The organism is Roseobacter cerffii (assembly GCF_054226325.1).
Window position 1 is genome coordinate 1 of record NZ_JBTBYJ010000005.1, and the last position, 57,671, is coordinate 57,671.

At 63.4% G+C, this 57,671-nt stretch carries 50 protein-coding genes and 1 pseudogene (1 of these 51 running past the window's edge); 40 read left to right on the top strand and 11 right to left on the bottom strand.

What is annotated here, in order from left to right; genetic code table 11:
- The 31 genes and pseudogenes from ACVC7O_RS22905 to ACVC7O_RS23055 all read left to right on the top strand — a co-directional run bounded on the left by ACVC7O_RS22905 (nt 1) and on the right by ACVC7O_RS23055 (nt 37,516).
- Nucleotides 1-948 (top strand): helix-turn-helix domain-containing protein, encoded by a 948-nt coding sequence (locus ACVC7O_RS22905; RefSeq protein ID WP_458326527.1) that lies wholly within the window; start codon nt 1-3, stop codon nt 946-948.
- A 4-nt stretch (nt 949-952) separates the two neighbouring features.
- The gene (locus ACVC7O_RS22910; RefSeq protein ID WP_458326528.1) at nt 953-2,284 is read left to right on the top strand and encodes an AAA family ATPase; all 1,332 of its coding nucleotides are present in this window, start codon (nt 953-955) and stop codon (nt 2,282-2,284) included.
- The gene (locus tag ACVC7O_RS22915; RefSeq protein ID WP_458326529.1) at nt 2,284-3,234 is read left to right on the top strand and encodes a ParB/RepB/Spo0J family partition protein; all 951 of its coding nucleotides are present in this window, start codon (nt 2,284-2,286) and stop codon (nt 3,232-3,234) included. Before ACVC7O_RS22910 ends, ACVC7O_RS22915 begins: the two co-directional genes overlap by 1 nt.
- A 162-nt stretch (nt 3,235-3,396) precedes the next feature.
- Entirely contained in the window at nt 3,397-3,948 is a 552-nt protein-coding gene (locus ACVC7O_RS22920) for an eCIS core domain-containing protein (protein ID WP_458326530.1), read from the top strand.
- A complete protein-coding gene (locus tag ACVC7O_RS22925; protein WP_458326531.1) occupies nt 3,949-5,235 on the top strand; it encodes a transporter substrate-binding domain-containing protein in 1,287 nt (428 codons plus the stop codon). It abuts the gene before it with no gap.
- A complete protein-coding gene (locus ACVC7O_RS22930; RefSeq protein ID WP_458326532.1) occupies nt 5,235-6,023 on the top strand; it encodes a class I SAM-dependent methyltransferase in 789 nt (262 codons plus the stop codon). Before ACVC7O_RS22925 ends, ACVC7O_RS22930 begins: the two co-directional genes overlap by 1 nt.
- On the top strand, nt 6,020-7,633 hold the full coding sequence (locus ACVC7O_RS22935) for a transporter substrate-binding domain-containing protein (RefSeq protein ID WP_458326533.1): 1,614 nt from the start codon (nt 6,020-6,022) through the stop codon (nt 7,631-7,633). The genes ACVC7O_RS22930 and ACVC7O_RS22935 overlap by 4 nt, the downstream gene beginning before the upstream one ends.
- Nucleotides 7,630-8,232: a hypothetical protein gene (locus ACVC7O_RS22940; RefSeq protein WP_458326534.1), complete on the top strand. Its 603-nt coding sequence runs from the start codon at nt 7,630-7,632 to the stop codon at nt 8,230-8,232. The genes ACVC7O_RS22935 and ACVC7O_RS22940 overlap by 4 nt, the downstream gene beginning before the upstream one ends.
- 91 nt (nt 8,233-8,323) lie before the next feature.
- Nucleotides 8,324-8,929 (top strand): DUF4255 domain-containing protein, encoded by a 606-nt coding sequence (locus tag ACVC7O_RS22945; protein ID WP_458326535.1) that lies wholly within the window; start codon nt 8,324-8,326, stop codon nt 8,927-8,929.
- Nucleotides 8,929-9,666, top strand: coding sequence for a hypothetical protein (locus tag ACVC7O_RS22950; RefSeq protein ID WP_458326536.1), 738 nt, complete (start codon nt 8,929-8,931; stop codon nt 9,664-9,666). The genes ACVC7O_RS22945 and ACVC7O_RS22950 overlap by 1 nt, the downstream gene beginning before the upstream one ends.
- A 13-nt stretch (nt 9,667-9,679) precedes the next feature.
- Nucleotides 9,680-11,854 carry a cadherin-like domain-containing protein gene (locus ACVC7O_RS22955; protein WP_458326537.1) on the top strand — a complete coding sequence of 725 codons (2,175 nt, stop codon included), beginning with the start codon at nt 9,680-9,682 and terminating at the stop codon, nt 11,852-11,854.
- Between the two features lie 20 nt (nt 11,855-11,874).
- Nucleotides 11,875-12,333, top strand: a complete 459-nt coding sequence (locus ACVC7O_RS22960) for a phage tail protein (protein ID WP_458326538.1) — start codon at nt 11,875-11,877, stop codon at nt 12,331-12,333.
- A 4-nt stretch (nt 12,334-12,337) separates the two neighbouring features.
- Nucleotides 12,338-12,793: a phage tail protein gene (locus ACVC7O_RS22965; RefSeq protein WP_458326539.1), complete on the top strand. Its 456-nt coding sequence runs from the start codon at nt 12,338-12,340 to the stop codon at nt 12,791-12,793.
- Nucleotides 12,793-12,966: a DUF5908 family protein gene (locus ACVC7O_RS22970; RefSeq protein WP_458326540.1), complete on the top strand. Its 174-nt coding sequence runs from the start codon at nt 12,793-12,795 to the stop codon at nt 12,964-12,966. Before ACVC7O_RS22965 ends, ACVC7O_RS22970 begins: the two co-directional genes overlap by 1 nt.
- A 3-nt stretch (nt 12,967-12,969) precedes the next feature.
- Nucleotides 12,970-13,662 carry a LysM peptidoglycan-binding domain-containing protein gene (locus tag ACVC7O_RS22975; protein ID WP_458326541.1) on the top strand — a complete coding sequence of 231 codons (693 nt, stop codon included), beginning with the start codon at nt 12,970-12,972 and terminating at the stop codon, nt 13,660-13,662.
- A 9-nt stretch (nt 13,663-13,671) separates the two neighbouring features.
- A complete protein-coding gene (gene vgrG / locus ACVC7O_RS22980; RefSeq protein ID WP_458326542.1) occupies nt 13,672-15,435 on the top strand; it encodes a type VI secretion system tip protein VgrG in 1,764 nt (587 codons plus the stop codon).
- A gap of 13 nt (nt 15,436-15,448) precedes the next feature.
- On the top strand, nt 15,449-15,739 hold the full coding sequence (locus ACVC7O_RS22985; protein ID WP_299672925.1) for a PAAR domain-containing protein: 291 nt from the start codon (nt 15,449-15,451) through the stop codon (nt 15,737-15,739).
- A gap of 1 nt (nt 15,740) precedes the next feature.
- Nucleotides 15,741-16,178 (top strand): GPW/gp25 family protein, encoded by a 438-nt coding sequence (locus tag ACVC7O_RS22990; protein ID WP_458326543.1) that lies wholly within the window; start codon nt 15,741-15,743, stop codon nt 16,176-16,178.
- A gap of 5 nt (nt 16,179-16,183) precedes the next feature.
- Entirely contained in the window at nt 16,184-17,086 is a 903-nt protein-coding gene (locus ACVC7O_RS22995; RefSeq protein ID WP_458326544.1) for a hypothetical protein, read from the top strand.
- A 134-nt stretch (nt 17,087-17,220) separates the two neighbouring features.
- Entirely contained in the window at nt 17,221-21,162 is a 3,942-nt protein-coding gene (locus ACVC7O_RS23000; protein ID WP_458326545.1) for a hypothetical protein, read from the top strand.
- Nucleotides 21,159-21,998 (top strand): hypothetical protein, encoded by an 840-nt coding sequence (locus tag ACVC7O_RS23005; RefSeq protein ID WP_458326546.1) that lies wholly within the window; start codon nt 21,159-21,161, stop codon nt 21,996-21,998. The genes ACVC7O_RS23000 and ACVC7O_RS23005 overlap by 4 nt, the downstream gene beginning before the upstream one ends.
- The gene (locus ACVC7O_RS23010) at nt 21,995-24,184 is read left to right on the top strand and encodes a hypothetical protein (RefSeq protein ID WP_458326547.1); all 2,190 of its coding nucleotides are present in this window, start codon (nt 21,995-21,997) and stop codon (nt 24,182-24,184) included. Before ACVC7O_RS23005 ends, ACVC7O_RS23010 begins: the two co-directional genes overlap by 4 nt.
- A complete protein-coding gene (locus ACVC7O_RS23015) occupies nt 24,181-27,843 on the top strand; it encodes a contractile injection system tape measure protein (protein ID WP_458326548.1) in 3,663 nt (1,220 codons plus the stop codon). Before ACVC7O_RS23010 ends, ACVC7O_RS23015 begins: the two co-directional genes overlap by 4 nt.
- A complete protein-coding gene (locus ACVC7O_RS23020; RefSeq protein WP_458326549.1) occupies nt 27,836-29,197 on the top strand; it encodes an ATP-binding protein in 1,362 nt (453 codons plus the stop codon). The genes ACVC7O_RS23015 and ACVC7O_RS23020 overlap by 8 nt, the downstream gene beginning before the upstream one ends.
- Entirely contained in the window at nt 29,194-32,505 is a 3,312-nt protein-coding gene (locus tag ACVC7O_RS23025; RefSeq protein WP_458326550.1) for a hypothetical protein, read from the top strand. The genes ACVC7O_RS23020 and ACVC7O_RS23025 overlap by 4 nt, the downstream gene beginning before the upstream one ends.
- Before the next feature lie 150 nt (nt 32,506-32,655).
- On the top strand, nt 32,656-33,864 hold the full coding sequence (gene pcaF / locus ACVC7O_RS23030) for a 3-oxoadipyl-CoA thiolase (protein ID WP_458326551.1): 1,209 nt from the start codon (nt 32,656-32,658) through the stop codon (nt 33,862-33,864).
- 36 nt (nt 33,865-33,900) lie between these two features.
- Nucleotides 33,901-34,859, top strand: a pseudogene (paaA, locus tag ACVC7O_RS23035) (1,2-phenylacetyl-CoA epoxidase subunit PaaA); the annotation flags it as partial.
- 10 nt (nt 34,860-34,869) lie between these two features.
- Nucleotides 34,870-35,163 (top strand): 1,2-phenylacetyl-CoA epoxidase subunit PaaB, encoded by a 294-nt coding sequence (gene paaB, locus ACVC7O_RS23040; protein ID WP_458326552.1) that lies wholly within the window; start codon nt 34,870-34,872, stop codon nt 35,161-35,163.
- Entirely contained in the window at nt 35,163-35,951 is a 789-nt protein-coding gene (gene paaC, locus ACVC7O_RS23045; RefSeq protein WP_458326553.1) for a 1,2-phenylacetyl-CoA epoxidase subunit PaaC, read from the top strand. Before paaB ends, paaC begins: the two co-directional genes overlap by 1 nt.
- Nucleotides 35,915-36,406: a 1,2-phenylacetyl-CoA epoxidase subunit PaaD gene (gene paaD / locus ACVC7O_RS23050; protein ID WP_458326554.1), complete on the top strand. Its 492-nt coding sequence runs from the start codon at nt 35,915-35,917 to the stop codon at nt 36,404-36,406. The genes paaC and paaD overlap by 37 nt, the downstream gene beginning before the upstream one ends.
- A 39-nt stretch (nt 36,407-36,445) precedes the next feature.
- Nucleotides 36,446-37,516 carry a 2Fe-2S iron-sulfur cluster-binding protein gene (locus ACVC7O_RS23055; RefSeq protein WP_458326497.1) on the top strand — a complete coding sequence of 357 codons (1,071 nt, stop codon included), beginning with the start codon at nt 36,446-36,448 and terminating at the stop codon, nt 37,514-37,516.
- Here ACVC7O_RS23055 and ACVC7O_RS23060 read toward each other — a convergent pair.
- The 3 genes from ACVC7O_RS23060 to paaI are packed head-to-tail and all read right to left on the bottom strand — an operon-like array spanning nt 37,513 to nt 39,857.
- Nucleotides 37,513-38,112, bottom strand: a complete 600-nt coding sequence (locus ACVC7O_RS23060) for a TetR/AcrR family transcriptional regulator (protein ID WP_458326498.1) — start codon at nt 38,110-38,112, stop codon at nt 37,513-37,515. The two genes, ACVC7O_RS23055 and ACVC7O_RS23060, sit on opposite strands and share 4 nt — an antisense overlap.
- 3 nt (nt 38,113-38,115) lie before the next feature.
- Nucleotides 38,116-39,411 carry a phenylacetate--CoA ligase PaaK gene (gene paaK / locus ACVC7O_RS23065; protein ID WP_458326499.1) on the bottom strand — a complete coding sequence of 432 codons (1,296 nt, stop codon included), beginning with the start codon at nt 39,409-39,411 and terminating at the stop codon, nt 38,116-38,118.
- Nucleotides 39,408-39,857 carry a hydroxyphenylacetyl-CoA thioesterase PaaI gene (paaI, locus tag ACVC7O_RS23070; protein ID WP_458326500.1) on the bottom strand — a complete coding sequence of 150 codons (450 nt, stop codon included), beginning with the start codon at nt 39,855-39,857 and terminating at the stop codon, nt 39,408-39,410. Before paaI ends, paaK begins: the two co-directional genes overlap by 4 nt.
- 87 nt (nt 39,858-39,944) lie before the next feature.
- Here paaI and paaZ point away from each other — a divergent pair, with 87 nt between their 5' ends.
- Nucleotides 39,945-41,981: a phenylacetic acid degradation bifunctional protein PaaZ gene (gene paaZ, locus ACVC7O_RS23075; protein ID WP_458326501.1), complete on the top strand. Its 2,037-nt coding sequence runs from the start codon at nt 39,945-39,947 to the stop codon at nt 41,979-41,981.
- A 39-nt stretch (nt 41,982-42,020) separates the two neighbouring features.
- Nucleotides 42,021-42,800 carry a PaaX family transcriptional regulator C-terminal domain-containing protein gene (locus ACVC7O_RS23080; RefSeq protein ID WP_458326502.1) on the top strand — a complete coding sequence of 260 codons (780 nt, stop codon included), beginning with the start codon at nt 42,021-42,023 and terminating at the stop codon, nt 42,798-42,800.
- 94 nt (nt 42,801-42,894) lie between these two features.
- Here the strand turns inward: ACVC7O_RS23080 and ACVC7O_RS23085 are convergent, their stop codons facing one another.
- Nucleotides 42,895-44,652, bottom strand: coding sequence for a helix-turn-helix domain-containing protein (locus ACVC7O_RS23085; RefSeq protein WP_458326503.1), 1,758 nt, complete (start codon nt 44,650-44,652; stop codon nt 42,895-42,897).
- A 289-nt stretch (nt 44,653-44,941) separates the two neighbouring features.
- Here ACVC7O_RS23085 and ACVC7O_RS23090 point away from each other — a divergent pair, with 289 nt between their 5' ends.
- On the top strand, nt 44,942-45,553 hold the full coding sequence (locus ACVC7O_RS23090; protein WP_458326504.1) for a VPLPA-CTERM sorting domain-containing protein: 612 nt from the start codon (nt 44,942-44,944) through the stop codon (nt 45,551-45,553).
- Between the two features lie 50 nt (nt 45,554-45,603).
- Complete coding sequence (locus ACVC7O_RS23095; protein WP_458326505.1) at nt 45,604-47,913, top strand: SulP family inorganic anion transporter; 2,310 nt, start codon at nt 45,604-45,606, stop codon at nt 47,911-47,913.
- A 40-nt stretch (nt 47,914-47,953) separates the two neighbouring features.
- On the opposite strand, the gene ACVC7O_RS23100 is transcribed toward ACVC7O_RS23095, so the two are convergent.
- Entirely contained in the window at nt 47,954-48,310 is a 357-nt protein-coding gene (locus ACVC7O_RS23100; RefSeq protein WP_458326506.1) for a winged helix-turn-helix transcriptional regulator, read from the bottom strand.
- A 112-nt stretch (nt 48,311-48,422) separates the two neighbouring features.
- On the opposite strand from ACVC7O_RS23100, the gene ACVC7O_RS23105 reads away from it, so the two are divergent.
- The 5 genes from ACVC7O_RS23105 (at nt 48,423) to ACVC7O_RS23125 (ending at nt 51,084) form a co-directional block, all read left to right on the top strand.
- A complete protein-coding gene (locus ACVC7O_RS23105; protein ID WP_458326507.1) occupies nt 48,423-49,091 on the top strand; it encodes a glutathione S-transferase family protein in 669 nt (222 codons plus the stop codon).
- An 11-nt stretch (nt 49,092-49,102) separates the two neighbouring features.
- A complete protein-coding gene (locus ACVC7O_RS23110; protein ID WP_458326508.1) occupies nt 49,103-49,564 on the top strand; it encodes a hypothetical protein in 462 nt (153 codons plus the stop codon).
- A 113-nt stretch (nt 49,565-49,677) separates the two neighbouring features.
- Nucleotides 49,678-50,013 carry an ArsR/SmtB family transcription factor gene (locus ACVC7O_RS23115; RefSeq protein WP_458326509.1) on the top strand — a complete coding sequence of 112 codons (336 nt, stop codon included), beginning with the start codon at nt 49,678-49,680 and terminating at the stop codon, nt 50,011-50,013.
- Nucleotides 50,010-50,507 (top strand): SRPBCC family protein, encoded by a 498-nt coding sequence (locus ACVC7O_RS23120; RefSeq protein ID WP_458326510.1) that lies wholly within the window; start codon nt 50,010-50,012, stop codon nt 50,505-50,507. The genes ACVC7O_RS23115 and ACVC7O_RS23120 overlap by 4 nt, the downstream gene beginning before the upstream one ends.
- Before the next feature lies 1 nt (nt 50,508).
- Nucleotides 50,509-51,084, top strand: coding sequence for a dihydrofolate reductase family protein (locus ACVC7O_RS23125; RefSeq protein ID WP_458326511.1), 576 nt, complete (start codon nt 50,509-50,511; stop codon nt 51,082-51,084).
- 16 nt (nt 51,085-51,100) lie between these two features.
- Here the strand turns inward: ACVC7O_RS23125 and ACVC7O_RS23130 are convergent, their stop codons facing one another.
- The 6 genes from ACVC7O_RS23130 to ACVC7O_RS23155 form a co-directional block, all read right to left on the bottom strand.
- Entirely contained in the window at nt 51,101-52,117 is a 1,017-nt protein-coding gene (locus ACVC7O_RS23130; RefSeq protein ID WP_458326512.1) for a nucleotidyltransferase family protein, read from the bottom strand.
- Between the two features lie 163 nt (nt 52,118-52,280).
- Nucleotides 52,281-53,567 carry a serine hydroxymethyltransferase gene (gene glyA, locus ACVC7O_RS23135; RefSeq protein WP_458326513.1) on the bottom strand — a complete coding sequence of 429 codons (1,287 nt, stop codon included), beginning with the start codon at nt 53,565-53,567 and terminating at the stop codon, nt 52,281-52,283.
- A gap of 10 nt (nt 53,568-53,577) precedes the next feature.
- The gene (locus ACVC7O_RS23140; protein WP_458326514.1) at nt 53,578-54,552 is read right to left on the bottom strand and encodes a 2-hydroxyacid dehydrogenase; all 975 of its coding nucleotides are present in this window, start codon (nt 54,550-54,552) and stop codon (nt 53,578-53,580) included.
- Nucleotides 54,552-55,439, bottom strand: coding sequence for a succinate--CoA ligase subunit alpha (sucD, locus tag ACVC7O_RS23145; RefSeq protein ID WP_458326515.1), 888 nt, complete (start codon nt 55,437-55,439; stop codon nt 54,552-54,554). Before sucD ends, ACVC7O_RS23140 begins: the two co-directional genes overlap by 1 nt.
- Nucleotides 55,436-56,635 carry a malate--CoA ligase subunit beta gene (locus ACVC7O_RS23150; protein WP_458326516.1) on the bottom strand — a complete coding sequence of 400 codons (1,200 nt, stop codon included), beginning with the start codon at nt 56,633-56,635 and terminating at the stop codon, nt 55,436-55,438. The genes sucD and ACVC7O_RS23150 overlap by 4 nt, the downstream gene beginning before the upstream one ends.
- 24 nt (nt 56,636-56,659) lie before the next feature.
- On the bottom strand, nt 56,660-57,671 hold the 3' portion of the coding sequence (locus tag ACVC7O_RS23155; RefSeq protein ID WP_458326517.1) for an aminotransferase class V-fold PLP-dependent enzyme. Its footprint extends 236 nt past the window's final position; the window shows 1,012 of its 1,248 coding nt (coding positions 237-1,248); the start codon falls outside the window, past its right edge; the stop codon is at nt 56,660-56,662.

The following is a 57,671-nucleotide window of genomic DNA, read 5'->3' on the forward strand; positions in this document are numbered from 1 at the left end:
ATGTCCGAGCAGATGACATTTGACCGCAAGAAAGGGTTCGTCGCCCTCCCCGTCGAAATCCTCGACATCGACCTCTCCCCCGGCGCCTTCCGCACGCTGGTCGAGCTCTGCCGCATGGCCAACACCGACGGCTTTTGCTGGCCGTCACTGGGCCAGCTCAGCGACCGCATGGGCCGCTCCAAACCCGCGATTTCAGGCTATGTGCAGGAGCTGCGCGAGGCTGGTCTGATCGACACCGAAGAACAGCAGATGGCCAATGGCTACAACTACCGGCTCAAATATCGCGTCACGTTCTGGCAGGCCTGGCGCTCCTCTCTGGTTGGGAAAACCGCACCAAAAGCTGAATGCAGTGTTCAATCAGATGAACGCCTTAAGAAGTTAAAAAATCAGAGCTATAAAACCCAAGTCCGCGAAGAATATGACTCAGAAATTGACCAGCTACTGAATGATTGGGCGAGGTGCTTTCGAGGATCGCCCTACCCAGCAGCGCGGCAGACACCAGAGGTTGAACTGGTCCTGAAGACACGGCAGCGCCTACGCGCAGCCGATCAGGCATCGCCACCTATATCCGCGGATATCGAGCACGATCTGGTGGCTTTTTGGACGGATCTTCGGCTTTCTACTGAGACTGACGACGTTTCAGCACAGATCAAACACCTGACGAAAGCAGCTTATACCAAGCCGGAAATCTCCAAAATTCTCGGCCATATCCGCAAGGCCTGGCCCCCTCATTGGCGCAAGTGGCCCACCTCGGCGCAGTTCGAAAAGCTGGTAAAAGCAAGCGGCGTGGTCTCCCAAGCGAGTAAGCTTGCACTGCTTGCCAGCTACCAGAAAAGGTGGGCTTTGGCCGAAAAACACTTGCAGGACACCCCGCCCTTCTGTTCTGTGAATCCAAAGCATCTGCCTTCGGTTTTCGACCATCAGGCAGGAAAATATCCGCGGATATAACCAAATGGCATACGGGCAATTCGAGCAATTCATCCGCAATATGAGCCGGGTCATGGGCGCCGTGAACACTAAGTTGCAACGTGATCTGACCCTGCGCACGCGCGTCGCCCGCCGGTTTTCAATGGTCGAAGTCGCCAGTTTGCTGGCGGTCGACACGACCTATCTGACCCGAATTTCCAGCGAAGAGCCGATGTTTCCAGACGGCGAAAAGCATGGCCGCGAGCGGACGTTCTCACCGTCTGAAATCATGTTGATCCGCGCGATCATTGGCTCCAATCCGGCGGCGAAGCGGCCCTATCTGCATTGGCGTAGCGAAGGACAGCCGGTGAAGGTCGTCACCTTTGGCGCACAGAAAGGTGGTACAGGGAAGTCGCTGAGTGCCGCGCATTTTGCGCAATACGTGAACCTGCATTACGGGCTGCGGGTCGGGGTGATTGATGCGGATCCACAGGCCACAGTGAGCCTTTACTTCGCTGATGAAAAACTGCCGCTCTTTGATCCTGAAACGCAGACACTGGCCGACTTCATGGGCGTGGATGACCCCGCAGCGGTGGCCCTGACGGAGCCGTCGGGCGCCGATCTGGACAAGATCTGGCAGAGCACGCCTTGGCCGGGTATCCGGCTTATTCCGGGGGGCGCGAACATCCAGAATGGCGATATCAGCTTGTTCTTCATGTCGCAGCAATCTCAGGTGCCGGTCTACCGCGTGCTGAAGACGGCGATTGCGGTCTGGGACAGCGCGAACGGGCCGCGCACCGCTATCGATGATCTCCGCGGAGATGATGGGGACTTTGACCTCGCAGCTTATGAACGCGCGCTGAACGAGACGGTGGATGTGATCGTGATTGACCAGCAGCCGTCGCTGACCTTGATGCAACTCAACGGGTTGGTGGCAGCCGACAATGTGGTGATCCCGCAGACTATGAAGGGGTTCGATCTCGCGACGCTGGCCACCTATGTATCGAACATCGGGGAGTACCTGGAGTTCATCATGGGGTTCGAGGCGGATATCGAAATCGGGGCTGGGGAGCATATGGTGCTGCCGACCATCGTGCAGGAGCAGAACACGCAGGACACCGATCAGATCCTCGACCTCTATCGCAAGGCGCCGCGGGAGGTCATGCAGGTCTGGTACAGCCGGTCGGACGCGATTGCGAATGCCGCCGAAGAATACAAAAGCATCTATGAATACATGCCACCCAAGACACGCCGCGCCTCGGCCAAGGCCTTCATGGCCAACGCCAACGCGGTCAACGATGCGCTGGTGCAGCGCATCTGGCCGGAGCTGCCACCGCGTGACTTTGCCAAGGCCTTTATAGAGGAGCGCTGGAGCTGATGGCCCGCAAACGCAAACTCGATGCCTCGATCCCGGATGAGGCTCTAAACAGCCAATCAGAGACTGATACCGAGCGGAAAGGCACCATGGGGGGCATGTGGGCCGGCTCGGCCATGAACATGCTCAAACAGCGGATCGACGATGCGCATGGCTCGCTGTTTCAAGGGGTGATGGCGGGCACGGTTGTGCTGGAGCTGGACCCCACGCAGATCAAGGATGACGTGGGCAGCGACCGCATGACGCCTTGGCAGGAGGACGAGGATTTCGCGGCGCTGGTCGCCAACATCAAGCGGCGCGGCCAGACGCAGCCGATCCGCGTGCGTCCGGTGGACCCCGACTGGGAGGCGGACAAGGCGAACCCCCTGGAAACCAAGGACAGTTTCTTTATCCAATCGGGGCGCCGGCGGTTGGAGGCGTGCCGGGTGCTGGGCCATCCGGTGAAAGCGGTGATTGCCACGGTGGACGGCGATCGCGCGCTGGCCGATCTGGAAGAGCGGTTTCACGAGAATACGATGCGCCGGGATCTCAACGGGTTCGAAGAGCTGATCTCGATTGGGTTGCTCGCGGAGAGCCTGCGCGAACTGACCCAGACCGAGATCGCCGAGCGGCTGAATGTGGGGCAGGGGGATGTGTCCTTGGGTCTCGCCTGTCTCGAGCTGCGCGAGCAGATCCTGGAAGAGGTGGACATCACCACCACCCCGAAACGGCAGTACCGGGCGATCATCCCCAAGCTGAAACGGGGTGAGCGGCTGAACCCGCTGTTGCCGCCCGCGCTGACCGGGGATGCGAGTGAGACCTTCGATGTGCGGGGCATCCCGATGACCGCGAAGAAGCAGGCCAAGGGCTATGCGATCCAGCTGCGCAACGCCAAGATCGCCGAGAAGGACCTGGAGGCCATGCTGGTCGATCTGGCCAAGGTGGTGATGAAGTATCAGATCAAGAAGCCGTAGGCATTCGGAATAAAATCTTTGTTTAACAACGGCTTGATGGGTGTCAGGCGGCCTTACCGGACGAATTTGCCACAAACCCACAGGTTTTTTACAAGCGTTAACCAAAGATCAAATGACGGACGGGTACTCCGGTGGTAGGTTGCCACCATAAGGAGAATCCTCGTGGCTCAGACTTTTGCCCCCGGACGCAACGCCGTCAAGACATCCGCCACGCCCAAAGCTGACCGGAGACCGCCACAGGCAGGCAACGCCGCCTCCGCCCGTCTCGGTGCCTTGCAGATGCGCGCGGATCAGAGCGCGCCGGTGCAACGCCTCGCACGGTGGACGGGCAGGGGGGTCGCACAGCGTGCCCCGGCCGATGAGCAGACGTCCGGCGGGTTGCCCAGCAATCTGAAAAGCGGGATGGAAGCCATGTCGGGCATGGATCTGAGCGATGTGAAGGTGCACCGCAACTCGTCCCAACCCGCACAGGTCGGGGCGCATGCCTATGCGCAGGGCACGGACATTCACCTGGCCGCAGGTCAGGAGAAGCACCTGCCGCACGAAGCCTGGCACGCGGTGCAGCAAAAGCAGGGTCGGGTGAAACCGACGCGGCAATTGAAGGGGGCCGTGGATATCAATGATGATGCAGGCCTCGAGGCAGAAGCGGATGTGATGGGGGCGAAAGCCAGCCGGGCCGCCGCACAGATGGTTTCGGACAGCAAGGACGCGTAAATGCGCCGCCCCATTCTTCGGCTGATCTTGTGGCAGTGTGTGCTGCTGATCCTGCTCACTGTGCCGCGCCCGGCAGAGGCCTGCGTCGCCCCAGAAGGGCAGCATGACCTGGTGGTGGCCATCCGCTCGGCGGAGCCGTTCACCTATGCGGGCCCGGACGGGTTGCCGCGCGGGTTCGCGGTGGATCTGTGGCACTCGATCTCGACCGACATCGACAAGACCACCGCCTTTGTGACCTGCAACAGCATCGACGAGCAGGAGGCCGCGCTGCGCCGGGGCGACGTGGATGTGGTGATCTCGCCACTGACGATCACGGCGGAGCGGATGCTGACCTATGATTTCAGCCAGCAGTACCTGTCGTCGGGGCTGACGCTGGCGGTGGCCCAGACCGGCGCGATTGACTTCGAAGTGGCGATCGACACGATCACCGACACGGTGTTTCAGCCCACGGTGGCACGGGCGATCATCCTGTTTTTGCTGCTGAACCTGATCACGGCGTACCTTTTGCGTGCGTTGATGCGGAGCCTGCCCGATGACCTTGATGCCGATGGTGAGGTGGGCCGGGGCCGGGCGTTCATGGCCTATATGCTGGAGGCGATTGCGCGCACTTCAGGGCTGAAAGGGGTTGGCAACGGGTTTCGGACGCTCATGGGCAAGGTCTTCGAGATGATCATGGCGGTGGTGGGTACGGCGCTGTCGGCGATGATCCTTGGCGTGATCACCTCGGCCTTCGTCGGCGCGATTGGAGAGAACCCGCCGGTGTCGTCGCAGGCGCTGCCGGGGCTGAGCATCGCGGTGCTGCGCTGTTCGACGGCGCAGGAATTCCTGCGGCAAGAGGTGACCGAGGCGGCCTTTCGCGCCGATGAGGGCAGTGTGACACAAGAGGGGTTGAAGGCGCGGGCGGCCTGGCTCGATTGCGCGGCGCATCAGGATGACAACATCCGCAAGGTGGACGCGATGCCCGAGGATGGCTTGCCCGGGGGCGTGGTGCTGACGCCCACCTGGAAAGAGGCGGTGGAGCAGCTCTATCAAGGCAAGGTCGAGGCGGTTCTGGGCGACTGGATTGCGCTGTCCTACATGGCGCGGCGGGCACCGTATGACGGGCAGATCAGCGTTCAAAACAGTGTCTATCGCAATGAACCCTATGGCTGGGCGATCACGCGGGCGGGCGGCAATGAAGACTTGCGCCGTGCCATCGACAGCGCGCTGATCGTGCGGATGCGCGACACCGATTGGCGCAAGCGGATCGAGAACACGCTGGGCTCGGGGGCGATTGCGCCGAACTGATGGGACGCCACCAGGATATCCGCCCGGCGCCGCCGGAGAACCCTACGGAGGGGTCGTATCGGCTCTATTTCCGCTCGGGGCATTATGATCGGCGGTATCCCAACCCGAACCTGAGCACCTGGCAGCGCATCCTCGAGCTGCTGCCGCAGGGCGGGCATGTGATCGATTATGGCTGCGGCAACGGGCGGTATCTGCTGCGTCTGCGGGAGCGGGCCGGGGTGGCGGCGGGGTTCGACATCAACGCGGCCGCGCTGGAAATGCTGGCCGAGCGCGCGGTGGAGATGGGGTGGACGGACCTGAAGGTGCTGGGCCCGGATGCGGATGCGCTGGCCGCCCATGTGCGCTCGCGCGGGCCGGCGGATCTGATGCTCTGCCTCTTTGGCGTGCTGGCGCATATCGAGGCGCGCGAGGACCGGCTGGCCGTTCTGCGGCAGATGCGGCGTTTGCTGAGGAAAGACACCGGGCGGTTGTTGATTTCCGTGCCCAACCGGCGGCGTCGGTTCCGGCGCGAGCAGCGGCAGGCGGGGCCCGGCGCCAAGGGGCTGATCCGGTATACGCGCGTCATGCAGGGGGCGGAGGTGACCTTGCCCTACCAGCTTTATGACCCGGACCGGCTGCAGGAGGAGCTGGCCGAGGCGGGGTTCTGGATCCAGAGCATCCGTGCGGAAAGCGTGCTGCCCGAGAGTGTTCTGACCACCTATCCGACGATGCGCTGGCTCGACAGCTGGCTCACGCGGGTCTGCCCGGCAGCCTTGGGGTACGGTCTGATCGCTGTGGCGGTGCCATGACATGGGCGGTGCGGGCGCTGTGCTTTTTTCTGTGCCTGGTGGGGCCGGGGGCGGTTGCCGAGGTTCAACTGCCCGCCGCCCCTGACGGACGGCTGGCGCATATTCTGCAACGCGGCACGCTGATCGTTGGCGTGAAAACCGACTACCCGCCCTGGGGGATGCTCGACGCGCAGGGCGCGATCGTCGGGCTGGAGCCGGACCTGGCGCAGGCGCTGGCCGATCGCATGGGCGTGGGGCTGCAGCTGATCTCAGTCAGCGCGTCCAACCGGCTGGGGCGTCTGGAGCAAGGGGTGGTGGACGTGGTGATCGCCACGATGGGCGACACCGAGACGCGGCGGGCGCAATCGGGCTTGTTAGAGCCGAGTTATTACTCGAGTGGGGTCGTCGCCTACGGGCCGGAGGACCGCCCGCATGAGACCTGGGACGACCTGCGCGGGCAGCCGGTCTGCATGACGCAGGGGGCCTATTACAACCGGACGCTGGAAGAGACCTATGGCGTGGAGGGGCGCTATTTTCCGGCCAACCGCGAGGCGAAGATGGCGCTGTCTTTCGGGCGCTGCGTGGCCTGGGCCTTTGACGACACGGCGCTGGTACAGCGGGTGCTGGCGAACCCGGAGGACGGCTATAGCGTCATGGAAGAGCGCATCCTGGTGACGCCTTGGGCCATCGCTGTGGCGCGGGCCGAGCGGGAGGCGACGCTGGGGCGCTTTGTCTCGGCGATGATCGGCGAGTGGCATGCCACCGGCGTGCTGCTGGCGCAGGAGCGCAAATGGCAGATCGGGGAGAGCGCCTATCTGCAGGCGCTGAACCGCGTCTGGTCCCAGCCGGGCGCTTGCGCGGTGGAGCCGGACGGGTTGCCGCCTGCGTGCCAGGGCGCGCCGCCGTTTCCCGCCGTGGAAGACCCGGCCACGCCCCCGGCGTGGATGACGGGCCTGCACGACAGCACGGGCGTAGATCTGCTGGTGCTGCACGAGGCCTACACGCGGGGGCGGCTGACCCAGGGTCTCGGCCTCACGCTGGCGCTGTCGGCCACGGCGATCCTCGGCGCGCTGACGGTGGGGCTGCTGCTGGGCACGATGGATGCGGCGCTGCGCGGACACGGCTGGTGGGGGCGGGTTCTGCTCTTGCCGCAAAAGCTGTTGGTGACGGTGGCGCGGATGACGCCACCCATTCTGCAGATGTATATCGTCTTCTTCGGGCTTGGGGGCGTGCTGGCACAATCGGCGATGATCACGCCCGGCGCCTTTGCCACGGCGGCGCTGATCCTGTCGCTCTATGCAGGCTCTACCAACGCGGTTTTGATCGCCCATGCGCTGGCGCTGGAGCGCGCGGCGCATCCGGAAGCGGGCGTCTGGGCCTTGCTGCCACGGGCATTTCAGCGCGCCTATGACGGGCTGGTCGCGGCCTGCGTCAACATCGTGAAAGCGGCGGGGATGGCGAGTGCGATTGCGCTTGCCGAGCTGGTGTCGACCGTGAACCTGATCGTTTCGGAAGGGGGCGATGTGGCCACCTTCATGAACGGGCTGCTGGTCTTCTACTTCCTGCTGATGCTCGGCGTGCTCTGGCTCTTTCGGCTGTTGCGGCGCTGGATTGTGGGGGCGGCGGCATGATTGAGCTGTTGCTCAGCCACACCAATTATCTGGCGCGCGGGTTTGCGACCAACCTGCTGATCTCGGTGCTGTCCATGAGCCTCGGCACGATGCTGGGCGCGCTGCTGGGCTGGCTGCGCGCGCGGCGGGTGACCGCGCTGGGGCCTGCGGCGCATATGGCCACGAATGTCTGCCGCAACGTACCGAGTTTTGTGCTGCTCTTCTACATGGCGTCGATGATCCCCAGCGAGGTCACGATCAGCGGCACGATCATGGCGGTACCGCTCTGGATCAAGGCGACACTGGCGCTGACCTTTCCCGTCATCGGCTTCACCTCGGACCAGTCGCGCGGCTATTTCGAACAGCGCCGCGCGCGGCTGTCGGGTGCTGCGGAAACCTTTGTGGTGGCCTGGGTGCAATACTTCTTAATCATTATCATGGCCTCTGCGACGGCCTCGGTGATCGGCGCGGACGAGATCGTGGGGCGCGCAAATATCGTTATTTCTCAGAACGAAAGCCCGCAGTTCCTGCTCATCACCTACCTCTATGTATCGCTGTGGTTCCTGATGGCCGGACTGCTCATGACCAGTGCCGTTAAGCTTCTGACCCGCCCCCGTTAACTTTACCTTAGGGAAAGGACGCTTGCTTTTTAGCGACTCATCGGTACGGTAAATTTCAAACTGAGGTTGAAATTTCCGGGCGGACACACGTGTGTTTGCCCGCCCGGACCATGGAATGCTGCCGATGATCGACCAGGCACTACAACTCGTACGGGATCGGTTGAACGATCACCTGCGCGTACGATTTGCAGTTGCCGAAGACCTCGTCAGCCTTTCTCCACTGACCGATGCAGAGGGCAAACCGGCGCAGGAAGCGCGCAACCGGCTGGCGCTGTTCCTGATCAATATTGCGCGCGATGCGGTGCCGCGGGCGCGGCAGGCGCAGGGGGCCGCCGTGGTCACCCAGCACCAGCCGCTGCACATGGACGTCTATTTCATGATCGCCTCGGGGCATGACGCGGATCTCTATCCCGAGGGGCTGAAGCTCGTGTCGGCGGCGCTGATGTTCTTTCAGTCGCAGCCGGTGTTCACGCCGCAGACCACGCCCGACATGCCGCAGGGTCTGACACAGCTGACCGTCGAAGTGAGCAACATGGCATTGGAGGAGATCGGGCAGATCTGGTCGAACCTCGGCAGCCGCTATGTGCCCTCGGTGATGTTCAAGATGCGCTCGGTCATGATCGACGCGAGCGTGGTCACGGGTGTGGTGCCGACGATCACCGCGCCGTCGCAGCGCGCGCAGCCGGAAGAGGTCTGATGGCCTACTCGGAAATCCTGCGCCTGAGCCTCAGGCATGCGTATTTCGGTGCCGATGTGCCGCCGGTGACGGTGCAACCCGGTGACGCGCGCGCTTTCGAGCGGGCCGGGTGCCTGCTGCGCCAGCGGGGCGCGGTGGGCCATGTGCTGGTGGATGACGAAGAGACGCGGCCCGAGACGGTTGCGCTGACCCTGGTGGCGGGCGCGCAGGATATGTTTGCCGTGACCAAGGGGGCGGCGTGGGGCGCGCAGCGTCAGATCAGCGCCCCGCTCGATCAGGACGAGATTGCCTTTGCCGCCGGTGAAACCCCTGAGACAGAGCCGTTTTCGGGCCGGTTCGTGCCCGAGATGGCAACGCTCGAGATTGCGCTGCCCGCCGAGGGGCGCCGCGATTTGGTTCTGAGCTTTGAGGCGGTGGCCAGTCATTGGGCCTATCATCTGATTGGCGTGCCCGAGGCGGAGGGTCTGACCGTGATCGATACGGCGGGCGCGGTCGCTTTCGAGGATCTGGGCACGCAAGCGTTGCCCAATGGTCAGGCGGCGCGGGTGATCCGCTCGGCGCAGGCCGTGGCGGCGCGGGCCCGGCCCGTGGAGCGCTTTGCGTTGCAGAAGGCGGGCGCCTTCGGGCCGGAGACATTGGTGTCTGTGCTGCCTGCGGGCGCGCCCCCGTTCAAACCCATCCCCGATGCGGGCGCGGAAGGGCGCCTGCAATCCGACATCTACGTCACGCTTTGGTAAAGGAGAGCCCAGAATGGCTATGAAGACCCCCGGTGTTTACATCGTTGAGAAGAGCGCGTTTCCCAATTCGGTCGTGCAGGTCGCCACCGCTGTGCCGGCCTTTATCGGCTATACGCAGATGGCGATGAACGGGAATGTCTCGCTGAAGGGCACGCCCTGGCGGATCACCTCGATGTCGGAGTTCCACAGCTATTTCGGTGGCGCGCCGGAGCCGATGTTCGAGGTGAAGCCCTTTGAGGCGTTCGACGGGGTGTCGCCCTTGTCGGCGGATGGTGCCGACAAGAAGCCGACGATGCCGCGGGCGGTCTTCACCACCCAGGGACCGCGCGGGGCGGAAGAGTTCGAGCTTGTGCAGACCAACCCGGCCTATGCGCTTTATGGGGCGATGCGGCTCTTTTTCCAGAACGGCGGCGGCGCCTGTTATGTGACCTCGATCGGGTCTTACGCGGATGACATCGACGCGGATGCGATGATGGCGGCGATCACCCGGCTGAAGAAAGAGCCGGAGCCCACGATGGTGGTGATCCCCGAGACCACGCGGCTGGTGCGGCAGAACGCGGTGAAGGTGCAGCAGGCGATGCTGAAGCACTGCGGCAACGACATGAAGAACCGCTTTGCGATCCTCGACATCTCGGGCGGCTACCTGCCGCAGTCGGACCCCTTGGGCAACCCGGTGGCGACCTTCCGCAACGATGTGGGGATCAACAATCTGGACTTCGGGGCGGCCTATTACCCGTGGCTCGACAGCTCGATCTATCAGAGCCGCGACTTCACCTTCGAGAACATCGAGCCGGGCAGCCGCAAGACGCTGATCGGGCTCATGCGCCGGTCGGTCGGCAAGTCGGATGAGCTGCGCCAGGAGATCGAGCGGATCTCGGCGCCGTCGATCATGGGGGATTTCACCCTGTCGGTGCCGAAGGGCGGCACGATTGCGGTGACCACCACCGACATCACCGCGACGGATGACGAGAGCAGCGCGGAGGGGCTGACCTATTCCGTCGAGGGCGATGAAGACGCGATGGCGGGCAAGCTGGTCAAGACCGGCTCGACCGATGCGCTGACGAGCTTTACGCAGGCGCAGCTGGAAGCCGGTGAGGTGAGTTTCATCCATGATCCGGCCAAAGGCAGCGTTGGCCAGTTTGACCTCGTCGTGAGCGACGAGAACGAGATCGCCACGGATGCGCGCACGATTGCGGTGGAAGTGGTCGGCGGGTTGCTCGATGCGCCAGCAGTCGCGGCGGGCACCTCCGTTGTGGTCGATGTCCCGGCGGATCATCCCGACGGGGACAAGGCGACCGTGAAGCTTGTCGAGGCCGATGACGAGGCGGGCAAGACCAAGGCCGTGGAAGGCGTGGGCACCTGGAAGGTGGGCGCGGGCGGCAAGGTGACCTTTGCGCCGGACCCCGCGTTCATCGGGCCCGAAGCTTCGGTGAGCTATACCATCGAAGTGGGGGGCGTGACGCAGCCGCCGCAGCAGATCCGCATCCTGATGAACGACAGCACGGCAGGCGTAGAAGAGGGCAGCCCCTCGGCCGCGACCATCGACAAGACGCTGCGTGCGGTGGTGCCGCTTTACACGGAAGTGATGAACGAGATCACCGGCTATATGAACTCCATGCCGCCGTCCTCGGCTATGGCGGGGCTTTATACGATGGTCGACAACAGCCGTGGCGTCTGGAAAGCGCCTGCGAATGTCTCGGTCAATTCGGTGGTCGCGCCGATGGTCAACATCAGCCACGAAGAGCAGGAGAACCTGAACGTCTCGACCACGGGCAAGTCGATCAACGCGATCCGGCCGTTTGTGGGTGAGGGCACGCTGGTTTGGGGCGCGCGCACGCTCGACGGTAACTCCTTGGATTGGCGTTACATCAACGTGCGGCGGACCATGATCATGATCGAAGAGTCGATCCGGCTCGCCTCGAAAGCCTATGTGTTCGAGCCGAACACGGCGCAGACCTGGGTCACCATGCGCTCGATGATCGAGAACTTCCTGACCTCGATCTGGAAGCAGGGCGGGCTTGCAGGCGCCGTACCGACGGATGCGTTCAGCGTGCATGTGGGCCTCGGCGAGACCATGACCCCGGTTGATATTCTGGAAGGTATCTTACGCATCACCGTACTGGTGGCGGTCACGCGGCCTGCGGAATTCATCGAGATCACCTTCCAGCAGCAAATGCAGAAATCGTAAGTTAGAGAGGATATTCAGACATGGCAGACGACGGTTCCGCCCAAACGCAGGCCATCTGGCCGCTTCCCAAGTTCCACTTTCAGGTCAAGTGGGATGACACCGAACTGGCCTTTCAGGAGGTCTCGGGGCTCGATATCGAAAGTGAGCCGATCGAGTACCGCGCGGGCAACAACCCTGTGTTCTCGACGATCAAGATGCCGGGGATGATCAAGACCTCGAACATCACCATGAAGAAGGGCGTCTTCGTGAAAGACAACGCCATCTGGGATTGGTTCGCCGAGATCAAGATGAACACGATCACCCGCAAGGCGCTGACGATTTCGCTGCTGGACGAGGGGCAGAACCCCACGATGGTCTGGAAGGTGCAGAACGCCTTCCCGATCAAGGTGACGGGCACCGACCTGAAGGCCGATGGCAATGAGGTGGCCGTGGAGAGCATCGAGATCGCGCATGAAGGCTTTGTGATCGAGAACGCCTAAGACCATGGCGCTCTTTGACCCTCCTGTTGCGTTTCATTTTTCGGTGATGTTCGTGGGGCTGATCCCCCCGGTCCCGGATATGGCGTTTCAGGAGGTCTCGGGGCTGGAGAGTGGGATCGATCTGGAGCCTCTGGTCGAAGGGGGTGAGAACCGGTTTGTGCACCAGCTGCCGAAACCGGCCAAACGCAACAACCTGCAACTCAAGCGGGGGCTGACCACGGCGGCCAGCGGACTGGTGCAGTGGTGCAAAAGCACGCTGGAGGGGGATTTTGCCGAGACCATCGTGCCCAAGGACATCACCGTGTCGTTGCTCAACGAGCTGCGCATTCCGGTGGCATCCTGGTCGGTGGGCAACGCCTTTCCGGTCAAATGGTCGGTGGGCGGGTTTGACGCAATGAAAAATGAGCTGGCCATCGAGACCATCGAGCTGGCCTATACGACGCTGAAGAGGGACATGTGATGGCCATTGAAATCGGATCACTGGTGGTGAAGGGCCAGTTTGGCCCGCCCGCCCGCGACGACCGGAGCCAGAGGGCGGAGACCGAGCGCGCATTGGCCGAGATGCGCCGCGAGATCCTGGAAGATGTGCGCGAGATGATGGCAGAGGCGGCCCGTCGGTCGAAGGACCGGTGATCCATGGCCAAACTCAAGATCATCCGCTGCAAGATTCAGAACGGGCAGATCAAAGAGCAGAAAGGCACGGCGGACACCTTTGAAGCGACGATCAACCCGCAGGATTATTCGCATACCTTTGGGCTGAAGTACTCGGGCACCGGCGAGGGCAGCAGCACCGCTGGCGCCTTGGGCAAATCGGCGCCGGTGGCGAAATTCGCCAGTTCAGAGCCTGAAAAGCTGAGTTTCAGCATCGTGCTTGATGGCACGGGCGTGGTGCCCGATGCGGCAGGCGTGACCGTGGCGGAGCAGGTCGATAAGCTGCGCGGCATTGCTTATGACTATGACGGTGACGAGCATGAGCCGACGCCGGTGAAGGTGGTCTGGGGCAAGGGGCTGAAGGCGTTTTACGGGCGGCTGACCTCCTTGAGCGTGGATTACAACCTCTTCCACCCCGATGGCACCGCGCTGCGCGCCAAGATCAAGCTGGATTTCGTCGAGGCCAAGACCGATGCGGAAGAGGCGCGCGAGGCCAAGCGCAAGTCGCCCGACATGACCCATGTGATCCGCGTGCGCGAGGGCGACACGCTGCCGCTCTTGTGCCAGCGGGTCTACAAGGATGTGACCAAATACCTCGAAATCGCGCGGATCAACGAGCTCGACAGTTTCCGCGACCTGGAGCCCAACACGCTGTTGCGCTTCCCACCGATGCGATGAGAGGCAGCCATGGCGGATAGTCCTCTGGATAATGCGGATGGCCCGGTTTCGGTCACCATCAAGGTCGCGGGCGGCGCGATTGATGATGCGTTGCAGGTGCTTCGCGTGCAGGTCGACAGTGCGGTGGGGCAGATCCCCGAGGCGCAGGTTGCGCTGATGGCAGGATCAATCGCGGAGAACGCGTTTCCGGAAGCCGATGGCAGTGATTTCAAGATCGGCTCGGAGATTTCCATTGCGGCGGCCTATGGCGGCGGGTCGGATGAGGATCTGTTTACCGGGCTGATCATTTCCAAGCGGATGCGCATCACCCGCGGGGCGCCGCGGCTGGAGTTGGGGTGCATCGATAAGGCGGCCAAGCTCACCTATACGCGCAAGTCCGCGCTTTACGAGGCGAAGAAGGACAGCGATGTGATGACGCAGGTCATCACCGATGCGGGGCTGAGCGCGGATGTCAGCTCCACCACTGATACGGCGCGGGACATCCTGCGCTATGCCTGCACCGATTGGGGGTATCTGCGCAGTCTTGCGGACCGCGCGGGGCATGTGATCACGATCAGCGACGGCAAGGTGACATCGAAAGCACCGGCGGTGACCGACGCGGCGGTGCTGACCGTGACGCTGGGTGTGGACATCATCAGCTTTGACGCGCGGGTCGATGCGGAGATGAGCCTCGCGGGTGCAACGGCGACGGCCTGGGATTCCAGCACGCAGGAAGCTGTGGAGGGCAAAGGGGCCGATCCGGAGGCACCGAAGTGGGGCAATTACACGCCCTCCGCGCTGGCCGAGGTTTTGGGCGACCGGGCGTTTCAGGTGAGCACGGCGCGCGAGGTCCCGTCGGCCGATCTGAAGATCGCGACGGATGCGCGGACGCTGCGCACCGCGCTCGCCTCGATCCAGGGGGAGTGCACGTTCCAGGGCTCGTCCAAGGCGGTGCCGGGGGCCGTGATCGAACTGGTGGGGTTGGGCGACCGGTTCAGCGGTGACGCCTATGTGAGCGGGGTGCGGCAGCTGATCGAGGAGGGGGCCTGGACCACTGACGTGGCGCTGGGGCTGCCCGACAGCTGGAACGTGGATTCCGGAACCTTCGCCAGCGAGAGTGCCGCGGGTCTGGCCGCGCCGATCCACGGGCTGCAGGTGGGCACGGTGGTGCAGATCAACGAGGACCCCGACAGCAAGGCGCGCTTCAAAATCAGCCTGCCGATGATTGCCACCCCGGCCCCGGAGGTCTGGGCGCGCTATGCGCAGCCCTATGCGACCAGCAGCGCAGGTTTCGAGTTTTACCCGGAGGTCTCTGATGAGGTGCTGGTCGGGTTTCTGAACGCCGATCCCAATGCGCCGGTGGTCCTCGGCTCGGTGCACAACGGCAAGGCCGCGCGGCCCGATGAGCCCACGGCGGACAATTTCATCAAGCAGATTGTGACCAAGGAGCAGATGAAGCTCATCTTTGACGATGAGAAGAAGATCATCACAGTGGAGACACCCGGCGGCCATTCGGTCGTGATGGATGATGATGCGACCTCGATCACGCTCACCGATTCCACCGGCAACAAGATCGAGATGGCCAGCGGCGGGATCAGCATGACCAGCCCGGGCGATATCACCCTGTCCGCCGATGGGGCAATCAGCATTTCGGCGACGACCGATGCCACCCTGACCGGCATGAATGTGACCGCCGAGGCGGATACGGCCTTTACCGGCAAGGGCGGGGCGACCGCCGAAGTCAGCGCCAGCGGTCAGATGACCGTCAAGGGCGGTATCGTGATGATCAACTGAAGGAGAGGACCCGATGCCACCAGCCGCACGACTGACCGACATGCAGACCTGCCCGATGGTGACAGGCGTGGTGCCGCATGTGGGCGGGCCGGTCATCGGGCCGGGCGAGGCGACCGTTCTGATCGTGAGCCTGCCCGCCGCGGTTGTGGGCGACAATTGCACCTGCGTGGGGCCGCCTGCGACCATCGTGAAGGGCTCGGCCACGGTGATGATCGGCGGCAAGCCCGCGGCGCGCATGGGCGACACGACCTCGCATGGCGGCAGCATCGTCGCGGGCGCTCCAACCGTGATCATCGGAGGGTAGAATGGCAGACGCGGATCCTTCCTTCCTCGGGCGTGGCTGGGCTTTCCCGCCCGCGTTTGACAGCGGCACCGGGCAGGCGCGGCTGGTGCAGGCCGAGGAGGACATCGCGGAAAGTCTGCGCATCCTGATGGAGACGCGCCCCGGCGAGCGCGTGATGCACCCGACCTATGGCTGCCGCCTGCATGATCTGGTGTTCGAGCCGATGGATGGCGAGACCGAGGCCGAGATCGAAGTGGCGATCCGCCGCGCGATCCTGTTCTTTGAGCCGCGCATCAAGATCGGCGAGATCGCGGTGGATATCCAGAACGCGCTGGAGGGACACCTCGGCATCACGCTGAGCTATACGGTGATCGAGACCAATGAGCGGCACAACATGGTCTTTCCCTTCTACATCACCGAAGGCACGCTGGTGTCGCAAAAGCCGGTGCCCGCCGCGTGAGGCTCATGAGCGCATATCTGGCGCTTGCGCTGCTCGCGGGCTGTGGCGCGGTGGAGGCGGTGCAGACCAGCAAGACCTTCGAGCTGCTGGGCCTCGCACCGGATGATCCCTGCGTCGTGACGCGCCGCGAGGGCAAGCGGCTCGCGGGCTCCTACCTGCGGCAGGCCTCGGCCTCGGAGGGCAGCGAGGTGTTCTTTGTCACGGGCAAAAGCTCGCGCCAGGGGCTGCCGCGCAATCTGGAATTCAACGATCTGACCGTGCGTCGGATCCGCCCGACGGGCGAGGGCCCGCTGGAAGGGGCGCGGCGGTCGGTGGCGACGCCCATTCAGGGCATTGGCGTCTCGGGCGCGTTGCCCGCCGCCTATACGCTCGCCTATCGCGCGGAGCGGATCGACTATGAAGGCCCGGTGGTCGTGGGGCCCAGCCCGACGGGGTTTGAAATCCCCACCACGGGGCAGGTGGTCTATGAAGGCGATGTGCAGCTGACGCTCACCACGGCGACGGCGGAGGGGACCACCGAGACCGTGCAGCTCGCCAAATTCATCACCGAGATTGGCTATGGCTCGCAGCAGGCGCGGTTCTCCATCGACACCAGCGGCGCCGGTCTGCCCTTTGACGGGGTGCAATGGTCGCGCCTTGGCATCTGCGGTACGCGGGTGACCAGCTCGGGCCAGGGGCAGGTGCTGTTCGTCGCGGCGGACGGGTCGCGCGCGGTGCCGTTTCAGGCCGGCCGGGACGCCACACCGATTCGCGCTTTACTAGAATCATCGCAGTTTGCGAGCGAGGATCGTCCGGGGCCACCGGACAGCTATGGGGGAACTTTTGTGATTGCGGGCGACATCGGCACCCTGACCGGCGTCTTCATTGCAACACAATCAAAAAGTGAGGTGAATACCGACCCGTTATGAGGGCGCAAGGCGCGGTTTTGCTTGCGTCTGTCACATGGGGTCATAGAGTTGCAGGGGCTCTGCTTTTTCTCAACTGTTTATGATTGCTCACGTTTTCGCGGTCCGGGGTGGCCGTTTCTTTTGAATTGCCAAAGGTGTCGATAGCTGCCGTGCATCGGAAATGGGACGATATTCTTGTAACACCAGGGTCGCTCAGCAGTGACCGGCTGCCGTCCGCGCTGGCGCAGGCGCGCACAGATGTGCGGCCCGAGACGCTGGCCGAAGCCTTCTGCAAGGCGGGCCGGCGCTTGCACGCTAAAGATGTGCCACAAGGCGTGCTCGACAAGCGGTCGGGGCCGTGGGTGCGGCTTTTTCGGGCTGAACCAGCCTATACCTATTCGGAGCTGATTGCCTTTGATGTGCGCCACGCGGCCTTTGCCTTTGACCGGGCGAACGAGACCGACCCGGAGGCGGCGGGCCACCTTATCTGGGAGCTGGCGCGGCAGCTCAAGGACTGGATCGCGCGGCTGCCGGTGCGCCAGCCGTCGCAGTTTTCCAAGCAGGTGCAGCAGCTCAACGCGGAGGCCGATCTGGAAGCGCGGCTGGAGGCATTGGCGGGCGTGGCACCCACCGGCGTGATGCGCGTCATTCGCAGCACCACGCCGATCATCAGCCGCCGCCGGGGCGATGCGCTGTCGCAGGCGCGGGCGCTGTTGACGGCGTACCGTTCGACCCATGCGCTGTTGCGCAATGCGGTGGAGACGCTGCGGCCCCATGCGCTGGCCGCGTTTGAGGCGCGCATCAAATCGGGAGATATGGATCCGGCACTTGGGCTGCTGATCGCGGAGTTGCGGGCGGCCTTGCTGGTCGACGGGGCGATCAACGATGTGGTTGAGCGCGTCGTGCAGTTTTACTATCGGGACATCATCGGCCAGACCCCGGCGCGCGCCTCGCCCGAGCGCGTGCTCTTGCATCTGGGTGCGGGACGGCAGGCGCTGGTCGTGCCGGACGGGGCACGGCTGACCGCGCGCAAGGCGGACAACACGGTGCAGAGTTTTGCGACCGAGGCGCCGGTGCATGTGAGCTCATCGCAGCTCAAATCGGTGGCGACGCTGACCTATGAGACCGACCCGCAGATTTCCTTCAACGCGGAGCTGGGCGGCATCACCGGACTGCAGGTGACCCATTGGCAGCCGGGGGCCGAGGTGCCGCTTGACCAACCGGGCATTGAGGCTGCGGGGCAGGGGGTCTTTGGCGTTGGCACGATGGGGCCGGCGCGCATGGGGCTCGACATCAGCTCGCCCATGCTGGCGCTGGCGCAGGGACGGCGGCGCATCACCATGTCGCTGAACCTGCAACGCGCCTCGGGGCTGCCCGCTTTGCCGGAACCGGTTGAGACCGGCGCGGCCTCTGAGGATGGGTTGGCCGGTGCCGAGACGCTGGTGACGCTGCAATCGGACCCCGCGCTGGTGCAGGCCTTTCACCCCGAAAGGCCGCAGCGGGGGCTCTTGCGCATCGCCAGGGAGGCCGAGCAGATGGCGGCCGAGAGCGGCCAGACCATCTGTCTCAGCGGGCTGTACCACTATCTCGCCACGCAGGTTGAGACGGCGGACCAGCTGCGCCTGCTGCTGGGTCGGGTCGTGACGCTCTGCCTGATTGAGCGGGTGCCGTTTCCGAGCGGGGCGTTTCGGAGCCTGCTGAACAAACTGATCGGCACACATCACAAGGCGCTCTCCGAAGGGGTGCGGCAGGTCGCGCGGGACGGCGGTGCGCCCGGCTCGATGATCCTCGATCTCTTTACGGACGGGCAGGAGACGCTGACGCCGGAGGATCTGTTCCAGAAGCTGTTGGGCGATGCTTTCGAGGCGACGCTCAGCACCAAGGACGGCCCGATCCGTGCCGCAGTGACTCAGGTGCTGCCGTCGATGCAGACCGGCGTGGCGGGCATGACGCTGGTACTGGAGCTGACCTCGGGCATGCCGGAGATTGCGGCGGGCGAGGGGATGCCCGCACCCACGCTGTTTTTGCGCAACGCGGCCAACCCACGGATCTGCCCGGTGTCGTTCTTTGAAAGCTATACGCTCGAATCCATCGGCATCGAGGTTACGGTTGCGGGCATGCAGAAACTGCGCGCCTGGTCGGATGACGGCCCGCTGGCGGTGGACCAGTCTTTCCTGCCCTTCGGGGCGCGCCCGCAGGATGGCGCCACCTTCATCGTGGCGAGCCCCGAGATGGCGCAGAAGCCGGTGACCGAGATCGGGGTGGAGCTGGTCTGGGCTGACCGGCCCGATCCGCTGGGTGGGTTCGAGGCTCATTACAAGGATTATGCGGGCAAACCGGACACGCCGCAGCCAACCCTCTCGGTGAGCTATCTCAGCGGGGACGGCTGGAAGCCAGTGGCCGAACCCGAATTGCCGTTGTTCGAGACGGAGCCGGTCACGGGTGAACTGATGGCCGAGCGCAGCTTTGGCGGGCGCGTCAAGGGACATTCGGTGCGGGCCACCGGTCGGGTGCGGCCCGAGATGTTTGCGGCGCGCCAGAGCCTGCCCGCAGGCGCCGTGCGCCTGTCGCTGATGGGCACGGCAGGCGGGTTTCACGCGGATCAATACCCGCTGGCGCTGGTCGAGGCGATGCGGCCCCGGCTTATCCCGTTTGGTGAGCGCAAGATCCCGCCGCCGCCCTTCGTGCCCAAGATTGACGCGTTTTCGCTGTCTTACACGGCGCAGGCGACAATCGAGGTGAACGCGCCGGATGCGGCCAACCCGGGCGAGCGCATCATTCAGATCAACCCGTTTGGGCAGGTCGAGGTTTTCCCCAAGAGGATGCTGCGCGAGATCGGGCTCTTCCCGCCGCGGCTGGGCTATGGACATCTCTTCCTGCATCTGACGGGTGACCAGGCCACGGGGCCTGTGCCGCTGCTCTTCAATATGGCCGAGAGTGGGCATCTGCGGCTGGTGCCGCGGCCCAATCCGGTGAAGTGGTACTACCTCGCCGCCCATGGCTGGGCGGAGCTGCCGGATACCGCGATCTCGTCGGATACCACCGCGGGGCTGATGCGCTCGGGGCTAGTGATGGTCGATCTGCCAGAGGATGCTGCCGCGCATTCGCCCGAGATGCCCGAGGGGGGCGTGTGGATGGCGGCCGTGGCGACCGAGCCGGACCTCAGTGCCTTCCCGACGCTTGCAGGGCTGCAGACCAATGGGGTCTGGGCCCGCTGCACTGACGAGAGTTACCACGGGCAGGACCGCGACCGGGTCTGGACCTTCGATCCGGCGCAGCCCGGGGTGGCCTCGATCACTGAAATCCCTACGCCGGCCGAGGTGCGCCCGCCCGAACAGCGCGACGCTTTCGTGGCGCGGGTGGCCGAACGGCTGCGTCATCGCAAACGCGCTGTGACCCCGTGGGACGTGGAACGGCTGGTGCTCGACGCCTTCCCCGAGGTCTGGATGGCGAAGTGCCTTGCCAGCATGCGGCGCGACGATCCGGCCCCGGCGCCGGGGCAGGCGATGCTGGTGGTGGTGCGGCAACCTCCCAGCGAGCCCTCGGCGCAGATGTTTGACGTGGGCACGTTGCAGCGCATCCGCGACTATGTGCAGGCGCATGCCTCGGGCTTCGCCGATATCGAGGTCGCCAACCCCGCTTATGACCGGCTCTATGTGCGCGCCAAGCTGGCCTTTGACCCTTACCGCGACGATGGGGCGATGGCGCAGCGGCTGCAGCGTGATCTGCGGCGGTATCTGTCGGTCTGGACCGCACCGCCGACGCTCGGCCGGTTCGGCTGGTCGATCAATCTGAAGATGCTGAACGCCTATGTGAACGATCTGGAATACGTGCGCGGCGTCACCGATTTCTCACTTTTGCATCTGGCGGCGGATGACGCTGGTGCGCATGTGCTGCTCGATTCCGCGCAAGCAGACTGGCGCGGCACTATCGGGCCAGTGCTGCGCGGCTCGCGGCCCTGGAGCCTGCCGCTCTCGGCCCGAGAACACGCGCTGACCATCGTGCAGGCGACGCAGACCGAGACACCGGTGCAGAGCGGTATCGGGCGCTTGTCGGTGGGCGAGAATTTCATCGTCGGACAAAGGAGTCCCTCGTGACCAAACAGGATCGCACCACTCTGAAATCGTTTTTCCGCGACGGGGCCTTGCCCACGGCGCGCGAATACCGCGACCTGATCGACAGCAGCGTGAACCAGGTGGAAGATGGCTTTGCCAAGACGCCAGGCGATGGGCTGCAGTTGAACTCGGTGGGCACATCGCTGCGGATCATGAGCTTTTACAAGGGGTTGGGCGCGCCGCGTGCCTCTTGGGTGATGGAGCATGGCAAGACCGAGGGCGCGCTGCATCTGCGACCCGAACCCTCGCTGTTGGATGACCCCGAGGCGCCAGGTGCGCCGCCACAACCGCTGGGCCTGTGCCTGACGGCGGACGGGCGGACGGGGCTGAACACCGACGCTCCGGCGTGGCGGCTGGACGTGGACGGGGTGGCGCGGATGGGTGGGCGAATCGGCGTGCAGTCCGCCGATATTCCGCATGTGCCCGCGGATGGAAGATGGCACGACATCACGCCGGACATCACCGGCTGTCAGGCCTTTGAGGTTATGGCGGGCGTCGGCGGCACGCCGCGCACCGGGCGCTATTCGATGCTGCATGCCATTGCGATGAATGCGTTTCACCCGCGCAATCCGATCCTGAACTGGATGTTCCGGCGGCGCAGCATCCGGGCGCAGACCGCCGTCTATGGCAGCTATGCCGACCGGTTGAAACTGCGCTGGGTGGCGGGCGAGGGGCGGCATTTCTTCAAGCTGCAGATCCGCTCGAACGCGCGGTTCGGCAAGGGGATGGTGATCCGCTATGGGCTGACCCGGCTGTGGTTCGACGCAACCATGGGCGGCTCGCGCGGCGAGGGCGACCGCGATGAGGGGCTGCTGTGAGCGGGCCCGTGGCCACGGATTTTGACAGCCTGCGCGCGCAGGCGATCGCCTTTGCGCAAGCGGCATCTGGCAACATCTGGACGGATTACAACCTGCATGATCCGGGGGTGACCCTGCTCGAGCAGACCTGCTTTGCGCTCAGCGAAATCGGTTATCAGGCGGCGCATCCGATCCGCGATTTGCTGACCGATGATCTCGGGGCGCTGCGCTATACGGATCTGGCGCTCTACAATCCGCGCAGCGTCTTGCCGGGCGCGCCGGTGACCGATCTGGACTTGACCTCCTATCTTTCGGACCAGCCGGACGTGGCCCGCGCCTGGGTGTCGCAGACATCGACGCCGGGCCTCTATTCGGTCGTTGTCATCCCCGACGAGCAGGAGGACATCGACGAGAACGCCCTCGCCGTGCGTGTGCGGGAGAGCTTTGCCCGCGTCCGGCCCCTGGCGACGGATCTCTCCGAGGTGGTGATCGCGCGCAAGCGCGAGACGGTGTTGAATTGTGAGATCGAGATCAGCCCGACCGCAGACCCGGAGCGTGTGGCGGCTTGGTTCTATTACAATGTCTCGGCGATCCTGCGCGGACGGGCGCCGGATGAGAAGACAAAGGCCGGGGCCACGCGGGCGGCGGTTTATGCCGCACCTGAGCTCTTTTTCCGGCCGCGCGCCGAGACGGGTGCGCGGATGCCGGATATCGATGTGCATCTGGCGCGGCTGCGCGCCATCCCCGGCATCCGGGACATCGGGCCGCTGTCGTTCCGTGAATTGCCGCTGGAGCCGGGGCAGGATACGCTGAAGCCGACCTATCCGGCCCTGGTGCTGCCCGCTGCTGCGGATGAAATCGAACTCACGCTGCGGGTAGGCGACAATGTCCTGACCCTCGATCACAACCGCATTCAGGAGGAATACATCCGCGTCGCGGCTGAGAGCATTTCGCGCGCGCACCACCATCTGGACGACGCGGATTGGTCGGTGCTGACAGACGGACGCCGGCGGCGGTTTGATCGCTGCCATGTGGATGACATGCTGCCCGCGATCTATCGCATCTATGGCGATGGGCGCGCAGAGGGCCGGGCTGTGCAGTCGGTGCCGAAGGCGGCACAGCGTGAGGATGACCTCTTTCTGCAGTATCGTGGCGCCATCAACGCGCAGCTCGATGACATGTCCGCCGCGCTCGCGGAGTTGCCGCGGCTCTTCACGGCGGAGACCGACCGGGCGACCGATGATCCCGCGATGCACGCGCGGCGGGTGAAGTTGCTTGATCTGCTGCTGGCCCTGCAGGGCGAGACCTTACCGGCGATCCGGCACACCGGGCTGCATCAGTATCGGTCAGCTGCCGCGCGGCAGGATTTTGCGTTGGCCTGGCGGCTGATGATCCTGCGCGCGCTGCCGGAGCTGGATGCCGCGCGGGGGACCGGGCCTCACGGTGTCGCGCCGGGCGGGTTCATGGCGCGTCTTGGGATGCTGGCGGATTTGTCGGTGCAGGTGGCAGGTGCGCAGGGTTTGGGCGATCTTCGCTGGCAGTTGTCGGATCAGGCGGAGCCACCCGCGCCCACCTTTGCGCGGAAAGATCTGCTGCTGCCCCTCAACCCCTTCGACATGATCGTGCCGCGCGACGATGACGCCGAGCCATTTCCGCCGGAGGAACTGCAAAAGCACAGCCCGTGGGTGGCCGACGATGCGCTCACGCCTTTGCTGTTCCGGCGGGCGGCTGACCCGGATGCCTTTGCCATCACACCGGTGAGCGGCGGGCGCTACGCCGTGGTGTTCGACAGCGGCGATGCCGAGGCGCTCTATGAGGTCGAAACGACAGCCGACAAGGCACAGGCGATCACCTGCGTCAATCGTCTGCGGGCAAGCTGGCGCGCCCTGCATGAAGAGGCGGAGGTCGCCTACCTGGTCGAGGACGTTCTTCTGCGCACCGAGGATCGCGGTTTCGCCCCGAACCGGTGCGCGCTGGTGCTGACCGGATGGACGGCGCGGACCGCACTCGATAGCTATCGCAGCTATGTCGCCGAGCTTGTGCAGCAGTTGGCGCCGGCGCATCTGGTCGTCTCGCTGCTGTGGCTTGATCTGGCAGATATGGCCCGTTTTCACACGCTGAAGGCGCAGGTTGATCAGCCCGATGCGACACCGGATGATCGCGGCGCGCTGCGGGCCTTTCTGACCGAGGCGGAGGGGCGCGTATGAGCCTGCCGCTGCCCCGTGCCGACGACGACACGCGCCACATGATCGGGTCGTTCATCACCGAGTTCGTGATCGCAGAGACCGATGGGCCGATTGGGGCGCCCGAACGGTTGGCACAGCAGGTGCGGATGGAACTCGTACCCGCGCTGGAGACGGCTTTCGGGCAGGGGGACCTTGCAGCGTCGGACGCGGTGGTGGATCGTCTGGAGATCGATCTCGGGCAGTGGCCAGCAGCGCCGGACTGGCCAGCAGTGCGGGCGCATTTTTGTGAGCAGCTAAGGATCGCTCTTGCGCCCTATCTGCGCAGGCGTGGTGCTGCGGACGGTGAATGGCAGAGGCCGGCCGAGGCGGCGTCGACTTTGGGCGCCTTGGCGCAGAGCGAGCGCCGCCAAAGCTTTGTGCAGACGGACTACTGGGGACGGGGTTCTGCGACAACCCCGCACCGTCTAGCGGATACGGCGGAGCGACCGACCGACGAGGCCTCCTCCTCACACGAGTGTTTTGATGTAGAGCGTGTCGCCGACTTGCTGGCGCGTCTTGAGGGCGAGTCGGCGTTTGAGCTGTTGCGGAGCTTGCGCAGGGCAGACCCATCTGGCTTCGATCACCTGCTGCGCTCTTTGCCGCAGGCCGCGCACCGTCAGTTTTTGGCACGCGTTTCCGAGAGTGACGGATCCACCGACGCCCCCTTGCCGCCCGCGGATGTGCAGAGCGCCTTGGCCGCAGTCTTTGAGGCTGCCGGGCATACGGCGCCAAGTGCCCGCGTCTTTGCGGCCCGGATGACGGCGCAGCTGCTGCTGCGGCCCGTCGGTTTTGCCATGTCTTCGGGGTTTGCTGAGACCGATGAAGCGATACAGGGTTCGGTTTCTGAAGGAACGCCGCGATCTGATTTGGGGGCGGCCCAAGGTGGTTCCAAAGCGCCTGCCAATGCCCATGCGCCAGCTTCTCCACCGGTTGCCGATGACGACGTGCAGACGCCTGCATCGGGTCCGGGTGTCGCTCCGGACGGTGCGGTAGAGAGTGAGTTTCGGGAGCATCCCTCATCCGCTGATACCTTTGATGCAAGTGCGTTTCCTCTTGATGCGACGGCATTGAAAGCGAGATGGGTGAGCGAGCCAGAGGCCGTCGACGCGCATCTGCGCCAACTTGACGTGGCCGCTCTGTGGGCGCTGCTTGATACGGTTCTGCCGCAGGCCGGGCCGGAGTTTCGCGACAGTGTGACCGACATGGTGGCGCGGGCGAAGGCGCCGCGGACATCGCTCATGGCAGTGCTGCGTGCAGTTCTGGACGACCGGCCGATCGATCTGGCGGAGGCGGCCGCCGTGACGGGTCATGAGCCCAGTGGTCGCTCCGGCGAGGAGGGGCCGGTTCCTCCGCAAGAGACAGAGGCGCGGCTGGAAGCAGCCCGCAGTCCGATTGTGCGCCAAGAAGCGTGGCGTCGCGTGCTTGCGTTGCTGGTCCGGGGTGATCTGCGTGGGTTATCCGACGTGGAAGATGGAGATCGGGCGGACATATCGGCACGGGTAAGTCACCACCAGCCGGAGAGCCCAGACGCGAGCACATCTGCCCGGTTTGTGCATCGGTCCTTCGACGATTTCGCAAGCGCTCGCAGGGGTACACCGTCGTCCGATGTCGAAACCTCAGCGGAACGCGTGATCAAATCGGCATCCGCCTCCCAGAGCATAGACTCCGACGTCGCCTCCGAGCGGTCTGCTGCTGCTGATAGAGAAGATGCCGTCGAGGCGACTGGTGGTCAGGCGGGCGATGGGCTGGACGATGAGAGCCTGCGCGACAGAGTTTCCGGGACGTCGGACCCCTTAGGTTCAACACGGGCTGACAGGGATGATCGTGCGGGTGTGCCCGTGTTCCGTCGGCATTCTGAGCACTCGTTTTCCGTCACTGCACAACCGAAGGTGTGGAGGGATGCCGATGGGTCAATGCAGCCGGATCATATCGCTGAAGAGCCGACCCTTGCGGGGACAGCACCCGGGACATCCGGATCCCCCAAAGCGGATCGCATTGCGGATGAGTCTCGAGAGGACATGTCTGTCTCGAACAGGGATACCGCTAAGGTGGACTCATCCGAGGACATGGGAGCATCGAATTCGGTCGTCACGCCCGATGATCAAGCCCTGTCCCGGGACAGGTCGAAAGATGCTGTCGATGCCGAGACTGACCGTCGAGCGCAGTCCGATGAGGCTGAGCGGCAAAACGATCCAGCAGTCGTTCACAGAGACGAGGCAAGTCGCGACCTGACTCAACATACGGAGAGGTTTGGAGCTTCGGATCGACCTGAACGGGATGCACAAACTCCATCCCCGGAATCTGATCCGCCTGGCGCCGGGCAGGACAATCCGACGCCGACCACACGCGATGGCGCGGTGGGCAGCGCTGCGCCAATCGCATCGGACGCAGTGGAAACAAGGGAAGGGGTCGCATCCGATCCGCAGATGAGTGACGCTGCCGCAGCGGATGTGTCTGACCAAGATGCCGCCGTTGATGCGCTGGCGTCGGCCGCCTTTGGGTCATCGGTGTCCGAGGTGCGTCCGATGTTCGATCTTATCTGGTCGGCCACACCGGACAGTACCCGCCTTCAACTCGCGCGCCGCATATCCGCTCTTGACCGCGGGGCGGGTCCGGAATCTGATGTCTCTGATGTCTCTGATGTCTCTGATGTCTCTGATGTCTCTGATGTCTCTGATGTCTCTGATGTCTCTGATGTCTCTGATGTCTCTGATGTCTCTGATGTCTCTGATGTCTCTGATGTCTCTGATGTCTCTGATGTCTCTGATGTCTCTGATGTCTCTGATGTCTCTGATGTCTCTGATGTCTCTGACCTGTCTGCGACCTTGAAGGATGTGCTGCCGCGCCGGGTGTTGCTTGAACTGATCGCGCGGGCGGGGGCTCAGCCGACGGATTTGGCGGGGTTACTACGCCACCTGCTTGACGTTCTGGCGCCGCAGGACGCGGACCAGCAAGCTCTTCTGCGCCAGCTGATCGCGCGGCTCACCTATGCGGCCGGGCCGCGTACAGCAGCGCATAAGCAGCCGCTGCTGTCGGCACTCCGGGAGATCTTCGACGGCGCTGAGAATATGCCACCGTCGATCTCGGAGGTGTCGCCGCCTGCGCCAGCTTCACCGGATCAATCCATGAACCGGCTTCTGACCCAACACGCGGGGCTGGTCCTGTTTCATCCGTTCCTGAAACTGCTGTTTTCGCGGCTCGATCTCCTGGAGCCGGACAATACGATGCAGCCGGATCGCCTTGCACAGGCGCGCGCGGCGCTGGCGACACTGGCGGGCGCGCGCGACCCGCAGCAGCCGATGGACCCGCTCGCCCGGCTGCTGCTGGGGTTGACGGACGACAGGCCGCCGCCGCCGTTTGTCGAGCTGGACGACGCACAGATCACGCTCATTGACGGGCTCATGCGGTCGGTCATCGCGCAGTGGTCGAAGCTGGGGCAGACCTCGCCAAAGGGGTTGCAGGATGCCTTCATCCGCCGCGGCGGTCAGATCAGGGTCGATGAGGCGGGCGCCCATCTGCGCGTTGACCCGGGCCCTTTCGACATGCTGCTTGACGGCCTGCCATGGACGCTTGATGGGGTGGTCGCATTGCCCTGGATGACAACCCCCTGCCACGTGAGCTGGAGATCACAGGATGGATGATGTGCGTGACCCGGGCTTTGAACTGACGGTCGTGGAATGCCATGCCACGGCGATCGCGGCCGAGCTTGCGTGGCTCGGCCAGGTCATCGAAGCGCGGCTGACGCATTTCTTCGACGCGCCGGGCGCGGACTTCGCCTTCCCGGACCCGCCTGCACCGCCGGTGGGATCGGCGCTGCGGGAGCTTATCACACAGAATGAGCTTGACCTGAAAACGCGGCTGGTCCTCGCGTTGGCCATCGCGCCGCATGTGAATTCGGCGGTTCTTGATCCGTTTTTTGTGAAGAACAGCGCCATCGACCGCGCCTTTTCGCAATTCGGGGGGACCGGGATGCAGGGCGGCGGGTTCCAGCCCACGGCAGAGACGGCGTTGTTTCTGCTGGCAGGAACCGACACGCCCGCGCGGATCGCGGCCATGTCGCTGTTCGAGGCGGACCATCCGCTGCGCAAGAAGGTGGGCGTGACGCTGAGCCCGCCGACCCCCGATGCCCCGACCTTTGCGCATGTGCTGACGCTGCCTGTGCACCGGCTGGTGGCGCTCTGTGACGGGACCACGCCAAAGCCAGATTACGCGCCCGGGTTTCCGGCACAGCGGCTGCAGACCGCGCTCGAGTGGTCCGACCTGGTGCTGCCCAATGATCTGCATCACGCGCTGGGTCACATCCTCGCGTGGCTTGAGAACCGCGATGTCATCTTGTCGGACTGGGGGCTGGGGCGCCATTTCGGGCGCGGGTTCAAAGCGCTGTTCTATGGCCCGCCGGGCACCGGCAAGACGCTGACCGCCTCGCTGCTGGGCAAGCGCACAGGGATGGATGTCTACCGGGTCGATCTGTCGATGGTGGTGTCGAAATACATTGGCGAGACGGAAAAGAACCTCGGGTTGATCTTCGATCTGGCCGCAGAGCGCGAGTGGATCCTCTTCTTTGACGAGGCGGACGCGCTTTTTGGCGCGCGCACTGCGACAAGCTCGTCGAACGACCGATATGCCAATCAGGAAGTGTCTTACCTGCTGCAGCGGATCGAGGATTGCGAGAGCCTTGTTATCCTCGCCACCAACCTGCGCAGCAATCTCGATGATGCGTTCTTCCGCCGGTTCCAGATGTCGGTGGGTTTCGTCAAACCCGACGCAGGCCAGCGACGGCAAATCTGGACCAATGTTCTGGCCGATGTGCCGCTCGCCGACGACGTGGATCTGGAGCAGCTGTCTAAGGAACATCCGCTCGTTGGCGGGGCGATCTCGAACGTGGCGCGCAGCGCCGCGATCACCGCCTTGCGCCGAGGCCAAAAGGCGGTCGCCGCTGACGACTTCAAACATGCCATCGCCACCGAGATGCGCAAAGAGGGCCGCACCACATGAGCGTTCTGTTCCGCCGCATGATCCGCAATTGCCTTGTCGGCCTTGTCTGTCTGCTTTGGCCGGTGGTTGCGCTGGCCAATTGCGCGGCCTTCCAGAGCATCGAAACGGATGCGCTGGATGGCTATGAGATTGGAACCGTGCAGAGAGGTCTGCGCGCGGCGCTTGAAAACAACAGCGCGCTGCTGCGCGACGGGCTGCTTGGCGCTGTCACGCGGAGTGCTCTGACCGAGCTTTGCGAAGGCATTCCACGGGCGGGCAACGGCCCGGATGTGCCGCAAACGCTGGACCTGGCGACGGACTATGGCACGCTGTCGGCGGAGGTTCCGGAGTGGCGCAGCCTTGTGCTCGGCAACAATCGCCTGTCGCAGCTCGCCACATCGAACAGTGTGGCAAGCGTGGCACTGCGCCTTGCGGCAGGACCCAGGATTGCCGCCGCCGTGTTGACCGATGCGGGACCGCCGCAGGACTGCACCGCCTTGAGCGTGGCCGCGACAGTGCCGCAGGCGGCGCAAACCGCGCTCGATCTGCTGGCCGGGCCAGAGCGCGGATACACCCTTGTCGAGATTTGCCAGACCTTTCCCAACACCGGCACCGCAGAGGATTTCCTCGCCGGGATGGCGCGGCTCGGCCAGATGGACCTGCAATTGCCGGAGGCCATCGACGATCTGAGCTCGGACCAGTTCGGCGCCTGGCTGACGCTGGCACCGGGTGAGCGGCTGCCGCGGCTCGTGGGCTCGCCCCCGGCAGTGCTTGCGCTGTTGCAGGAGTATCAGGCCGGCAAGACCGAGGCGCCCCAGATTGCGGATGCGCCACCGGACCCGGTGCGCCCTGCGTCCTGCGAGGTGTCGCCCGCGGACAGCTCGACCCGGTTCTTTGCCTTTTCGCAAGAGAACCTCGATGCGCTGACCGAGCCGGTTGATCTTCAGGCGGCATTCGATGTGGTCAAGGACATGCAATTTGCAAGTGCGGCGCAGCTGTGGGCCGCGCTGGAAGGACAGCTGCGCCCGATCCTCGATCAATGCAGCCTTGATCAGATCGAAGCGCTGGTGCTGGGTGACGAGGCGCTTGGGCGCGCCTTCCTGATCGACGAGCAGGCAACCAAATCGCTGAGCTTCGTGGAGGATCTGCAGGATGTGATGCCGGTGGTGGAGCCGTTCATCGGGCGGATTGCACCGGATGAAGACACGCTGATGTCTGGCCTCACGGCAGCGGTCTCCGAGGCGGTGACAACAACAATTGACGCGGAGGTAGAATTGGCTGCGACCACGCTGGCGGCAGCCGCAGAACCTGTGGCGCCCGTACTCGACACGCTTCCCGAAGGCGTGCCGGAGTTTGACCGTCCGCCTTTGCCCGAAACCATCGGGGTCACCGACGCGACCGATCTGGCCATCGCGAGCACAATCGTGAACGAGGCATTCCGTGATGCGCTGGCGCAAAGCAACTATCTGCCGGCAACCCAACCGGAGATCCTGAAAGGTGATGTGCGCCGCATCCTGCGCCCGGTCGCGCAGGAGCAGATTGACACCGCAGTTGCCGAAAAGATGGCGCAGATCGCGCCTGTGATCCTCTCGACCTGGTCACTGACGCCTGCGTTGAAGGCGCGCATCCTGGCGGTGCCGGATATCGGGGTGACGGTGGATGACCCAACCGGCGTGGACCTCGCCACGCGGATGCGGTCGCTGGTCGGGCTTGAATATCCCAACGGCGGGCTCTTCCGTGCGGCCTTGGACACGGTTCCGCCCGCGCCGAACACGCCTGATGGCGATCCGCCGTTGTCGCCACAGCTGATCGAAGCGGCCAAGACGCTAGCGCAGCGCGAGGTGGAGGATGTGTTTAAGGAGCGGGTGTTTGGCCCGCTGGCCGCGCCCGATTGCGGCTGTGTGCCGAACAGGCCGCCTACGGCGGATGTCTATGGCTTCTACCCGTTCTGGTTCGCCCCGCTTGCGGACCCGCCAGAGCCCCCAGAGGGCGAGGACGCACCGCCGCCACAGGTGCTGCAACTGGTGGACTTCGGCCTGGTGAGCCGCCTGGCGTTTTATGGCATGGAGCTTGCCTATGCCAATCCGAATGGGGATGAGAGCAACCGCAACCTCTCGCTGCTGCACGAGGACCGCTGGATCGAGGCGCGACGCGACTTCGTGAACTCCGCCCATCAGCACCGCGCCCGGGTCGATGTGGCCTTCGATCTGCGCGACTGGTCGAACTGGACCGCGCGCGAGATCGATGACGCCACAACCGAGATGACACGGCAGTTGCAAGCCTTCGAACGCTTTCCGACGCGCAGCCTGGCCGATATTCGCGCGGCTCTGCCGACCTTTTTCGATCCGACCCATCCCGATGGCATCACGCTGATTTTCGAGCCCTATCCCGGCCAGACGCTGAGCGAGCTGAATGTGCAGAACATCGTCGATATCGTGCGCGCCGTGCATGCAAAGCTGCCCGAACCGGAGCAGCAGCAGATCAACGTCGCCGTCGATTTCGCGATGGTGGATGAGCCAGGTGCGCAGCCTGTCTTGAGTGATCTGAGTGATCTGTTGCTGACCGGGCGCACGCTGGAGCAGAAGCGCGCGGACGGGCAGGAGGAGGGGCAGTTCTCTGCGCGCGAGCAGCTGGAGACAGAGATCGTGCACAAGATCCTGATCTTCCTGGAGCGGCCCACGACCGAGACGAAAAAAAGCTTGCGCGCGCGCATGGATCGGAGCGATTTCCGCGGCAAGGAACGCTCGGAGATCCTGCGCAGCATTCTCCCAGTCTTGCCGCCGAGCGGACATGAATTTGTCTTTCAGCGCCAGCAGGCAAATGAAACGCGCGACGAGGAGACGCTGCGGTTCTCGCAGTTCGTGGATGATGTGATCTATTTCGAGGACAATTTCTCGGGTGTGGGGTTCTGGCCTGTCCCGCGGTTGGACGACACCGATTTTCCGGCGATCCGCGAAGCCATTTCGCTTGATTGGAACCAGCCGCGCTTGCCCGTTCACCTGAGCGCGTTTGATGCGCAGGCCTCGACTGTCTGCACTTGGGCCTGCCCGAACCGCGCCTATCTGGCTTTTGCCGCTGCGGCCCTTTTTGCGCTGGTGCTGCTGATGACCGTACGGTCGTTCTACAGCGGTGCCATCCATCAACTGGCGTTCCGCCTTGGGGTGGTCTGGATCGGGATGGGGGGGGTGATCTTCATGCTCTTCATTCTGAGTGTGTGTGATCACGAGGCGGTCTGGCCGGGTGTCCTGATGCTCTGGCTTGTCGCCATTCTGGCGCTCATCATCGGCTACAACTTCGTGCAACGGGTGAAAAACGGGCCGAAACCATAAGTCAGGTTTCATTGTCCTCAGCCTTTGAGCGCAATTCCTTTGAAGGTGTTACAGAAAAATGGATCGCGAAAAATTGCGTAACTTATTAGTTGAGTTTTTGGCTTGCCTGCCGTAAAACCAACCGCGTGGTCGATGAATTCCGGCGGTGCAATGACTGAGGCTTTGATCTGTGACGGGGTGCGGACACCCATCGGGCGCTATGGCGGGGCCTTGTCGTCCGTGCGCGCAGACGATCTTGCGGCGCTGCCTATTGCGGCGCTGATGACGCGCAACCCGTCGCTTGACGGCGCGATGATCGACGAGGTCATCCTGGGTGATGCCAATCAGGCGGGCGAGGACAACCGCAACGTGGCGCGTATGGCGGTTCTGCTCGCCGGTTTGCCGGTGAGCGTGCCGGGAACCACGATCAATCGGCTCTGCGCCAGTGGCATGGATGCGGTGGGCTTTGCCGCCCGGGGGATCAAGGCGGGCGATTATGATCTGACGATTGCGGGCGGTGTGGAAAGCATGAGCCGCGCGCCATTCGTGATGCCGAAAGCGGGGGCCCCCTTCAGCCGCGCAAATGCGGTCTATGATACGACCATCGGCTGGCGCTTCGTGAACCCAAAGATGAAGGCAGCGCATGGGACCCATTCCATGCCCGAGACCGCCGACAACGTGGCGGCAGACTACACCGTCAGCCGGGCGGATCAGGATGCCTTTGCTGCCCGGTCGCAAGCTCGCTGGCAGGCGGCGCAGGAGGCCGGGATCTTCGCTGACGAGATCGTACCGGTCGAGGTCCCACAACGCAGAGGGGAGCCGATTGTCTTTGACACGGACGAACACCCGCGCCCGGGCACGACAGTTGATAAACTGGGCAAGCTGCCCGGGATCAATGGTGCGGATCTGACGGTGACGGCCGGAAATGCCTCCGGCGTGAACGATGGCGCCGCGGCGCTGCTCATCGCTTCCGAAGCCGCCGCAGAGAGCAGTGGTCTGACCCCGATGGCGCGTATCCTCGGCATGGCTTCGGCAGGTGTGGAACCGCGCGTGATGGGCATCGGGCCGGTGCCCGCCAGCCAGAAATTGCTCGACCGATGTGGACTCACCATCGACCAGATGGATGTGATAGAATTGAACGAGGCCTTTGCGGCGCAGGGGCTGGCCACGCTCCGCGAATTGGGTGTGGCGGATGACGATGCCCGTGTGAACCCGAATGGAGGTGCCATTTCCATGGGCCACCCTTTGGGTATGTCGGGTGCCCGTTTGGTGTTGACGGCGGCACATCAGCTGAAACGGACGGGCGGACGATATGCGCTCTGCACAATGTGTGTCGGCGTGGGGCAGGGCACTGCGATCATTATTGAAAACGTCCTCTAGTCGCGCAGCGATAGGACGTAAGAGAGGGTCTGAAGTATGTATGCACAGATGATCAAATCCGAAGCGACGAAGGATGATCCCGAAAAGCTCGCAGCCTTTCAGGCGCGCATCGACGCGGGCGAGAAGATCGAGCCAAAGGACTGGATGCCCGAGGGCTACCGCAAGACGCTGATCCGTCAGATCGGCCAGCACGCCCACTCTGAGATCGTGGGCCAGCTGCCCGAGGGCAACTGGATCACCCGCGCGCCGACACTGGAGCGCAAGGCCATCCTGCTCGCCAAGGTGCAGGATGAGGCGGGGCACGGGCTCTACCTCTACTGCGCCGCTGAGACGCTGGGCGTGAGCCGTGATGAGCTGACCGAAATGCTTCTGGATGGCCGCATGAAGTACAGCTCGATCTTCAACTATCCCACGCTGACCTGGGCCGATATGGGTGCGGTGGGCTGGCTCGTCGATGGCGCGGCGATCATGAACCAGGTGCCGCTACAGCGCACCTCCTTCGGGCCCTACGCTCGCGCGATGATCCGCATTTGTAAGGAAGAGAGCTTCCACCAGCGGCAGGGCTTCGACATCATGATGAAGATGGCGAACGGGACGGAGGCGCAGCGCCGCATGGCGCAGGATGCGCTCAACCGCTTTTGGTACCCGTCGCTGATGATGTTCGGACCGTCTGACAAGGATTCGGTGCATTCCTCGCAGTCGATGGCCTGGAAGATCAAGATGAACACCAACGACGAGCTGCGCCAGAAGTTTGTCGACCAGACCGTGCGCAGGCGGAATACCTCGGGCTGACCGTGCCCGACGAGACGCTGAGATGGAACGAAGAGAGGGCGGCTATGACTTCGCCGAGCCCGACTGGTCGGAATTCCACGATGTGCTCAAAGGCAACGGCCCTGCAACGCCGAGCGATGCGCGCGCGCAACAAGGCGTGGGATGACAACGCTTGGGTGCGCGAAGGACTGATGGCCCATGCCGCGAAGAAGAAGCAGCGAAGGTGGCGGCGGAATGAGCGATGCAAAAACAGAATGGCCCCTCTGGGAGGTCTTTATCCGCGGCCAGCACGGGCTGAGCCATCGGCATGTAGGGTCGCTGCATGCACCCGATGCCGAGATGGCGATCAAGAATGCGCGCGACGTCTATACCCGCCGCAACGAAGGCGTGAGCATCTGGGTGGTGGAAGCTGCGCAGATCACCGCGTCATCCCCCTCCGACAAAGGCCCGCTTTATGAGCCATCGGAAAGCAAAGTCTACCGCCACCCGACCTTCTTCGACATCCCCAAAGATGTGGGGGCAATGTGATGGGCGTCCCGGCGTCATCCACGTCTGGGCAGCTTGACGAGGCGCTCTTCACCTTCCTTTTGCGGATGGGCGACAACACCTTGGTGCTTGGCCACCGGGTCAGCGAGTGGTGCGGCCATGCGCCGGTGCTGGAAGAAGATATCGCTCTGGCGAACACTGCGCTTGACCTGATTGGCCAGACGCAAATGTGGCTGGGCCTCGCAGGCGAGGTCGAAGGACAGGGGCGCAGCGCCGATGATCTGGCGATGCTGCGCGATGTCTGGGACTTCCGCAACCTGCTGCTCGTCGAACAGCCGAATGGTGATTTCGGTCAGACGATCATGCGGCAGTATCTCTTTGATCAGTTCCACCTGCTGATTCTGCGACAGCTGCAAGACAGTTCCGATGAACGAATCGCGGGTGTTGCCGCGAAGGCCGTGAAGGAGGTCACCTACCATGTGGAACGCTCCTCCGACACGGTGATCGGCCTTGGGGACGGCACTGAGGAGAGCCACGCGCGGATGCAGGCCGCGTTGGATTGGCTCTATCCCTATGTTGGCGAGATGTTCCTTTCGGACGATGTGGATAACACCCTAGAGCAAGCGGGTATTGCCCCCGATCCCGCCAGCCTGCGCGAACCCTATGATACTGCAGTTGCCGAGGTCCTGGCCGAGGCGACGCTCAAAAGGCCTGAAGGCGATTTTGCGCATCACGGCGGCAAAACAGGGTTTCGCCATTCTGAACACCTCGGCCCGATGCTGGCCCAGATGCAATGGCTGCAACGTGCCTATCCGGGGGCGGAGTGGTGAAACCAGAGGACGCCGAGATCTGGGCCTGGCTCGACCAGGTGCCGGATCCGGAAATCCCGGTGATCTCGGTGGTCGATCTGGGCATCGTGCGCGGGCTCTCTTGGCATGGCGAGACGCTGGAGGTGGCCGTCACGCCGACTTACTCCGGCTGCCCGGCGACCCGCGTGATCTCGATGGATATCGAGATGGCGCTGCGCGACCGGGGGCTTTCGGATGTACGGATCAAGACGCAGATCGCGCCGCCCTGGACCACGGATTGGCTCAGCGAGAAGGGCCGTGCCCGGCTCGAAGACTACGGCATTGCGCCGCCGTCGCCCGCAGGCGGTCCGGAGCGGTGCCCGCATTGCGGATCGCAGGAGGTCACGCGGATCAGCCAATACGGTTCCACCCCCTGCAAGGCGCAATGGCGCTGTACCAGCTGCCTTGAGCCCTTCGACTATTTCAAGTGCCTCTGATCAAACCAAACGCATCCGTACGGAAAAGGACCCTCACAGATGTCGCGTTTTCATGAGCTGACCGTCACCGATGTACGCAAGACCATTCGGGATGCCGTGGTGGTGACGCTTGCGCCCCGCAACGGCGGAAACTTCGACTTCATCGAGGGCCAATATCTGACGTTCCGACGGGAGTTTGACGGCACCGAAGTGCGGCGCTCGTACTCGATCTGCTCTGGCCGGAACGACGGTGTCTTGCAGGTGGGCATCAAGAAGGTGGACGGCGGGGCATTCTCCAACTGGGCCAATGAGGATTTGCAACCCGGCATGATCGTCGAGGCGATGGAGCCCATGGGCACCTTCCACGCGGAGCTGTCGCCCGATCAGGCCAGGAGTTATCTGGGTTTTGCCGGTGGTTCGGGGATTACGCCGGTACTCTCGATCCTGAAGACCGTTCTGGAGGAAGAGCCCAAGTCGCAATTCACACTGGTTTATGCGAACCGCGGGGTGAACACGATCATGTTCCGCGAGGAGCTGGAGGACCTGAAGAACCGCTACATGGGGCGGCTCAGCGTGATCCATGTGCTGGAATCGGATGCGCAGGAAATCGAGCTGTTTCGCGGGCGCATTGATGAAGCGAAATGTGCGGCGCTCTTCGAGCATTGGATTGATGTCAAATCGGTTGATACCGCGTTCATCTGTGGCCCCGAGCCAATGATGCTGGGCATATCGGCGGCACTGAAGGATCACGGGCTGACCCGGGATCAGATTAAGTTCGAGCTTTTCAAGAGCGCACAGCCAGGACGGTTGCAGCGCCCTGCAGGAACTGCGCAAGCCGATGCACAGCAGGGCAAAATCAAGGCGCAGATCACCCTCGACGGGGCCACACTCAGTTTTGACATGGACCGAGACACGACCGTTCTGGAGGCGGCGCTGGCCAATGCGCTGGACGCACCGCATGCCTGTAAGGCCGGGGTCTGTTCGACCTGCAAGTGCAAGGTGATCGAAGGCGAGGTGGAGATGGTCGCAAACCATGCGCTGGAGGACTATGAGGTGGAGCGTGGCTTCATCCTGTCCTGCCAGTCCTTCCCGATCACCGACAAGATCATCATCGATTACGATCAGCACTAGCCGAGGCCGCGCACCCCGCTGACCGACATGGTGGCCACCAGCTGAGCATAGTCTTCGCGCGCTGCGCTGTCTGCGCCCGGGTTCCACATGTAGAACCAGTTGATCATCCCGAAGACGGACATCGTTGCGCTGCGCAACTGGCCCGCGTCTGCAGCGAAGGCGTCCGGCGCGATCTCACGCAGAGTGTCGGAGAGGTGGCGCACCATTTCACGCTGGTAGGTCTTCAACGTTTCCTGCTGCGCGGGCGACAAGAGCGGCAGCCCTTCGGACTGGATCTTGTGCTCCGCATCCATGCCTTCATAAGCCAGCAAAGCCTCGCGGACGAAATGCACCAGCCGGTCTTCCGGCGCCGCATCCGACGTGTCCAATCCGCATAAGCGGTCGCGCAGCTCGGACAGGTAAGTGTCGAGGATGTCAAACAGCAGCGCGTCCTTGCTGCCGTAGTAGTGATAGATATTCGCCTTCGAGATCCCGCAAGCCGCCGCGATCTGCGACATGGAGGCGCGCGCAAAGCCCGCATCGGCGAAGACGCGCGCGGCGGTCTTGAGGATATGCTGCCGCTTCTTGTCGTGATCCTTTGCGATGGTCCGGGCCAAAGGTCAGCCCTTCTCGCGGTGGTCAACCACTCGCACCGCCTTGCCCTGCGAGCGGGCGACGGACCCGGGCGCGCCGACGATGACATCGGTCGAGATACCCACCACATCCTTGATCTTTTTGCGCAGCACGGCGGCTGCGGTGGCAGCGCTGCCCTCTGCTTCCTCGACCAGTACGCGCATCGCATCCATCGGGCCATCTTTCACCAGCTCAATCTGGAAATGCGGTGCAAGTCCATCGGTCGCCATCACCTGTTCCTCGATCTGGGTCGGGAAGACATTCACGCCGCGCAGAATAATCATATCGTCCGAGCGCCCGGTGATCTTGTCCATCCGCCGCATCGACCGCGCCGAGCCGGGGTGCAGCCGGGTGAGATCGCGTGTGCGATAGCGGATCATCGGCATGCCTTCCTTGGTGAGCGTGGTGAAGACCAACTCGCCTTCCTGTCCGTCCTCCAGCACTTCCCCCGTCTGCGGGTCGATGATCTCGGGGAAGAAATGATCCTCCCAGATGTGCAAGCCGTCCTTGGTCTCGACGCATTCATTGGCCACACCCGGGCCGATGATCTCGCTGAGGCCATAGATGTCGACCGCGTGCATATCAAAGGCCTGCTCCACCTCTTGGCGCAGCGCGTTGGTCCAGGGTTCGGCACCAAAGACCCCTACCTGCAGCGAGGTCTCGCGCGGATCGCGCCCTGCAGCGCGGAAGGCTTCCAGGATGTTCAGCATGTACGAGGGTGTGACGAGGATGCCCTTGGGCTCGAAATCGGTGATTAGGCTGATCTGTTTCTCGGTCTGTCCGCCGCTCATCGGCACCACCATCGCGCCCAGCTTCTCGATCCCGTAGTGCGCGCCCAAACCCCCGGTAAAAAGCCCGTAGCCATAGGCGTTGTGCACGGTATCCCCGGCCCGCAGCCCCGAGGCGCGCAACGACCGCGCCATAACCGTCGCCCATGTGTCGATGTCCCGCGCGGTATAGCCCACCACTGTTGGTTTGCCCGTGGTGCCCGAAGAGGCATGCACGCGAATGATCTGCTCTTTCGGCACGGCGAACATACCAAAGGGGTAGTTCGCCCGCAGATCGTCCTTTTCGGTGAAAGGGAAGCGGGCGAGGTCGGACAGGTCCTTCAGATCGTCAGGATGCACGCCCGCCGCGTCAAAGCGCGCCTTGTACATCGGCACGTTCTCATAGGCGTGGCGCAGCGACCATTTCAGCCGGTCAAGCTGGAGGCTGCGAATCTCATCGACCGAGGCAATCTCGATCGGATCCAGATCAGACGGCTTAGGGCTCAGATCTCTCATGACGCATCCTCCACATCTTCGTCGAACAGCTGCCCTTTGATCTGTCGCGACAGACCGCGAAACTCGGCGATCACGGCGCCGGTCTGGTTTGTCACCTGCACATCATAGACGCCACTTCGACCATTCAGCGCACGCTCTTCCGCCCGTGCCGTGAGCATATCTCCCGCCCGCGCCGGGGCGACATAGGTGATGCTGTTCTGCTGGGCGACGGTTGCCGCATTCCGACTGTTGCAGGCAAAGGCAAAGGCGCTGTCAGCCAAGGCAAAGGTGATGCCACCGTGGCACATCCCATGCCCGTTGCAATGATGCGGCTGCACCAGGAGCGTTAGCATCGCCGTTCCTTCATCGACATCCGCAAGCTCCATCCCGAGCCAGTGCGAGGCCCGGTCCGGCGACCACATCGCCTGGGCTGCACGCTCTGCGCGCTGTTTTGGGGTGAGTGTCATGGTACCGTCCCGTCGTCTTTTCAATCATCTTGCATAAACCGACCGGTTGGTCAATAAATAGCATATGAATTCCAAGCGGAGGCCGACATGACCCTGATCGACGTCAAGAGTTTCGCAGCAGGGCAGTGGATCGCACCGGACGACAGCGCCCGAATGATCGAGAACGCGGTCACCGGGCAGACAATGGCCCGCGCGGGCAATGACGCGCTCGATGTTCTGGCCATGCTCGACCACGCCCGGACCGTGGGTGGCCCAAATCTGCGCAAGCTGACATTTCACGACCGGGCGCGCCTGCTCAAAGCGCTCGCCCAACATCTCGGGCAGCATAAACAGGAGCTCTACGATCTCAGCTTCGCAACCGGGGCCACGCAGTCCGATCACCTGATCGACATCGACGGCGGCATCGGGACGATGTTTGTCTTCGCCTCTAAAGGCCGCCGCGAAATGCCGGACGCGCATGTTTATCTCGACGGCGCGGTAGAGCAGTTGTCACGCAATGGCAGCTTCCTTGGCCAGCATATCTGCACGCCCCTGCGCGGGGTTGCGGTGCATATCAACGCCTTCAACTTCCCGGTCTGGGGCATGCTGGAAAAGCTCGCGCCGACGCTGCTGGCCGGAGTGCCCGCCATCGTAAAACCGGCGACGGCCACCTGCTACGTGACCGAACGCGCGGTGCAGATCATGTTGGCCAGCGGGCTGCTGCCCGACGGCGCGCTGCAACTCGTTGCGGGCGGGCTCGGCGACATGCTCGACCATCTGACCCACCAGGATGTGGTCAGTTTCACCGGCTCGGCCGAGACCGTGCTCAAACTGCGCTCCGCCCCGCACCTGCTCCGCAATTCGATCCGTTTCATCGCCGAGCAGGACAGCCTGAATGCCTCGATCCTCGGCCCGGATGCCGCCCCCGGCACGCCGGAGTTCGACCTCTTCATCAACGAAGTGCAGCGCGAGATGACAACCAAAGCGGGCCAGAAATGCACCGCGATCCGCCGCATCTTCGTGCCCGAAGCCCAGATCGACGCAGTGACCGAGGCGCTCCGCCAGCGCCTGGCAAAGACCGTGATTGGCGACCCTCGGGCCGAGGCCACGCGCATGGGCGCGCTGGTCTCCAACGCGCAAAAGCAGGACGTGCTGACCAAGGCGCGGCACATCGGCACCGAAGCGGATCGGGTCTTTGGCGACCCCGAGGACTTCGAGGTCACGGGCGCAAGCGCCGAGCAGGGGGCTTTCCTGCCGCCGATGCTCTTTCACTGCGCCACGCCCGACAGCGCCACCCATGTGCACGCAACCGAGGCCTTCGGGCCGGTCTCGACCCTCATGGGCTACCGCGATCTCGATCACGCGATTGACCTCGTGAACCGCGGGCAGGGCTCGCTGGTCGCCTCGGTCATCACCCGTGACCCGGAGGTTGCGCGAGCGGTGGCGCTTGGCGCAGGCGCCTTCCACGGCAGGCTTTATTTCAACAACCGCGACAGCATGGGCGAGAGCACCGGCCACGGCTCACCTCTGCCGCATATGGTCCACGGCGGCCCAGGCCGCGCGGGCGGCGGCGAAGAGATGGGCGGCGTGCGCGGCGTGATGCACTATATGCAACGCACTGCGGTGCAGGGCAGCCCGGACATCCTCACCGCGGTCAGTGGCCAATGGGTGCCGGGCGCTGCCGAAATCACGAGGCCGGCGCATCCCTTCACGCGCAGCTTCGATGATCTCTCCATCGGCGAAACGCTTCAGAGCGCTGAGCGGCAAGTCACACTCGAAGACATCGAAACCTTTGCGCATTTCACCGGCGACACGTTCTATGCCCACATGGATGACGCCGCGGCGAAGCGAAACCCCTTCTTTCCAGGACGCGTGGCGCACGGATATCTGCTGATCAGCTTTGCCGCCGGTCTCTTCGTCGAGCCAAATGAAGGCCCGGTGCTGGCCAACACCGGCCTCGACAACCTGCGCTTCATGAAGCCGGTCGAGGCCGGTGACAGCATCAAGGTGCGCCTGACCGTGAAGCGGAAAACCAAACGCAACGACGAGTACGGCGAGGTGCGTTGGCATGTCACGCTGACCAATCAGGATGATGATCTGGTCGCGGAATACGAGCTGCTGACCATGAACGCCTATACGGCCTAGCCTCTTGGACGTCAGCCGGTGAGGCCCTAGAAGGGGCGCATGACGCACCCTTTGCACCCCCAGCTGGTCAACTGTCTGACGGGCGACACGCCGCCCCGTGTCTGGTCGTTGCTGGTCACCGTCTTCGGCGATCTGGCACAGGCGCCTGATGCGCAGATTTCGGGCCGGGCTCTCAGCGTTCTGTGCGACGCCATCGGGATCAAACCCGCCGCCCTGCGCGTGGCTCTGCACCGGCTTCGCAAGGACGGGTGGATCGAAAGCCAGCGCACCGGACGTCAGAGCTTCCATCGGTTGACGGATTTCGGGTTGCAGCACTCGATTGCCGCGACGCCGCGCATCTACGGGCGCACCGAACCCCAGACCGACGCCTGGCTGAGTATCTTTGAACGTGGCGACAGCGATGATGCAAGCGGCGTCTGGGTCACGCCGAACACACTAATCTCAGCGGAGAATCCTGCGCGTGCCGACGCTTTCACCACCCAGCTGGGTCCGGGCAACCGCCTGCCGGACTGGCTCAGCAACAAGATCTGCCCGCCGGAGATGCTCGCCCACGCCGTCGCCTTTGAAGACCGTCTTGGACGCTGCGCCGCGCTCCTGCGCAACAACCCGACGATGACGCCGCTGGATGTTGCCGTGCTGCGGGTTCTCATCGTCCATGGTTGGCGGCGCATCGTGCTGAAGATCCCTGAGCTGCCCGATCACGTGTTTCCGACCGCGTGGCCCGGCGAAAGCTGTCGCAGACAGGTCAACCAGTTGCTCACTGATCATCCGCGCGTGAACCTCACCGAGCTTGAGAATAGCACCACATCAGCGACCTAATTTTTACATAATTCACATTACAGCACGACCAGCCTGTCCGGCGACGAAAACAACCGTTGAGCCCATCTGCTTCCAGCACGGGCCTCCCATCCGGTTACTGGATGTTTCTCAACAGGCTGATCGATTTGCTCGGCGTTTCGCCAAACTCCTGCCGGTAGAGCTTGGTGAAGTTGCTGACACTCGAGAACCCCGCGGCATGTGCGATCTCAGCCACGGTATTGTACTGATCGAGCAGGATCAGGTTGCGGGCGAAGGTCAGGCGCACCGATCGGATGAACGACGCGGGCGACTGCCCGTTTGCTTCCTTGAGGCGACGGCCAAGGGTCTTCTGGCTGACCGCGAGCGCAGAGGCCAACCTCTCCACCCCGAAATCCTGATCCGCCACATGATCGAGAACATGTTCCGTCAACCGCTCCAGGAACTGCTTTTTTGCGGAGAGATGCTGTTTGGTCGCCGGGTCATCGGCCAGCGCAGCCTCGAGCGCCTCGAGCCTCGCCGCCGTTGTCCGCTCCACCTCGATGCGCTGTTTCTCGATATCCTTGACCTGTTGTCCGAGCGAGGCAAGTTCGACCACGGCAGAGCGACGTTCCGTCTGCATCGCGCGGACCATCGTTGAAATCGCCAGCATCATGAAGAGCGTCTCACCGACAATCGCGGCGATATACGCCAAGGACAGAGGCCGCAGCAGCAGCACATCGAAGGCGGTCGCGGCCTGCGTCGGACTGACCGGCACAAGAAAGAAGTAAACCGCAGCGAAAAGGCCGCCGCTGAACAACACCAGCGAGCCCGAGATCGGCCAAGCCTGCGGCAGCCCCGCGCGAATCTTCCGGACAGCGACGACCAAAAGGACCAGCGGGCTGACGAAATAGATGAGATGAAGCGGCATGGCGAGATGCCAGGGGTCCAGCACGGCCAGAGCCGTCACCGCGACGATCACGACAGAGAGGGCCTGGAACAGCCGCCGCCAGATCCGAGCGTCCGCATCCACGTTCAGCAGCACACGGCAATATTGCACATTGGCCAGCATCCCCAGCCCGGCGAAGCCCTCGGTCATCGGCGTAAGTGTGGTGGCCGGCAGCGTGACATCGAAAATCGTATGCAACCAGCCATCATAGATGAAGGAGAACATGAACAGGCAGACCAGATAGAGCGCATAATACTGATAAAACCGCAGGTCGATCTGCCGGAACAGGATGATGCTCAAGAGCGCAATCGTCGCCACATAGCACAGAAACAGCGCCGTCATCATCAAGGTCATCGTGCCCCACTGGGAAAAGAGGTCCGCCGACATGATGACCGCGGTGATCGTCGGCTCGAAGGTCCCCACAATCCGCAGGTAAAACACCCGGTCATCGCCGGGCTGCAGCACAATGGGAAACCCGGTGCGAATGGCCGTGCTGTTGTTCTGCCCGGGGCTGACGGTGCGGCCTGCGCGTGACACTTCGACAAGTGTGCCGTCTCGGTCTTCGAAGACGATCACCTCATCGAAGATCTTTTCGATAAAGGCGATGACCCAGTCCCGGTCCTCGCCATGCGGATTCGCGACTGCAAACCGCAGCCACAGGGCCTGCGACGGCACGGGCGCGGTGAACATCCCGTTGCAGCTGCGCGGGTGGAAGGTCTGCCCGGTAATGCTGTCCGGGCCGATGGACCCGGTATGATCGAGAAAATACTCAGCCCGCAGCGCGCGCAGCCGATCATCGGGCGCATCCGACAGCGTATGGGCCACCGGCGGCATGTCGCCCGGCTGCAAACATGCAGCCTGCGGGCTGGCGGCATCCTCGGCGCGCAAGGCCGTCGCGCAGACAGACAACGCAAACAGAACCATGGCAATGGCATATGTCCTGATCATCGGTCCCCAATCGAAAATATCTGTGTCGAGGGTTCTATGCGAATTCGCCGCACCCGACTGCACTGGTTTGGGACAAATTTGAGCGCGTATGGGTCAAATCCACCCCAGCCCATTTTCTTCGCACCTCAAAGCTGGCTTTGATGATGCCTGCAATTGAGGCGAACTTCAACTCTGGCGGGAATATCCGTGAGGCAGGCACAGGCTATGTGCCGGTAGGAGCCCGTGCCTTGTCGCGCATGAAACGTCCCAGAAGCCTGTCGAGCAGGACTATTCTGAAGGAGACATAGATATGATCATTAGAACATGCGCCCTTGCCATCGCTGTGGCTGTACTGACTGCCACGACGGGCCTTGCGGCCACTGTCACCTTGAATGTCGTGGACGGACAATTGCGGGGTGCATCGAATGTCGACGTCAACGGCACGCTCTACGATGTGGAGTTCGTCGATGGCAGCTGCGTCGCCCTCTTTGATGGGTGCGACAGTACATTTGATTTCGACTTTTCGACACGTGCTCTGGCGGAAGCGGCAGCAATAAGTCTTGGCGACACAGTATTCCTCGACGGGCCCCTTGGAGATTTCGACAGCAACCCCACACTGACCTTCGGCATCGCGGCAAATGTCGCTGGCGTAGGTATCATATCAATTCCGTATGCACTGTCTGCTGACTTTCAGGAGATCAAAACGGTCATCTTTGTGAACACCGACGGGCTTGACGGATCGGCAGACTCTTCTTCAGGCATCAACACCGATCTGTCCAATGCAGATGGCTCCACCTTTGCCCGATTCACCCCGGTCCAAATCTCCGCCGTTCCCCTGCCTGCGGGCGCGGTGCTGTTGCTGACGGGGCTCGCCGGGCTCGGAGCGTTGGGCGCGCAGCGCAAAAGGATCGCCGCGCGCTGACACCCTGTCAAAACTGGAAGGACGGCATCCTTGATGTCGCGTCGTACCCCATGGATGACCATGCCCACGCGGAGGCTTTCGGACCAGAAACCAGCACCCCCCGTGCGGCTGACATCCTGCACGATCCGGTGGCGGCGGAAGACAGTCAAAGCTCAACGAACCGGGCGCCTTGGCTGAGCCATCTGCCCGCGATCCTCTCCGCCGGGCTGATCTGTGGTCTGCTGACCGCGATGTTTGCCATCTCGGCGGCCGTCCTGCTCTTCTCCACGGTGCTCAGCACGCATATCACGCTGGCGATCGGCATCTGCCTGGTCGGAACCATCGTGCTGAGCGCGGTGATCGCGCTCTTCAGCTCATACAAGGGCATGGTTTCCGTCACGCAGGAGGTCACGGTGGTCACGCTGGCCGTGATCGCCGCCTCCCTGCACGGCGGGATGTTCGGGGCGCATAGCGAAGCCGAGATACTCGCTACCATCATCGTGATGATCGGGCTGGCCACTGCGCTGACCGGGGCGGCGCTCTTTGCGATGGGCACATTCCGGCTGGGCCGGTTGATCCGCTTTATCCCCTACCCGGTGCTGGCCGGATTTCTCGCCGGGATGGGGTGGTTGATCGTCACCGGCGCGCTCGCTGTGGTGTTGGGCGCGCCCGTCACCGTCGAAAGCCTACCCACCCTCATCGAAGGCGCGGCTCTCCTCAAGTGGGCCCCTGCGGTCGCCTTTGCCCTCATCGTGGATCTGGCGGCCCGGCGCAGTGGCAGCCCCTTTGTCCTGCCCATCGCCATCGCCACATTTCTCGCGCTGTTTCACGCCGGTGTCTGGCTGTTCGACCTCTCGCTGACCGATCTGCAACGCGCAGGCTGGCTCTTTGCCCCTCCGCAAGACGGCAGCATCCGCCTGCCCTTCCAAGACAACCCGCTGGCGCTGGCCGACTGGTCGATGATCTGGTCCGAGCTGCCCAAGATCAGCGCGCTGCTTGCGATCAGCGCGGCCGCGCTGTTGTTCGCGTCCAGCGGGATCGAACTCTCGGTGCGCCGGGACATCGATCTCGACCGCGAACTTCAAGCCGCCGGGCTGGCGAATATCCTGGCCGGAGCCGGAGGCGGCGCCGCCGGGTTTCAAGGGTTGGGCCTGACCATCCTCGCGCACCACATGGGCGCAGCCTATCGGATCACCGGCGTGCTGGTCGCCGGGGTCTGTGCCGCGATCCTGGTCTTCGGTGCGTCTCTGCTCAGCGTCATCCCAATCCCGCTCTTTGGCGGGCTGCTCCTCTGGATCGGCGGGGGCCTGCTCTATCAATGGCTGATCGGCATCTACGCGACGGTCTCCCGGCGCGAATACCTGGTCGTGCTGCTGATCGTTCTGCTCATCGTCACGGTTGGGCTGTTGCAGGGCGTCGCGGTCGGCGTCTTTGCCGCCGCGGTGCTTTTCACCGTCGAATATGCGCGGGTCGAGGTCGTAAAATATGCGGTCACCGGCGAAACCTACCGCAGCCGGGTCGAGCACAACTCGGACGATCATGCCTACCTTCGCAGGCACGGGGCGCAGATCCGCGTACTGCGCCTTCAGGGCTTTATCTTCTTCGGCAGTGTTCACCAGCTGCATCAACGGGTCCGGGACTGTTTCGAAACACCCCGCGCCGCGCCGGTGCGCTTTGTCGTACTGGATTGCCGGGATGTCACCGGCATCGATTCTTCAGCGATCCAGAGCCTCACCAAGATTTGCGGCATCATCGGCAAGCAGGACGGGCGCCTGATTGTCAGCGCACTGAAACCGTCCATCGCCATGCGCTTGAACAAGTTGCTCATAAACGCCATCGAAGGCCCACCGGTGCTCTATTTCGATGATGTGGACGAGGCGATGGCCTGGTCCGAAGACCGCCTGCTGCATGACTGGGCCCATCGCCCCTGGACGCGCCCGGCACAGCGCATCGCAGACCAGCTGGCACGCGATCTTGCGCATCCCAAGGCCTTCGAAACACTCAGACCCTTTCTGGAGAAGATCACGCTCAAACCGCAAGCCCCGCTGATCCGCCAAGGGGACCAGGGAACCGACCTCTATTTCATCGAAAGCGGGTTCATCAAGGTGCACCTCGACGTGCCCGAGAAGGCGCCCATCCACCTGCGGACGCTCGGCCCCGGGACGATTGTCGGCGAGATGTCATTCTTTCTCCAGCGCGCGCGGACCGCCTCCGCCACCGCCGAAACCACCGCCACCGTCTGGCGATTGCGTCAGGAGGATCTGCTGCGCATGGCCCCACTCGAGCCGGATTTAACCCATGCGCTGAAAAGCTACTTCCTGCGCACGCTGGCAGAGCGTCTGGACCAGTCAAACCGGCTTGTGCAATCGCTGACCGATTGAGCGTTCACCTTGCGGCCCGACGATGTTGCCCCCCAAAGTTCTAGCCCGTTGGCGAGCGATTGACCCACCAGTCATGCATCGACGTAAAGACAGGCTCCAGGGCCATCCCGTCCGCGCTGGCGGAATACTCCACCTTCGGCGGCACCTCGGCATAGACTTTTCGGATCACCAGCCCATCGGCCTCCAAAGCCCTGAGCTGATTGGTCAGCATGGTCTGGGTGATGCCGTCAATCGCCTTGCGCAGCTCACCAAACCGCTTTGTCCCCTGAAAAATCAGGATCTGCAGGATCAAGAGTTTCCACTTGCCGCCAATCATCCCGATGACCTTCGGCGCGGGGCAAATCGCGGCACTGTCCGGCTCTGGAATGTCCATCGCGGCGGTTGGTTCAATGGTCATGATCGCTCCAATAGTATGGTTTTTGATAGTATATCAAAAAATTCTGCCTACTTTTCTGATCTTACTGTTGTGCCTAGCTTTGAGCAAACAGATTGCATCAAAGGACAACATCATGACCCCCACACTCTGGACAGTCAGCGGTGCGCCAAGCCCATGGCGCGTGGCCCTCGGCATGGCTTTCAAGGGCATCCCCTGCGACATTGAGCTTCTCTCCGCCGCACAGAAAGATCACAAGTCCGAGGCCTATCTGCGGCTCAACCCCCGTGGCACAGTGCCGACTTTGGACCATGAGGGCCTGCGGCTCGGCCACTCCGTCGCCATCCTCGCCTGGCTGGACCACGCGTTTCCAACCACGCCGCTGTTCGGGAACACGCCGGAACAGGCGGGGCACATCTGGCAAACCACGATGGACATCTTCGACCACCTCCCGCCGGCCACAAGCAATGTCTTGTCACCGATCTTTTTCCAGAACGCTGCCGAGGCCACACCGGAATTGCTGACCGCCGCCGAGGCCTTGCGCGCGGAGCTCACGCATCTGTCGCGCCTCCTCTCGACGCAGCCGTTCCTGTCAGGTGAGCACCCCGGTGCTGCGGACGCGGTGGCCTTCCCGCATGTCCGGCTGATCCAGCGCGCGATGGAGACGAAACCCGAGATCATGACAGCCCTTGGGCTGCGGAGTCTGACGGATTTGCCACCTCACATCGCCACCTGGATGGCGCGCATTGAGGCGCTGCCCGGTGTGGCCGAAACCTTCCCGCCCCATTGGGCCGAAGCCGCCTAAGGAAAAACCCCATGACCACTCAAAACTACCGCAAGTCCATCCAGGTCTCAGCCGAAGCGGGCGCCGCCTTCGACGCCGTGACGCAACATGTGGATCGCTGGTGGACACGCCCCGACCACCCGCTTCGAAACCTTGGCGACCGGGCAAAGTTCTCCTTTCCGCCGGGCGTGTCCTACTGGACCTTCGAGCTGACCCAATCCGACCCACCCGGATTTGTCGAGTGGACCTGTGTCGACGCGCTGCATGTGCACGACGGGCAGCCCAAGGAGATCGAGACCGAATGGCTCGGGACAAAGCTGCACTGGAGGATCACCGGCACCGTTGGCAGCACAACAATCGAGCTTGAACACGCGGGGCTCACCCCGGGCCTGCTGTGTTATGACATCTGCGAGGCGGGGTGGGACTTCTTCTTTCTCAGCAGTCTGAAACAGTATCTGGACACGGGGACGGGGTCACCGCACGCGGGCAGCTAGGATGCGGCCAGCGTCGACGGACCCCGGATTCGAACAATCGACGCTGTTTCATCATATAGTGGGCCGTTATTAAACCAATTGACTAATTAACTGATCAGTTTAATATTGACCCCATGAATGACGATGACACACTTGACGCGGTCTTCGCGGCCCTTGCCCACCCCACGCGGCGGGCCATCCTCGCGCATCTGGCCAAAGGCACGGCGACTGTGAACGCGCTGGCCGAGCCCTTCGACATGTCGCTGCCCGCGGTGTCAAAGCATATTCGGGTGCTCGAGAATGCCGGGCTGATCAAGCGTGAGAAGACGGCACAGTTCCGCCCTTGCACGCTCGACACCACGCCTATCAAGGCGGTGGTCGGATGGACAGAGCAATACCGCCCCATCTGGGAGACCCGCTTTGATGCCATGGACAAACTGCTCAACGAGATAAAGGACACATCACCATGAGTGACGAACAGGATTGGGTGCGCATCGAACGGGAGTTTGACGCACCGCGCGACCTTGTCTGGCAGATGTGGACCGACCCTGACCTCTTCCGCCAGTGGTATGGCCCCAATGGCATGTCCGTGCCGACGGCCGAGATGGATGTGACGGTTGGCGGCACGCGCAAGATCTGCATGGCGATGCAATCGCCCCAACGGTCAATGAAGATGTGGTTTACCGGCGTCTACAAAGAGGTCAGCCCACCGCATCGCCTCGTCTATACTGAAAGCATGTGCGACGAAGCGGGTACGCTGATCGCACCGCAAAGCATGGGGATGCCAGACGACTTCCCCGATGTCACCGAGGTGATCATCGAGCTCAGCGATCTCGGCGGGCGCACCCGGATGGTCATGGTGCATGTGGGCGTGGCCGAAGGCACGGCGGGCGCCGGCGGCTGGGCTCAGGCCTTCGACAAGCTGGCCGCCTTGGCCACGGCGCAGCAGAGCGTCAGCAGCTGACATGCGCAAGCTCGCGATCCTGACGTTCGTGACCCTGGACGGCGTGATGCAAGCGCCGGGGTCTGCCGAGGAAGATGCCTCGGGCGGCTTCGATCAGGGAGGGTGGGCCGCGCCCTACTGGGACGGGGTGATGCCGCATGTGGAGCGGACCGCCATGGCGGCACCCTACGACATCCTGTTTGGGCGCAAGACCTATGATCTCTTTGCCGGTCATTGGCCGACCGCGCCCAAATCGACCACCTCCGACCGGCTGAACACCGCAAGGAAATACGTCGTCACCTCCACACCGCTCACATCGAACTGGCAGAGCACGCAAACGCTCGCAGGCACCGATGAGGTCAGACAGCTGAAGGCGCAGGATGGTCCTCTCCTTCAGGTGCACGGCAGCGCGCATCTGATCCAATCGTTACTGGCTGATGACCTGATCGACGAGTTCCGGATCTGGGCCTTCCCCGTCGTGGTTGGCTCCGGGAAACGGCTGTTTCAGGGCGCGCATCCCCCTCTCACGCTCGACTGCGTCACAACCGAGCGTCTTGCGAATGGCGTCGTCAGCCAGGTCTACAAGAAATCCGCCTGAGCCGATCGACCGGCACCTATGCAACGAGCCCGCCCAGCACCTCGGCACTTTGCGGCATGAGCTTGAGGCTTGCGGCGATCCGTGCGGCCCATTTCGGGCCACGCTCCTGCGCCACGACGTAAGCCTCGCGCAGCTCATCCGGGCGCAACTCGGCCAATGCTGCGATGAGATAGGCCGCCTGCGCCCGGTCTTTCGCGGACTTCTGCGCATCCGCCCCCCCGGCCCTGCGGTCCGCCACGATCAACTTGTGAATCGCAAAACGCTCCGGCCGCGGGATCTGGATGAGCACGCCGGAACGATAGAGCGACACCGCCGGGATCGGATCGGCGAGCAGGAAGTCCAGATGCCGCAGCGCAATCGCGCTCACACCAAGGGCGGGCAGGTCCCGCACGCCCTCGTCGCGCTGCGCCGGCATCAGGAACTCTACCAGCGTCTCGCCACCGCCCTGCGACCAGCGCCAGGTCCGGGTGTGATCCATCGACGGCAGCGGCTCGAAGGCCAGCGACTTGAACACATCGGCCAGCGGCGTCTCGACCTCATCGCCCACCGCGAAGGACAACCGCTCAAAACTGCCGATGTCGATGTCCCCGGTTTGCGCCAGCTGATCGACCCCCAACTGCACGCCCAGCTCACCCTCATAGTGCCGAAAGGCCACCGTACCCACCAGCGTCCCGCCCAGCCGAAACACCCCCGTCCGCGCAAAGGCATTGAGCAGGCTGCCGGTGCGCTGGTCGGTCGAGGCATAGCCCTCGGCCCGCAAGAGCCGCACCAGCCGCGTCCGCTCGCGGCGCCGTTCATCGGCCTGCGCTTTCAGCTCCTTCGCCCGCTCCAGACGCCCGCGCAGCGCATCACTGTCCGGGCCGATGTACTTTTGCCCCATCTTTGCGCCAAGCCGGTACTTGTCGTACCAGAAGATACGACCCTTCACGGTGACCGCCACGGGCGTACCGATCAGGTCAGAGACCACGTCATCCCGCATGAGCCGCAGCAGATCATGATAGGCGGACATGCCGATCTGGGAATGAAAGCGCATGGGGTAACCAGCAAAAATTACTTTTGATGTATAATAGAAGCTGCTCCGTTATACATCAATAGTATACTTTGCAGTATAACACCCTTCTCCCGAGAGACCTCAAGCCGCAAAAAAGGCCCGCCATCCGAGGTGGATGGCAGGCCCCTCACTCAACGAAAATCAATCAGTAGATCAGGAACTCCGCGCAGAGCGACAGAACCTCCGCTTTCACGCGCGCTTCGACCTCTGCATTGCCCTCGGCCCCGTGCGCCTGCAGCCCATCGACCACATCAACAATCCAGCCGCCGATCTGGTCGAACTCGACCTCGGTGAACCCGCGCGTCGTTCCCGCGGGCGAGCCAAGCCGCAGCCCCGAGGTGATCGTCGGCTTTTCCGTATCAAACGGGATACCGTTCTTGTTGCAGGTGATATGCGCCCGGCCCAGAGCCGTTTCGGCCGCGTTGCCCTTCACGCCTTTGGGCCGCAGATCGACGAGCATCAGATGCGTATCAGTGCCGCCGGTCACGACCTCGAGCCCGCCTTTCTGCAGCCGTGACGCCAGCGTCTGTGCGTTGCGGATCACCTGGGCCTGATAGTCCTTGAAGGACGGCATCAGCGCCTCGCCAAAGGCCACCGCCTTGGCCGCGATCACATGCATGAGCGGGCCACCCTGAATGCCGGGGAAAATGGCCGAGTTGAACTTCTTCGCCATGCCCTCGTCATTGGTCAGGATCAAGCCGCCGCGCGGCCCCCGCAGGGTCTTGTGGGTAGTCGTCGTCGCCACATCCACATGCGGAAAGGGCGACGGGTAGACGCCCGCCGCAATCAGCCCTGCGAAATGCGCCACATCGGCCAGCAGATAGGCCCCAACCTGGTCCGCAATCGCCCGGAACCGCGCGAAGTCCAGCTGCCGGGGTATGGCCGAGCCACCGGCGATGATCATCTTGGGCTGATGCTCCAACGCCAGCGCTTCGATCTGGTCATAGTCCACGTCCAGCGTGTCAGGCTTCACGCCGTAATGCACCGCGTTGAACCACTTACCTGACTGGTTGGGCCGCGCACCGTGGGTCAGATGCCCGCCTGCGTCGAGCGACATACCCAGAATGGTATCGCCCGGCGTCAGCAGCGCCTGAAACACCCCCTGGTTCGCCTGGCTGCCCGAATTCGGCTGCACATTAGCGAACTCACAGCCAAAGAGCTTGCACGCCCGCTCGATCGCCAGGTTTTCGGCCACATCCACATACTGGCAGCCGCCGTAATACCGCCGGCCCGGATAACCTTCGGCGTATTTGTTGGTCAGCACCGAGCCCTGGGCCTGCAGCACCGCCTTGGAGACGATGTTCTCAGAGGCGATCAGCTCGATCTCGTCCCGTTGACGGCTCAGCTCGCTCGAGATGGCCCCGAAAAGCTCGGCGTCCCGATCCGCCAGATCGGTCGTGAAAAAGCCGGTGTCGCGATGCGCTACGTTCATGTCAGTCTCCTTACGCCACGCGGTCGCGCGGTTCATGTCCATCGAAAAAATCATGCAGGTTGTCGAGCACGCGGAAGCCCATGGCCTGCCGTGCCTCGCGCGTCGCACTGCCCAGATGCGGCAGCATCACCAGGTTGCGGGTGCACTGCTCCAGCATCGGGTGGATCGCCGGTTCCCGCTCGAACACATCGAGTGCGGCCCCCCCGATTGTCTCGAACATCAGCGATTGCGCCAATGCGAATTCGTCGACAACCTCACCCCGCGCGGTGTTGATCAGGAAGGCATCCTCCTTCATCAGATCGAGCCTGCGGCTGTTGATCAGCTTGCGGGTCTCGGGCCCACCGGGGCAATGCAGCGAAACGAAATCGCACTGCGGCAGAAGGTCGTCGACACTGTTCTCTTGAACCGCATTGAATTGCTCCAGCACCTGCTGATCGACGGGCGAGCGGTTGAAGACCACGATCTTCATGCCAAACCCGAAATGCGCACGCCGCGCCATTTCCTGCCCGATCCGGCCAAAGCCGATGATGCCCAGCACCTTGCCCGAGACCTTCGTGCCCACCAGATGGGTCGGGCACCAGCCGTCCCAGACCCCGTCGCGCAGTTCCCGCTCGCCCTCGCCGGCCCGGCGCGCCACCATCAGCATCAGCGTCATCGCCAGATCAGCGGTGCATTCCGAGAGCACATCGGGCGTGTTGGTCACCGCCATGCCGTGTCGCTTGGCCTGCGCCAGATCGATATGCGAGTAGCCCACGCCATAGTTGGCGAGGATCTTGGTCTGCGCCTTCGGGACATCCAAAGCATCTGGCCCGATCTGATCCGTCACCGTGGGCAGCACCGCATCGTATTTCAGGAAGGCCTCGCGCAGCTCCGAAGGCGTCAAGGGCCGGTCGCTGCGGTTCAGCTCCACGTCAAACTCGCTCGCGAGCTTCTGCTCCACCGCCGCCGGCCACCGCCGGGTCACGAGAACGCTGGGTTTCACCATCACGCTGCCTCCATCACATTTGCAATTGTCGCGCCGATCACGGCGGGGTTCTCCGCCACGGTCACGCCCGCCGCCGAGAGGATCTCGACCTTCTCAGACGCACTTTCGCCAAAGGCCGAGATAATTGCCCCCGCGTGCCCCATGGTGCGCCCCTTTGGCGCGGTTAACCCCGCCACATAGGCCACCACGGGCTTGGTCACATGGTCGCGGATATACTCCGCCGCCTCCGCCTCCTGTGGCCCGCCGATCTCGCCGATTAGGGCGATCACATGTGTGTCGGGGTCGTTCTCGAACCGCTCCAGAATATCCTTGAAGGACGAGCCATTGATCGGATCGCCGCCGATGCCCACGGAGGTGGAAACACCGATCCCCCGCTCCTTCAGCTGGCTCGCCGCCTCATAGCCCAGCGTCCCGGACCGTCCGACGATGCCCACATGGCCCTTGAGATAGATATGCCCCGGCATGATCCCCAGCAGCGCCTTGCCCGGGCTGATCGTGCCCGCACAATTCGGGCCCGTCAGCACCATGCGCCGCTCCTTCGGGTAGCGGTACATGTACCGCTTCACGCGGATCATATCCTGCGCCGGGATACCATCTGTGATGCAGACGCAATACTGAATGCCAGCATCCGCTGCCTCCATAATGCCGTCCGCTGCAAAGGGCGGCGGCACGAACACCAGCGAGGCTTCCGCACCAGTGGCCTGCACCGCCTCTTCCACTGTGTCGAACACCGGCAGACCTTCCACAGTCTCACCGCCCTTGCCCGGCACGACGCCGCCCACGACATTGGTACCGTAGTCGATCATATCCTTGGTATGAAACCGCGCCATCTTGCCGGTGATGCCCTGCACGATGACCTTCGTGCTGCCATCCAAAAGAATGCTCATGATGCCGCCCTCATCGTCACGCCTTGCGCCTGATCGTTCTTCCAGGCCTGAACCGCACGTTCGGCCGCCTGGTTCAGGGTCGTCGCGCGGATGATCGGCAGACCAGAGCCTGCGAGGATCTTCTGCCCCTGCTCCACATTCGTGCCCGCGAGGCGCACCACCACGGGCACATCCACCTCGATCTCGCGCAACACCTGCACAACGCCTTCGGCGACCCAGTCGCACCTGTTGATGCCCGCAAAGATGTTGACCAACACCGCCTGCACCTTCTTGTCGGACAGCACCAGCCGGAAGGCCTTGGCCACCCGCTCGGGCGTGGCGCCCCCACCGATGTCGAGGAAATTCGCAGGCTCGCCGCCTGCCAGCTTGATCGTGTCCATCGTCGCCATGGCCAGCCCCGCGCCATTCACGATGCACCCGATGTTGCCGTCCAATCCGACGTAATTCAGCCCGCGATCCGCCGCGCGGCTCTCGCGCGGGTCCTCCTGGCTCTTGTCGCGCAGCTCGGAGATTTGCGGATGCCGGAAGAGCGCATTGTCATCAAAGGTCATCTTGGCATCGAGCGCGACCACTTGGTCATCGCCGGTGATCACCAGCGGGTTGATCTCGACCATCGTGGCATCAAGCTCGGTGAAGGCGCGATAGCACCCCTGCAGCGTGCGCACCATCTGCTGCACCAGCCCCGCTTCAACGCCCAGCTTGAAGGCGATCTGACGGCACTGGAATTCGCGCAGGCCCACGGCAGGCTCGACCGTCGCGCGCACAATGCTCTCGGGCTTCTCAGCCGAGATGTCTTCAATTTCCATCCCGCCTTCTGAAGAGGCGACAATCATCACCCGCTGCGACGTGCGATCCAGCACGAAACCGAGGTAAATCTCCCGCGCAATCGACACCGCCTTTTCCACGTAAACACGGTAGACACCCATGCCCTCAGGCCCGGTCTGATGCGTCACCAGCTTAGCGCCAAAGAGCTTCTCGCAGGCGTCATAGATCGCCGTATCGCTGTCGCAGACCTGCACGCCGCCCGCTTTGCCGCGCCCACCTGCATGCACCTGCGCCTTCACAACCCAGCGCTCGCCGCCCAGCTCCCGCGACCTGTACGCCGCCTGCTCCGGGCTATAGGCCAACGCCCCATCCGGGCTCACAACGCCAAAACTCGCCAACACCTCTTTCGCCTGATATTCGTGAATATCCATGACGTCCTCCTCCCATGTTGGTGGTTACTCCGCGGCGAGCGCAGCTCCGTAGTGCCGCTGCAGGACCGCATCCACTTGCGCCTGATCGACCTCGGCACCCAGCTCCCGAAGGGCCGCCCCGAACCGCCGCACGATGTCTGAAATCGCCGCCTCGCTCAGCAGGTTCAGGATGCCGATGCGCACCTGCACCGGCTCCGACAGCGTCGGCCAGATGCCGAAATTCTGCGCCCGGCAATGCTGCACCAGCTCCATTTCGCGACCCGCCAGCGCCTCCGGCAGGTTCAGCACCACCAGCGACGGCATGTTCGACGTGACCTCGCAACCCATCGCCTGCACCGCCTCCCGCAGCGCCGCCTCGTGGAAGGTGTAATCCGCCGCACGTTGCGCAATCGTCTGCTGCAGACAGATGCGCAGCGCCTCATGGAAGGCCGAGACCGCATAGGCCGAATGCGTCCGGTGATAGGTGCCCTTCTCTACATCCTTGCCGTCGATCACACCCCAGTGGCGCGCCTCGAGGATCGGATGGTGGCAGAAGGTCCGCGTACCCGTCGCCTGCAATGTCTCGATGTATGTGTCGGTGAACGACACCGGCGCATAGGTCAGCGGTAGGCAACAGATGCCCTTCTGCGGACAAGACGCCCAGCCGTGAATGCCCGGGTAATCATCGATCCGGAAGTCCCCGACCCCAAGGCTCGACACCGCATCGACCAGCCCCATCGCCCCATGCTTTTCGCAAGCGGCGCTGAACCCCGCGATGTCATTGACCCGGCCCGAGCCGGTTTCCCAATGCGCCATCGCCGCCCATTTCGGCTTGTGCTCGGCCAGCGCCGCCTCAACGATCTCGCCGGTCACGCTCTGCCCATGCGGCACGTCCACAATCACCACGCTCGCGGCCTGCGGGTCCAGCGGGTTTGCCGCCAGCTCCTCCGCCGTTGCCGCCTTCATCCGCACGGTCAGCCCGTCGATGCCAGAGAAGGTGCCATTCACGAACATCACGACTTTGTCGCCCGGCATCACCGCGGCGAACATCATGTCG

Coding starts and splice junctions, on each gene's coding strand:
- ACVC7O_RS23025 (WP_458326550.1), top strand. CDS start 29,194: ATGAGCGTTCTGTTCCGCCGCATGATCCGCAATTGCCTTGTCGGCCTT.
- paaC (WP_458326553.1), top strand. CDS start 35,163: ATGGGCGTCCCGGCGTCATCCACGTCTGGGCAGCTTGACGAGGCGCTC.
- paaD (WP_458326554.1), top strand. CDS start 35,915: ATGGCTGCAACGTGCCTATCCGGGGGCGGAGTGGTGAAACCAGAGGAC.
- ACVC7O_RS23095 (WP_458326505.1), top strand. CDS start 45,604: ATGGATGACCATGCCCACGCGGAGGCTTTCGGACCAGAAACCAGCACC.
- ACVC7O_RS23125 (WP_458326511.1), top strand. CDS start 50,509: ATGCGCAAGCTCGCGATCCTGACGTTCGTGACCCTGGACGGCGTGATG.
- ACVC7O_RS22910 (WP_458326528.1), top strand. CDS start 953: ATGGCATACGGGCAATTCGAGCAATTCATCCGCAATATGAGCCGGGTC.
- ACVC7O_RS22965 (WP_458326539.1), top strand. CDS start 12,338: ATGGCGCTCTTTGACCCTCCTGTTGCGTTTCATTTTTCGGTGATGTTC.
- ACVC7O_RS22990 (WP_458326543.1), top strand. CDS start 15,741: ATGGCAGACGCGGATCCTTCCTTCCTCGGGCGTGGCTGGGCTTTCCCG.
- ACVC7O_RS23110 (WP_458326508.1), top strand. CDS start 49,103: ATGACCACTCAAAACTACCGCAAGTCCATCCAGGTCTCAGCCGAAGCG.
- ACVC7O_RS23150 (WP_458326516.1), bottom strand. CDS start 56,635: ATGGATATTCACGAATATCAGGCGAAAGAGGTGTTGGCGAGTTTTGGC.
- ACVC7O_RS22970 (WP_458326540.1), top strand. CDS start 12,793: ATGGCCATTGAAATCGGATCACTGGTGGTGAAGGGCCAGTTTGGCCCG.
- ACVC7O_RS22905 (WP_458326527.1), top strand. CDS start 1: ATGTCCGAGCAGATGACATTTGACCGCAAGAAAGGGTTCGTCGCCCTC.
- ACVC7O_RS22940 (WP_458326534.1), top strand. CDS start 7,630: ATGATTGAGCTGTTGCTCAGCCACACCAATTATCTGGCGCGCGGGTTT.
- paaK (WP_458326499.1), bottom strand. CDS start 39,411: ATGAGAGATCTGAGCCCTAAGCCGTCTGATCTGGATCCGATCGAGATT.
- ACVC7O_RS22950 (WP_458326536.1), top strand. CDS start 8,929: ATGGCCTACTCGGAAATCCTGCGCCTGAGCCTCAGGCATGCGTATTTC.
- ACVC7O_RS23015 (WP_458326548.1), top strand. CDS start 24,181: ATGAGCCTGCCGCTGCCCCGTGCCGACGACGACACGCGCCACATGATC.
- ACVC7O_RS23055 (WP_458326497.1), top strand. CDS start 36,446: ATGTCGCGTTTTCATGAGCTGACCGTCACCGATGTACGCAAGACCATT.
- ACVC7O_RS23115 (WP_458326509.1), top strand. CDS start 49,678: ATGAATGACGATGACACACTTGACGCGGTCTTCGCGGCCCTTGCCCAC.
- sucD (WP_458326515.1), bottom strand. CDS start 55,439: ATGAGCATTCTTTTGGATGGCAGCACGAAGGTCATCGTGCAGGGCATC.
- ACVC7O_RS22925 (WP_458326531.1), top strand. CDS start 3,949: ATGCGCCGCCCCATTCTTCGGCTGATCTTGTGGCAGTGTGTGCTGCTG.
- ACVC7O_RS22935 (WP_458326533.1), top strand. CDS start 6,020: ATGACATGGGCGGTGCGGGCGCTGTGCTTTTTTCTGTGCCTGGTGGGG.
- vgrG (WP_458326542.1), top strand. CDS start 13,672: ATGGCGGATAGTCCTCTGGATAATGCGGATGGCCCGGTTTCGGTCACC.
- ACVC7O_RS22985 (WP_299672925.1), top strand. CDS start 15,449: ATGCCACCAGCCGCACGACTGACCGACATGCAGACCTGCCCGATGGTG.
- ACVC7O_RS23080 (WP_458326502.1), top strand. CDS start 42,021: ATGACGCACCCTTTGCACCCCCAGCTGGTCAACTGTCTGACGGGCGAC.
- ACVC7O_RS22995 (WP_458326544.1), top strand. CDS start 16,184: ATGAGCGCATATCTGGCGCTTGCGCTGCTCGCGGGCTGTGGCGCGGTG.
- ACVC7O_RS22975 (WP_458326541.1), top strand. CDS start 12,970: ATGGCCAAACTCAAGATCATCCGCTGCAAGATTCAGAACGGGCAGATC.
- ACVC7O_RS23020 (WP_458326549.1), top strand. CDS start 27,836: ATGGATGATGTGCGTGACCCGGGCTTTGAACTGACGGTCGTGGAATGC.
- ACVC7O_RS23130 (WP_458326512.1), bottom strand. CDS start 52,117: ATGCGCTTTCATTCCCAGATCGGCATGTCCGCCTATCATGATCTGCTG.
- ACVC7O_RS23085 (WP_458326503.1), bottom strand. CDS start 44,652: ATGATCAGGACATATGCCATTGCCATGGTTCTGTTTGCGTTGTCTGTC.
- pcaF (WP_458326551.1), top strand. CDS start 32,656: ATGACTGAGGCTTTGATCTGTGACGGGGTGCGGACACCCATCGGGCGC.
- ACVC7O_RS23100 (WP_458326506.1), bottom strand. CDS start 48,310: ATGACCATTGAACCAACCGCCGCGATGGACATTCCAGAGCCGGACAGT.
- ACVC7O_RS23090 (WP_458326504.1), top strand. CDS start 44,942: ATGATCATTAGAACATGCGCCCTTGCCATCGCTGTGGCTGTACTGACT.
- ACVC7O_RS23105 (WP_458326507.1), top strand. CDS start 48,423: ATGACCCCCACACTCTGGACAGTCAGCGGTGCGCCAAGCCCATGGCGC.
- glyA (WP_458326513.1), bottom strand. CDS start 53,567: ATGAACGTAGCGCATCGCGACACCGGCTTTTTCACGACCGATCTGGCG.
- paaI (WP_458326500.1), bottom strand. CDS start 39,857: ATGACACTCACCCCAAAACAGCGCGCAGAGCGTGCAGCCCAGGCGATG.
- ACVC7O_RS23140 (WP_458326514.1), bottom strand. CDS start 54,552: ATGGTGAAACCCAGCGTTCTCGTGACCCGGCGGTGGCCGGCGGCGGTG.
- paaZ (WP_458326501.1), top strand. CDS start 39,945: ATGACCCTGATCGACGTCAAGAGTTTCGCAGCAGGGCAGTGGATCGCA.
- ACVC7O_RS22915 (WP_458326529.1), top strand. CDS start 2,284: ATGGCCCGCAAACGCAAACTCGATGCCTCGATCCCGGATGAGGCTCTA.
- ACVC7O_RS22955 (WP_458326537.1), top strand. CDS start 9,680: ATGGCTATGAAGACCCCCGGTGTTTACATCGTTGAGAAGAGCGCGTTT.
- paaB (WP_458326552.1), top strand. CDS start 34,870: ATGAGCGATGCAAAAACAGAATGGCCCCTCTGGGAGGTCTTTATCCGC.
- ACVC7O_RS22930 (WP_458326532.1), top strand. CDS start 5,235: ATGGGACGCCACCAGGATATCCGCCCGGCGCCGCCGGAGAACCCTACG.
- ACVC7O_RS23120 (WP_458326510.1), top strand. CDS start 50,010: ATGAGTGACGAACAGGATTGGGTGCGCATCGAACGGGAGTTTGACGCA.
- ACVC7O_RS22960 (WP_458326538.1), top strand. CDS start 11,875: ATGGCAGACGACGGTTCCGCCCAAACGCAGGCCATCTGGCCGCTTCCC.